The organism is Ruegeria sp. CDSA033, assembly GCF_059612305.1.
The window spans coordinates 114,586-171,555 of record NZ_JBXWQI010000004.1 but is presented as its reverse complement, the minus strand read 5'-3'; the positions used below and the strand labels follow the sequence as shown (position 1 = coordinate 171,555).

Genomic DNA, 56,970 nt, shown 5'->3' with positions numbered 1-56,970 from the left:
GATTTCCGGTCGAATTCCCGGTGATGTCACTGGGTGAAACCCAGATGAAGCCAACTGCCATGCTGTTCCGCAACCTGCTGGCGATGGATGTCGAGGAATCTATTCGCGCCTATGGCATCGACGGCGTAGTCCTTTTGGGTGGTTGCGATAAGACCACGCCGGGGCAGCTGATGGGGGCCGCTTCGGTAGATCTGCCCTCTATCGTGGTCAGCTCTGGCCCGATGTTGAACGGGAAGTACCAGGGAAAAGACATTGGTTCGGGCACGGATGTTTGGAAATTCTCAGAAGCTGTACGCGCTGGTGAGATGACACTGAAGGACTTCATGAACGCCGAATCCGGTATGTCACGCAGCGCCGGGGTCTGCATGACCATGGGCACCGCCTCGACCATGGCGTCGCTGGTCGAAGCGATGGGCATGTCCCTCCCGACCAACGCCGCCCTACCCGCAGTTGATGCCCGCCGGATGGCGCTGGCGCACCTGACCGGAAAACGGATTGTCGAGATGGTCGATGAAGACCTTAAACCTTCGGACATCCTGACCAAAGAGGCCTTTGAAAATGCCATTCTGGCCAACGCAGCCGTTGGCGGCTCGACCAATGCAGTGGTGCATTTACTCGCGCTGGCGGGCCGCGCGGGCGTAGACCTGACGCTGAAAGACTTTGAAATCGGGTCGGAAATCCCGCTGCTGGTGAACTGCATGCCCTCAGGGAAATACCTGATGGAGGATTTCTGCTACGCGGGCGGTGTGCCGGTGGTTCTGAACGAGTTGAAACCCTTCCTGCGCCCCGCAAAAACCGTTCTGAACAAAGATATCTCGGCGCATTTTGAAGGGGCAGAATGCTTTAACCCCGACGTCATCCGCCCCTTCGACGATCCGGTGAAACCCGCCGCTGGTCTGCGCGTGCTGCGCGGGAACCTCGCGCCCAACGGGGCCATTGTGAAACCCTCGGCCGCGACGGATGCGCTACTGGAAACAGAAGCCGAGGCCTACGTTTTTGAGAGCATCGAAGACTTGAAAGCAAATATTGACCGGGATGATCTGCCAGTAACGTCTGAAACCATTCTGGTCCTGAAGGGCTGCGGCCCAAAGGGCTATCCCGGCATGCCCGAGGTCGGCAACATGCCGATCCCGGCCAAACTGGTGAAGGAAGGCGTCCGCGACATGATCCGCATATCTGACGCCCGCATGTCCGGCACCGCCTATGGCACCGTCATCCTGCATGTCAGCCCCGAGGCACAGGCAGGCGGTACGCTGGCACTCGTCAACACCGGGGACCGTATCCGGGTTTCTGCCAGCAACGGGGAATTGGAGTTGCTTGTCGCCGCTGAGGAGCTGGAAACCCGCCGCGCCGCGTGGCAACCGGATGATCCGCACTACACGCGCGGTTATGCGAAACTCTATGTCGACCACGTGCTGCAAGCCGATCAGGGCGCGGACCTAGATTTCCTCGTCGGCAAAGACACCCGCCTTGTGACCAGAGAGAGCCACTGATGGACCATCCAGCCACTTTCCACGATCTAAACGGCGCCTCGGTCTATATTACCGGCGGCGGCTCTGGTGTAGGGGCCGCACTGACAGACGGTTTTTTGGCCCAGGGCGCAAACGTTGCCTTTATCGGCCGCTCGGACGCCAGCGCATTCGTTGAGGAAATGCGAGACAAACATGGTCGCGCGCCGCTGTTCATGCAGGGCGACATGACGGATACCGAATTGCTGCACGCCACTATGCAAAAGGCTGCCGAGGCACATGGACCTTTGGATGTGTTGGTCAACAACGCCGCTAACGACAAGCGTCACTCGCTTGAGGAAACCACCGCCGAGTTCTGGGACTGGATGATTGAGGTGAACCTCAAGGCCTACTACTTCGCCTGTCAGGAGGCTGCGCGCCAAATGACTGGCAAAGGGGGTTCAATCGTCAACTTCAGCTCGATCAGCTACATGATGGGGAATGCGGGGTACCCAATCTATACGACGTCGAATGCCGGGATTACCGGGATGACGCGATCTTTGGCACGCGAATTGGGGCCGCAAAAAATTCGTATCAACGCGCTGGCTCCCGGATGGGTTTTGACGCAAAAGCAACTTGATATGTGGGCGACGCCGGATGACCTGGCAGCGCATTTGGAGCGCCAGTGCCTGAAAGAACACCTGACGCCCGAAGACATGATCGCACCGACATTGTTCCTGGCCTCGGATGCCAGCCGCGCGATGACCGGACAGTGCATGGCCGTCGATGGCGGCGTTGTAGTAACGGGGTAAGGCCATGAATGCAGAGTGGATAGCCGTCGACTGGGGAACATCCCAACTGCGGGCCTGGGCCATGCAGGGCGGCACCGTACTGGCGCAATCCCAGTCTGATCGGGGAATGGCCCGGCTGAGCAGAGATGCGTTTCAATCTGCCTTGCTTGACCTGATCGCCGACTGGCTGGGTGCTGAACCTGTCGACGTTGTGGCTTGCGGTATGGTCGGTGCGCGGCAAGGTTGGATCGAAGCACCCTACTCGGCCGTCCCGTCAGCGCCGCTGCCGGATGCACCTATACGAGTACCGGGAACCGATGCGCGGATACGCGCATTTGTGGTGCCTGGTCTCAAACAGAACGCACCGCCAGACGTTATGCGTGGTGAGGAAACTCAAATATCTGGCTTTCTGGCAACCCGCCCGAACTGGGACGGGGTTATCTGTCTGCCCGGGACGCATTCAAAATGGGTTCAGATCAGCGCAGGAGAAGTCGTGAGCTTTCGAACGTTCATGACAGGTGAGATGTTTGAACTGCTCTCCGAGCAATCAGTGCTCAAGCATTCGGTCGGTGACGGCTGGGACGCCGACGCCTTCGCAGAAGCTACGGCAGACGCGTTGTCCAAACCCGAACAATTGGCTGCGCGCCTGTTCGGACTGCGAGCGGCGGATTTGTTGCACGATCAGGACAAGGAGACAGCCCGAGCCAAGTTATCCGGGCTTTTGATCGGGGCCGAGTTGGGCGCAACACGCCCCTACTGGTTGGGGCAGCAGCTGGCAATCATCGGCGCTGAGGGGATGTCCCAAATCTACGCACGTGCGCTGCAACTACAGGGCGCTTTCGTAGACACCGCTAACGCAACTCAATGCACATTGGCAGGTCTGGCGCAGGCCCGCAAACTTACGAGGCAAACCGCATGAGCCGCCCCATCATCGCCATTTTGCGTGGCTTGAAACCGTCAGTAGCCGTCGATGTAGGCCATGCTCTGATCGAATCTGGTATCGACAAGATCGAGGTGCCGTTGAATTCGCCTGACCCGCTGAACAGCATTGAATCGTTGGCCAGCTCATTCGGCGATCAAGCATTGATCGGCGCTGGTACGGTTCTGACCCCCGAGCAGGTAGAGGCCGTTTCGCAAGTTGGCGGAAAGCTGATCGTTTCCCCAAATTATGACGCCGAGGTCATTGTGCGTTCTGTCGCGCTTAACATGCAAAGCTGGCCGGGCGTCTATACCCCGACCGAGGCGTTTGCTGCGCTAAAAGCTGGTGCCACTGGCTTAAAACTGTTCCCTGGTGTCATTGCCGGGCCAGTTGGTCTGGCCGCACTGCGACCTGTATTGCCATCGGGTACTTTGGTCTATGCCGTTGGTGGCGCTGGACCTGAGAACTTCGCCGAATGGATCAAGGCTGGGGCAGACGGGTTTGGCATCGGATCGGCCCTGTTCAAACCGGGGATGTCCGTCGCGGAAATTGCTGGTCAGGCCAAGCGGATCGTCGCTGCCTATGACGAGGCTGCTGGATGAGCTTTGTTTTTGACGACCGTCCATGTGAGCTTGGCGAAGGGCCGCTGTGGCATCCTGAACGCAAGCAACTGTTCTGGTTCGACATCATCAACAAACGTCTGATGACGCAGACAGCGGGCGAGCAACACAGCTGGCAGTTTTCGGAACATGTCTCAGCGGCAGGTTGGGTGGACCGGGATACAATAGTGATGGCCTCGGAAACCGGTTTGTGGCGGTTTGGTTTGGACAGTGGTCAAAAAGATCTGATCGTCTCGCTTGAGGCGAACAACCCGGTCACCCGCTCCAATGACGGGCGCGCAGACCCGTGGGGCGGGTTCTGGATCGGGACGATGGGAATGAACGCTGAAAAGCAGGCTGGTGCGATCTATCGGTACTGGCAGGGTGAGCTGCGCCTGCTTGTGCCCGAGGTTACAATCTCGAACGCGATCTGTTTTGCCCCAGACAGGTCCTGTGTCTATTACACCGATACAGTCACACAACAGGTCAGGCGCTGCTCGCTGGAGCCTGACACGGGCTGGCCCGAAGGGAATAGCACGGTGTTTCTCGACCTGAGCGCTGATGGTCTTTACCCCGATGGCGCAGTGGTTGACGCAGAAGACAATATCTGGATCGCCCAATGGGGGGCAAACCGTGTCGCCTGCTATGATCCGAACGGGCGGTTTCGGCATGCCGTCTCGTTTCAGGCCGCACATACATCTTGTCCCGCTTTTGGCGGCGACGATCTGACAACACTGTTTTGCACCACTGCCCGTCAGGGGTTGGACGCAGACACTGTTGAAACACAACCAACCAATGGCATGACCTTTGGCGCATTGGACGCGGGCACAGGCCAGGCAGAACACAGAGTCCTTCTATGAAACCAGAACTTGGTGTTTGCTATTACCCGGAACATTGGCCCGAGGCCATGTGGGCCGAAGACGCAGCTCGGATGGTTGAAACTGGCATAAGCTGGGTCCGGATCGGTGAGTTTGCCTGGAGCCGAATGGAGCCGGCTCCAGGCGAACTGCAGTTGGGTTGGCTGGACCGTGCAATCGAAACGCTTGGGGCGGCTGGGCTCAAGGTTGTGCTGGGGACGCCCACTGCGACGCCTCCGCGGTGGATGCTTGAGAAACACCCAGACATGCTGGCAGTGGATGTTCTGGGGAATACACGAAAATTCGGCTCACGCAGGCATTATTGTTTTAGCCATTCGGGTTATGTCCAAGAATCCGTCCGCATTGCCCGGATCATGGGCGAGCGCTATGGACGAAACCCGCATATTGCGGCCTGGCAAATCGACAATGAATATGGCTGTCACGATACGACCGTCAGCTACGGCATCGTCGCTCTGCATGCCTTTCAGCTTTGGTTAAAGGATCAATACGGCAGCATTAACGCGCTAAACGAGGCATGGGGCAACATATTCTGGGCGATGGAGTATCGCGATTTCGATCAGATTGATTTGCCCAATCAGACAGTGACCGAACCCAACCCGGCGCATGTTCTGGCGTTCCGGCGTTTCAGTTCGGATCAGGTCGTTGCGTATAACAAAGCCCAGGCAGATGTACTGCGCGCTTTGACCGATGCGCCTTTGTTGCACAACTATATGGGCCGAGTGCTGGATTTCGACCATTTCAAGGTTGGCGAAGATCTGGATATCGCCACATGGGACAGCTATCCAATCGGCTTCCTCTCTGACCGGCTTGAAGCGGATGAAACGCACAAAACCGCCTTTCTTCAGCAGGGCGACCCGGACATGCAGGCTTTTCATCATGACCTGTATCGCGCGGTCGGGCGTGGGCGTTGGTGGGTGATGGAGCAGCAACCCGGCCCGGTGAATTGGGCACCATACAATCCGGCGCCACTACCCGGAATGGTTAAGCTTTGGTCACTTGAGGCAGTGGCGCACGGGGCAGAGGTCGTCAGCTATTTCCGCTGGCGGCAGGCCCCGTTTGCACAAGAACAAATGCATGCGGGGTTGCTGACACCCAACAACCGCCCTGCCCCGGCCCTGACCGAGGCAAAGCAGACTTCGGACGCGTTGTCAGAAATAGGCAACGTTGTGCAAACACGGGCCCAGGTGGCCATCCTGTTCGACTACGCCTCGGATTGGGCTTGGTCGACACAGCCTCAGGGCGCGGGATTTGACTATTTTCGTCTGGTTTTCTCGGCGTATCGCGCCTTGCGGCGGGCGGGCTTGTCTGTGGACTTCGTGTCCTCAACCAACATTCCGCGTGTTGGCTACAAGTTCATCCTTGCTCCGGGGATAGCCACCGTGAGCGACAATTTGGAGCGTCAATTGGTGGAGGCCAGTGATCTGCTCATCCTGGGTCCACGAAGCGGGGCGATCACACATGATTTCCAGATTCCTCGGGCACGACCCGGTCTGAACGGTCTGAAATGCGACGTCGATTTGGTCGAGACACTGCCGCCTAACATCCGCCGTGGCGTTGAAGGCGGCGGCACGGCGCAACATTGGATCGACAGGGTTTCAGGGGCTGCCTCCAATTTGCTGACATTTGCAGATGGCACCCCTGCGCTTTTGGGTGAAAACTGTCTTTGGTATCTGGCAGGTTTCCCGGATGACACATTGTGGGACCGGGTCGTTGAAATGGCCGCGCGCAAAACCGAGGTTACCCTATATCCGATGCCCAAAGGGTTTCGCCGTCGCGAGACGGCCACGCATGTTTTCCTAATAAACTACAATGCGCAACCGGTCGCATGGAACGGTGACGTCGTTGACGCATGTGACGTTGCTATCACGCAGAAAGATGCGCCCGAAGAGGAATAACCTCTCCGGGCGCTCGTTTTGGATTTAGCTTCAAAACCTACTGGTCAGTCTGCAGGCTGTTGGGGTCGAACACGCCCCCAAAGCCACCGTTGTTTGAAGGCGGAGTTTCAGTATCTGAACTCTCCTCCTCGGCGTCCCCACCAAGAGTATTCGGCGCGAAGACATTGCCAAAACCACTGTTGTTGGATGGTTTCGGTGTGGATTGCTGCGCACCACCTTGTTCGGCTTCTTCGGCCTCGCGCTTCTTACGCTGTTCTTCGCGCTGCTTGCGCAGCTCTTGAATGCGTTGTTCGGCTTCCAAGCGTTTCTGCTCTTTCACATTGGCGATGCATTGGCCGGGTTTGTAGGCCGTTGCGGTGCCAACGACAGTGATCGTCGCAACCGCAAACACAACCAGCAAGACAGCCGCCATGTTGCCAGCAAAGAAGCTGGGCAGCTTAATCTTGCCGGCCAGCTCCTCAACTGTGGCGCTCTTGCGGGCTGCGGCCACCAGTTCCTGACGCTTCAGCTTGGCTTCGTTCAACAAGGCAAAGAACACTGTCAACGCCACGATGATGAAGGCCAGAGCCGAAATGGCGGGTGTAATGCCGTAGCGCACCTTTTGGGCCAGTTCGATCGTAAGCGTCGGGTATTCACCAAAGGTGAAAGTGGTCGTGTTGTAGTTCTCGAACGAAGCGAGGAATGCCAGCACAGCAGCCGACGCGATCGCAGGACGCATGAAGGGCAACAGGATCTTGCGGAAAGCCTGAGCATGCGTTGCACCAAGGTCCAACGCCGCTTCGGTCAATGCCACATCGTAACGCTGCAGGCGCGCCACCAGAACCAGCATGCAATAGCTTGCGATAAAGGTGGATTGGCCGATTACCGTCAGGAAGATACCGTTAGACAGGAAGCTATCTGCACCCAGTCCCAGCATCCGATTTATCCGATCCCAGAACACCAAAGTCGAGATGCCAAGAACAACACCCGGGATCAGGATCGGAGCGATGATGATCGTATAGTAGGTCGCCCGTAACTTAGGCCAGATCTGGGTCAGCATCAGCGCACCGGCCAGACCCATCGCCACCGACAGAACAACCGTTCCGGCGCCAATGATCAGCGAGTTCTTTATGCCGTTCAGGATACGCTGATCCTGAAACAGCTCGCCGAACCACTGGAAGGTCAGACACTCCCACGGCGTCATGCGCGGGAAGGCCGAGGAATTGAAGGCTGTGACCGACATGATTACCAGCGGACCCAGCAGGTACAGGAAGAAGATGACCAGATAGACCCAGATGCTTACACGAAGGAAGGAATTGTTCATTTCCCGATATCCCCCATGTTCACCTTGAACAGGCGCATCATCGCCAGCACGAACAGGATACAGGTCACCAGAAGAACGATGGCGTAAGCAGCACCTTGCGGCCAGTCATTGTTGTCATTGAATTGCTGGTAAATCAGCTGCGTGAACCACAGACTGGACGGTCCGCCCAGGATTTGCGGCGCGGCCAGCGCACCAGCGCTTAGCATGAACACCATGGTACAGCCCGAGCTGATGCCCGGTTTGGCGTAAGGAATGACCACACGCCAGTGAATCCGCCACCATGGCGCACCAAGATCGCGCGCCGCCTCGATCTGGTTTTTATCCAGACTTTCGATCACGTTGTACATCGGGAAGATCATCAACAGGATGTATGCATAACCCAGACCGGCATAGAGCGCGATGTCATTGCGAATAAAGTCAAACGGTGTATCCCAGATGCCCAGCCCCACGAACAGGGTATTCAAAACACCGGTCTCACCAAAGATAATCCGCAGGGCAAATGCACGCAAAATCTCGTTGATCCAGTAAGGGATGATCAGCATGATCGCGAAGATGCGAATGTGGTTGCCCTTGGACTGGCCCAGATAATAGGCAATCGGATAGCAGAGGACCAGGTTGAAGATCGTCACGCAGACTGCGGCCAGCAGCGTGCGGAAAAAGACCCTCAGATCGACTGCATTATAGGACTGACTGCCGCCTTCAGGGCCATAGATCAGGTATTTATAGTTCTCCAGCGTATAGACGTCCTTGGGCCCGCCAATCTCGGGCGGTGGCAGGTTCGGACGGAAGGAGAAATCCAGCATCGACAGCTGGGGCAGAATGATCAGGCCAATGGTCCAGAATAGGACAAGACCCAATATTGCGGCGCCCATGCCGATGCCGTTTCGGTTAAAGAATTCTTTCAGGAAGCCTGGCATAGTCGGCCCCCTTATTCCGCGGCCAATTCACCCGCCGGAACCAGAACCGCATTGCGGGTCTCATATTCCAACGTGATGTTTTGGCCTGTGTGGTCATCGAAGGATTGGCCGAGATTTGGCAAGGACACCTTGATCTCTTTACCGCCGTCACCTTCGGTGAAGATGTTAAAGACGTTACCTTCGAATTCTTCGTGGTTCACCCGCGCGGTGACAAAGTGATCGCCTGTCGCACCATCGGCAGCGATCGCAAAAGCTTCGGGGCGAATAAACATCATGGCGTCATCCCCAACTTTCAGCTTTCCTTGGTTGGCGGACGAGATACGTGCAACCAATTCACCAGACCGGTTCGTTGAAATCAGCGCTTCGTTCCCCATCATCTGTTTAACTTTGCCGCGGAACACGTTGTTTTCACCTACGAAAGAGGCCGCGAAGGCAGTGTTGGGATCATTGTAGATGGTTTTACCATCAGCGATTTGATCAATCACACCAGCCCGCATGACCGCAATACTGTCTGACATGGTTAGGGCTTCGCCCTGATCGTGGGTGATATAGATGAAGGTGATGCCGACGCGCTTTTGAATCTCCCGCAGCTCGGTGCGCATATGCTGGCGCAGTTTGAGGTCCAGCGCGGACAACGGTTCATCCAGCAGCAGCACATCCGGTTCCGCACATAGCGCGCGGGCGATGGCAACCCGTTGGCGCTGACCGCCGGACAGCTCGCTTGGCAGTTTGTCACCCTGGTCGGGCAGCGCGATCATGTCCAGCAGCTCATCGGCACGTTTTCGGCGCTCTTTGGCGCTTGCGCCGCTGATCTCCAATGAGAAGGTGATATTTTCCCACACTTTCATCAGCGGGAACAACGCGAGGTTCTGAAAAATCAAGGCGGTCGGGCGTTTGTTCGGGCCGATGCCCCGCATATCCTTGCCACCGATCAGAACTTTGCCTTCGCTTGGTTCCAGAAAGCCCGAAACTGCCCGCAGGATCGTTGTTTTGCCACACCCCGAGGGACCGAGAAACGAAAAGAAATCGCCCCCGTGGATGTTCACGTTTGCATCCCTCACGGCAACAAAATCACCGAAACGGATCCACAGGTTCTCAAGATCTACACCGACCCCTGCACTCATTTTTGGTATCTCCGTCAGGTACGGTCCATGACCGCACCGAAATAGCGTCCGTCACGCCGTTGTGGCATGCGGGTTGATAGCCCTCCGCACAGTGGCGGAGGGCACCTTGTCAAAGCAATCAGGCGCTTTTGAACTTGTTGACGAACTCGGTCCGAGTTTCGGCATACCACGGAGCCTCAGCAGGCCATGGGTTCAGGTTTGCCAGCGAGTCGCCCGGATAGGCCTCGGCGAAGTTCTTCTTGTAGGTGTCGCCCGCATATTGGTCGGCACCCAGAACTGGCGAGTTGTAGCCGTGGCTGTCGATGGCAACACCTGCAGGCTTGGCCTGATAGGCGAAATCGATGAAGGCATAGACCTGATCGATGTTCTGCGCACCGGTCGGCATCGACATACCGTCGACCCATGCCATCGCACCTTCGACCGGAGCCTGATAGTGCACCGGCTCACCAGCCGATTTCAGCGCCAGCGGCGGACCATCCCAGGTCTGGCCAACAATAACGCCTTCGTTCAACAGGCCGTTTTTCTGGGTGTCGGCATCGTTCCAGATCAGCTTGATCCGGTTCTTCCGCTCGACGCACCAGTCGGTGATCTGACCCCAGACCTTGCGCATGGTGTCTTCGTCGCCGTACGCGGCCCACACAGAGCCAGGCTCCATCTCACCAGAGGCTTCCATATACAGACCCGCGCCCAGCATCATCGAGTGCGCGCGGCCCATGGTCTTGCCTGCGTTTGCTTCGGACCAGACGTCCCCATAGGACGGGGCGTCGCCTTCGGGCAGCCATAGGTCGGTGCGGTAGGCAATGCCCTCGGTACCCCAGATATGCGGCAGCCAGTGCACGCCGCTGTCAGCAAAGTTCCAGGCGTCGGTGCCGATCTGCGCCATCGCGGGGTTCACCAGATCAATCGGAACCTTGTTCATATCGAAGGGCTGCAACAGTTCCAGCGGCCCCCACTGCAGCGAGCGGTTGTTCGTCGGCGATACGATGTCAAAGCCTTGGCCCTTGGTGGCCTTCATCTTGTTGATGATTTCTTCGTTTGACCCGATGCCGGTGTAGTTCACCTTGATCCCGGTCAGAGTTTCAAACTCTTGCAGGAATGCGGGCGGCAGATAGTCCGACCACATCAGAATGTTGATTTCACCCGAAGATGCCAGCGCGCTTTTGCTGTAAAGCGGTGCTGCCAGTGCTGCTGCGCCCGCGCCTTTCAGGACCGAGCGTCTGGAAACGGTTTTCCGTTCAGCCATATTTTAGTTCTCCCGTTATTGGACTGTGTTGTTTTGTTATTATGGGTGCCACGCTAGAACTTTGCGGGGGCATTGTCAGGCCAAAAGTGACGGATTGGGAATTTCGTATGTCCAGATTGCGATTTAATCTAGCAAATATGGCTAGTTACCTCCTAGGACCGCAGTCACATATTGAGACCGAAGTAGCCTATTTCTGCAACGTTTCTTGAGAAATTAACACAGTTGCCCGTCCGGTCCGGGACCAGATTTTGGGCCGCAATCCAATTGGGGAAAAGCGGGTTCTGTTATGCCAGGCCGAAAGAAATCACGCCAAAAACAGTCGTAAACTGCATGCTTTTGGCAACGCACACAGATCCCGGAACTTGCTGCAGTGGAGCGCAGTCAACGGTCCAAGCAATATAAAAAGGGGCATTCGCGTACTGCATCGCACCCTTCGATCCATCAGGTATGGGTTACAGTTATTTTCTCATAGACAGGCCCTGGTGAAAAAGGTGAACCTTGCCCGGATCTGCTGAAACGGCAACGGTTTGGCCCCGCATGTTTTTTTGGACCCCCGGCAGTTTTGCGATTGTGGGGTCCTCCCCGTCTTTTGCCGCAAAATACAGCAGCGTGACTTCGCCAAGTGCTTCGGTAAAGTCCACAGTCCCTTCCATAATCGGATTGCGTTCAACGGGGTGAAAGTCTTCGGGACGCACGCCGATATTCACCTGTTTACCCTCGTCAGCCGCATTGGTCGGGATGTTGGTCACCGCGATCCCACCGCCATCCAGTTTTACGACGGTACTCTCACCAGTCTGCGTGATGACCCCCGGCAACAGGTTCATCGCAGGTGAGCCAATAAATTGCGCGACAAACTCATTGTCAGGCGTTTCATATAGTTCGAGAGGGGTGCCGACCTGCGCGATCCCCTTGTTGGCCAGGACAACAATCCGAGTGGCCAATGTCATCGCTTCGACCTGATCGTGGGTGACATAGACCATCGTGCTGTCGGGCATTGCCTCTTTCAGACGCGCGATTTCGATGCGGGTCGCGACGCGCAGCGCTGCGTCAAGATTGGAAAGCGGTTCATCGAACAGATAGACCTTTGGATCGCGCACGATCGCCCGACCGATTGCAACCCGTTGCCGCTGACCACCGGAAAGGGCCTTGGGAAGGCGGTCCAGAAACGGTTCCAGCTGTAGGATACGAGCGGCGCGGTCAACGGCTGCATCAACCTCGGTTGACGGCATCTTGGCAATCTTCAACGCAAAAGCCATATTTTCGCGCACCGTCATGTGCGGATACAGGGCATAGCTTTGGAAAACCATCGCAATGCCCCTTTGCGCGGGCGGCACGTCGTTCATCATTTGGCCTTCGATCTCAAGCGTTCCGCCAGTGATCTTTTCAAGCCCTGCAATCATGCGCAGCAACGTGGATTTACCGCAACCCGAAGGCCCGACAAATACAATTAATTCACCGCGTTCGATGTCGAGGTTAATGTTCTTTAGGACATCGACATTGCCATACGTTTTAGCGACATCCGTGAGATTGAGTTCAGACATGACTTACCCCTGTACCCGAGCCATCAAACAGAATTGGGCCGCACCGAGGGTTATTGTCCCCGCCCCTGCGACGCCGCCCAACTCCTCCCCGATCACCTGCCAGTTACCGTCGGGCAGTGTGACTTCCGCGCTGTCAGATCCCAGATTGAATACACAAAAGACCTGCTGGGCATCGTCCTCACGCAGGAAGGTCAGGATCGGGCCCGACTGGGTCATGTCGAGCTGCTGCCCTAACATCAGTGCAGAATACGCGTGGCGCAACGCAATCGCGCGGCGATAGTGATGCAGCATCGAGTTTGGTTGTTGCTCCAAACGGTCTACCGCTTGCTCGGCTTGCGTTTGGCTGACGGGCAACCAGGGGGCACCAGTACTGAACCCGGACTGTTCGTCCTGCGCAGCCCAAACCATCGGAGTGCGGCAGCCATCACGGCCCTTGAACTCCGGCCAGAATTCTATGCCGTAAGGGTCCTGCAGATGTTCAAATGGTACGTCCGCCTCGGGCAGACCAAGCTCTTCTCCTTGATACAAGCACGCTGACCCACGCAGGCACATCATCAAAACGGCGTGCTGACGGATGGCAGCGTCGTCTAGCGCCCACCGCGACGCGTGGCGCTGCACATCGTGGTTTGAGAACGCCCAGCAAGGCCATGCATCGCCAGCCTTTTCTTCCAACTGATCAAATACCTGCTTGGCGTATGCGGCGGTCAAAGCGCGTTTTTCGAGAAACTCAAAAGCATAACACATATGCATGCGTTTATCGCCGCTGGTGTACTCGCCCATGATCTCAAGACCGCGCTGCGCGTCGCCAACCTCGCCCAAACAAGCGCGGCCTTCGTATTCGTCCGTTAGTGCGCGCAACCGCTCGAGGAAGGCGATGTTTTCCGGCTGGCTTTTGGAATGAAGGTGATCCTGATGGTTATAGGGGTTCACCATGGGCGCGATAGAGGCATTGCGCTGATCCATCGGCAGGCCAGGGTTGTCGCGCAGTTGTTTGTCGTGGAAATAGAAGTTGATCGTGTCCAGACGGAAACCATCAACGCCCAAGTCCAGCCAGAACCGTGCAACATCCAGCAATGCATCCTGCACGTCTGGGCAATGGAAGTTCAGATCCGGCTGCGACGTCAGGAAGTTGTGCAGATAATATTGCAGGCGTCGGGAATCCCACTGCCATGCGGACCCACCAAAAATCGACAGCCAGTTGTTTGGTGGCGTGCCGTCGGGCTTGGGATCAGCCCAAACATACCAGTCGGACTTGGCATTTTCGCGATTGGATCGGCTCTCCTTGAACCATAGGTGCTGATCCGACGTGTGCGACAACACGAGGTCGATCATCACCTTCAGCCCAACTGAATGCGCCTGATCCAGGAGATAGTTAAAGTCCTCCATGCTGCCAAACATCGGATCAACATCACGATAGTCGCTGACATCGTATCCAAAGTCCTTCATCGGCGATTTGAAAAATGGCGAGATCCAGATCGCGTCGACACCAAGCGACGCGATGTAACCAAGCCTTTGGGTGATACCCCTGAGGTCTCCGATACCATCGCCGTTGCTGTCTTGAAAGCTGCGCGGATAGATCTGGTATATCACTCCGCCCCGCCACCAATCGGCGGACGCTTTGGTTGCTTTATGTAGTTCTACGGTGTTCTGCACGTTCATCAGACGCCTCTACTTAACGGACCCGGCCAACAGACCGCGGACCAGATATTTTTGCATTGCGAAGAAAACAATCAGCGGGACGATGATCGAAACAAAGGCCGCTGTGGCAAGGATTTCCCAATTCCCGCCGCGCGTGCCTAAAAGCTCGACGATGCGGTTGGTCATGACGGTGGTCTGTCCGGATGCGTCGATCAGGAACACCTTGGCGACCAGCAAGTCATTCCACGTCCAGAGAAACTGGAAGATCGCAAAAGACGCCAGCGCTGGAAAGCTGAGTGGCAGGATCAATTTGGTAAAAATCTGAAACTCGGTCGCGCCATCGACCCGCGCGTTTTCGATCAGGTCGCGGGGCAGACCAGCCATGTAGTTGCGCAGAAGATAGATCGCCAGCGGCAACCCGAACCCGGTATGCGCCATCCAAACCCCCAGATATCCTTTGCCAATCCCAATATTCAGATGGAATTTCAGCAACGGGATCAGGGCCAGTTGCAGCGGGACAACCAACAGACCAACGACAGCCGCAATAATCAAAGCGCGCCCGGGGAAATCCATCCAAGCCAAGGCATAGGCCGCAAAAGCCGCAACGAGGATTGGAATGATCGTCGCCGGGATTGTTACAGTCAGCGTGTTAAAAAACGCCCGCCCCATGCTGTCGGTACTGTCTTCTGCCAGAAGAACCTTGTGATAGTTGTCTAAGGTAAACTCAGGCGGCAATTCCGCAGTTGCGAAAACCCGCGATCCACGACTGCCGGTGAACTCTTCCGGGTTCTCCATCCGGTAATTACCCTTGGCGTCTACCGTGATTGTGCCGCCCTTGCGCAACTCTGCTGTTTCGCCAGGGGAAAAGGCATCAACTGCACGAGAACTGACGCCCCATTTTGAGATTGTCGCTTTCGTCCCATCGTCAAACAGATTGCCTTCGATCACATACATCCCGTTTTCCAGAACCTGGGTTTCTGGGGCCGCGCTGCGCAGGGTCAGATTTTGTTCGGACGGGAACAGCGACCGCCACCAACCACTGGTTGCGATCTGATCCGCCGTGCGAAAAGACGAGATCAAAAGGCCCAGAGTTGGCACGACCCACAGCACCACCAGAAAGAGGACCGAGGCATGGACGACCCAGCGAAGGGCGGGTTTGGTTCCTGCAATATCGCTCATGACCCTACTCCATCTCTTTCCGCGCGTTGCGCACATTCCAGACAAGGATTGGAGCCACTAAGAGCATGATCACCATGGCCGAAGCCGACCCGACGCCCCAGTCGTTGGCGCGGAACAGCTTGTCATACATGTAGTTGGCCAAGACCTGCGTTTCCCACTGGCCATTGGTCATTGCAAAAACGATGTCAAAGACCTTGAGGACGGTGATCGTAATCGTGGTCCAGACGACAAGAATAGTGGTTTTGATCTGCGGCACTTTGATCCGGAAAAATATCTGAAACGGATTAGCCCCATCCAGAATTGCGGCCTCAATCGTTTCCTCGGGGATTCCGCGCAGGGCGGCCGATAGGATAACCATGGCAAAACCGGTTTGGATCCAGATGAGGACAACCATCAGCAAAAAGCTGTTCCAGAACGGTATTGTCAGCCACGTCTGCGGCTCGGTTCCGCCAAAGAAAATATAGAGCGCATTGAGCATGCCAATCTGATCTTGTTCAGCCGGACGAGTGTCATAGACCAGCTTCCAGATAACCGATGCCCCCACGAACGAGATCGCCATTGGCATAAAGATCAGCGACTTGGCGAGATTGCCCCAACGAATGCGGTCAGTCAGCTGTGCCACCAACAGGCCAAAGGCCGTCGACATTGCAGGCACAATGATCAGCCAGAACATGTTGTTGCGCATCGCTTCCCAAAACTTGGGCTCCTTGGCCATCTGGATATAGTTGTCCAGCCCGACCCATTTGTAGCCGCCGCCCGGGACACGATCAGTCAGGGACAGGCGTAGGGTTTCGACGACCGGATAGGCCAGATACAGACCAAGCGCAGCCAGTGCCGGAAACAGGAACAACCAAGGCCGGATCATGTTCGCGCGGTTGATGTTTCGGCCAGCATTTGGCCCCCGAGGCGGGAACAGAACTCTGTCCAGAAACTGGTTGGATAGATAGAAATAGCCCACGCAACCTGACACGCCGATGGCGATGGTCAGCAGGCCTTGAAATGCCGGGTGCATGCCGCTCTCCCTTGCGACGATAGGTTCGGGCAACCCGGCTGTGCGGGTTGCCCAATCTCAGACGCTTTAGTCCAGCGCGTCCCAGGAGGACTGGATTTCGTCGGCGACGTGCTGAGCAGGTGTTCCGCCCGTATAGTCGACCATTCCAGTCCAGAAGGTGCCTGCACCCACGCCGCCCGGCATCAGGTCGGAACCGTCAAACCGGAAGGTGGTGGCCCCCAGAAGAATGTCGTTCATCTTCTTCAGCGTTGGGTCTGAGAAGACCGAGGTATCGACGCCTTTGTGTGGCGTCAGGAACCCGGTCAGAGCCATCCAGGCTTCGTGCGCCTCGGGTGTCTCCAGGTATTTCATCAGCGCATGCGCGCCCGGGCTGTCATTGGTAATGGCCCAAACTGTGCCGGCCCCAAGGACCGGGCTGCCGAGGTCTTTGCCTTCATAGGCCGGGAAGTAGAAGAAGTCAGCATCCTCGCCCACAACCGTACCTTCGGGGAAGAAGGCGGGAATGAACGAGGCCTGACGGTGCATGTAACACTGCGGAGGCGAGCTGAACATACCCTTCGGGCTGTCGCGGAAGTCAGTTGTTGCAACCGCACCGGCTCCGCCGGCCACGTAATCATCGTTGCGCGCAAACGCTCCGAATTCTTCAATCGCGGCGACAACCTTAGGATCGTTAAATTTCAATTCGTTGGCGACCCAGGCGTCATAATCTTCGGGCGGCAACGTGCGCAGCATCATGTCTTCAACCCAGTCAGTCGCTGGCCAACCAGTCGCTCCGCCGGACCCCAGCCCGATGCACCATGGCGTTTCGCCATCCGCAACGATCTGATCGGACAGCGCCTTCAGCTCCTCCATCGTGGTCGGGATTTCATAGCCGGCGTCTTCGAAGTTCTCCGGCACAAACCAAACCAGCGATTTCACGTCGACCTTGTAGAAAAATCCATACAGATGGTCCTGCCCGTCCGGGCCCTGATAGGTTCCCAGATCCACCCAGGACTGACCGGCCGCATAGTTGTCGCGAATCCAATCCGCGGTTCCTTCACTCAGGGGCGTCAGGAAACCCGCCTTGGCCATATCTGACGCCAGACCGGGCTGGGGAAACACCGCTACGTTGGGCGCCGATCCGGCTTCGGCATCAATTCTGATTTGCTGCTCAAAGCTGTCCGAGCCGACATAGCTGTACTCATGCCCGGTCGCTGCGGCAAAGCCGTCCAAAACCTTTTCGACATTTTCCTGATCAGGCCCCAACCAGGGGCCGAACACGGTGACCTTGTCGGCATGCGCCGCGCCCGCCATCAGTGCGAACGTGGCCGCGCCTGCATAAAGCGAGTGTTTCATGAAGTTTCCTCCCAACTTTGCTCGCGCCTCTGAGACTCTTTTTCAAAGCGCTTTGGATGACGCACTTTATCCGCTAACATTCAATTTTTGTCAATAATCTGTTTACTGATGTCTATAATATTAATATTCAGGGCAGTGCCAGCAAGATGTGGCAGTCGGGCGGGAAGCGCTCGCAAATCTGAAAATGATCAAATTTGAAGGCGCTTTGAGGCGACGATGAATCTAAAGCAGCTCTCAGAAATCCTTGGTTTATCTCAAACCACTGTCAGCCGCGCGCTGAATGGTTACCCCGAGGTGAACGAGGATACGCGCCTGCGCGTCCAAGCCGCCGCTGCCAAGCATGGCTATCGGCCTAACAGCCGGGCCAAGGGATTGGCAACAGGGCGCTCGATGGTGATTGGACACGTGATTCCCTCATCATCCCAGCATGAAATGGTAAACCCGATTTTTGGTGATTTTGTCGCCGGTGCTGCACGCAAGTATTCGGATCATGGATATGACATGATGTTCACCAATGCAGATGACACCTCGATCGAGGAAGCCTATCGCAGTCTTTTCCAGCGTGGCGCGGTCGATGGTATTGTTTTGCAAGGCCCCAAAGTCAACGAACACCGGATCGAGGTCCTGACCAGAATGGGCGTGCCCTTTATCGTTCATGGCAGATCGACCGGGGTGGAAGTGCCCTATGACTGGATCGACGTGAACAACAAAAGTTCGTTCCTGCGCGCCACCCGGTTTCTGATCGACCTTGGGCATCGTCGCATTGCCCTGATCAACGGGCTTGAGGATATGGATTTCGCTCAACGTCGCCGCGACGGATATCTTGAAGCCCTGCAAGAGGCAGGTCTGTCCCCCGACCCGGAATTGATGCGCAGCGCCGAGATGACCGAGGTTTATGGCCACCATGAAACCCGCGATATGCTTCGCCTGGATGACCCCCCTACGGCCATCCTGACAGCCTCTATGATTTCCGCTATCGGAGTGCGTCGCGCGCTTAACGAAGCGGGGTTGAAGATGGGCAAAGATGTCTCGGTCATCGCCCATGACGACGACTTATCTTACCTCAAGAACGGTCAGGACGTACCGATTTTCACCGCTACAAGATCGTCTGTACGTAGGGCCGGAGAAATGGCGGCTGAAATGCTGGTCGAACGCATAAAATCTCCGGAAGACCCGGTGAAAACTAGATTGCTGGAGGCCGAACTGGTAGTTGGCGGCTCAACCGGCCCCGCCCCAAACAGGTTCTGAAAAATGAAATATACACGCTCGGACTTCCCCAAAGATTTTCTCTTTGGTGTCGCAACCTCGGCTTATCAAATAGAAGGCCACGCACAGGGTGGCGCGGGGAAAACCCATTGGGATAGCTTTGCCGCTTCACCCGGAAACGTGGTGCGAAACGAGAATGGAGATCTGGCCTGTGACCACCTGAACCGTTTTCCACAGGATTTCGATCTGGTGCGGGACGCGGGTTTTGATTGCTACCGGTTCTCGACAAGCTGGGCGCGCGTTTTGCCTGAAGGGCGTGGCCCGGTAAATCAGGCAGGTCTGGATTATTACGACCGACTTGCCGACGCCTTGTTGGAACGCGGCATTCGGCCCTGTGCGACCCTTTATCATTGGGAATTGCCTTCTCCGCTTGCTGATCTGGGCGGCTGGCGCAACCGGGATATCGCAAGCTGGTTTGCCGATTTCACCGAGGTCATCATGGGCCGCATCGGCGACCGTATGTACAGCGTCGCACCAATCAATGAGCCATGGTGTGTCAGTTGGCTGAGCCATTTTGAAGGACATCACGCGCCTGGAACGCGCGACATCCGCGCCACGGCTCGCGCGATGCACCATGTTCTGCTGGCTCATGGCCGCGCCATTGAGGCGATGCGTGGCCTCGGCATGTCCAACCTTGGCGCTGTGTTCAATCTGGAATGGGCCGAGCCCGCTGATGACAGCCCTGATGCGGGCAAGGCTGCGGACCTTTATGACGGGATATACAACCGTTTTTTCCTAGGTGGTGTGTTCAAAAAAGCCTATCCGCAAAACGTTCTAGACGGGTTGGAACCTCATCTTCCATCCGGTTGGCAAGACGACTTTGACACCATTGGTGCACCCGTCGATTGGTGCGGTCTGAACTACTATACCCGCAAACTGATCGCGCCTGCCGATACCGCATGGCCAAGCCTGGAAGAAGTACCCGGCCCGCTTCCCAAAACACAGATGGGGTGGGAGATTGAACCCGATGCCCTGACGCGCTTTCTGACCCGTACGGTGCGCGATTATACCGGCGACTTGCCGATTTATGTCACCGAAAACGGCATGGCGAGCCCGGAACGCAAGCAAGATGACGACCGCATTGATTACCTCAACAAACACCTTGGTGCCGTTCAAAACGCGCTGGACGACGGCGTTCCAGTCAGGGGCTATTTCATCTGGTCCCTGTTGGATAACTACGAGTGGTCCTTTGGCTATGAAAAGCGGTTCGGGTTGGTTGATGTAGATTTCGATACGCTCGAACGGACGCCAAAAGCCTCGTACAACGCGCTGAAATCGGCGTTGTCCGGTGGGTCTGTTTCTCTGCCGATTTCTCAGCCTGCCGGAACCATGCACGAGCATTGGAACCTTGTCGCGGACATCGGTGGCACAAACACACGACTGGGTGTCATCTCGAACGGACAACTGACGGACCTTCGCAAATACCCAACCGGGTCGTTGCAAGAGCTTCTGGATGCGTTTCACAGCCTGCGCGACGAGATTGGCACCGATCCACGCGCCGTCGTTGCGGCCGGAGCTGGACCCGTCAGGGACGGGTCAATCCGGTTGACGAATGCGCATCTTGACCTGTCTGAACGCGATATCGGCAAAGCTACTGGCGCCAAGCATACGTTTGTTATCAATGACTTCACCGCCGCCGCCTGGTCGGTCGCCGAAATCACCGGTGATCATGTCGAGGTGCTGCAAGGGGCTGAGACACCGCCGGTCGGAACCCGGCTGGTTGTGGGCCCCGGCACAGGCCTTGGCGTCGGCGCATTGCTGTATTCCCAAGGGCGGTATCATACCGCGTCGGGCGAAGGGGGCCATGTCGGACTGTCCCCACGCCACGAGGATGAGGTCGAAGTCTTCAAAGCAGCGCGCCATATCGCGCCCGAGTGCTTCTTTGATGACAGCCTAGTGCTCGAAGCGGAAATGTTCCTCAGCGGAACCGGCCTTCCCATTCTGTACCAAGCCGCCAGCATAGCCGCAGGACAGTCCGATGCTCCAAGGCGCAGCGCCAAGGATATACTGCAGGACGCGCTGGCGGAATCCGACCCGAGTGCGGTCAAAACTGCGCATATGTTCAAAACCCATCTCGGGGCTATCATGGGTGACCTCGCCGTAGCTTACATGCCGACAGGTGGTGTTTTCCTTGTGGGTGGCGTCGCCGAGAAAAACCGGTGGCTGTTCAAGGATGCGTTCCGGGATGCCTTTAACGCCGGTGGGCGGTTCAGTGACTTGCGGCGTTCAATGAACTTGTATGTGTCCGAGCAGGATGAATTTGGCATTGTTGGCGCTAACAATTTCTGTAAAAGTGAGCTCGCGCGGTAAACTGGCCGCCTGACCCTGTTACAGAAAGGACCACGGCATGATTTTGTGCTGCGGTGAAGCCCTGATCGACATGATCGCCGAGCCGACCGTCTCGGGTTCGCGCGGTTTCGTACCCCATTCCGGTGGTGCCGTCTTCAACACAGCCATTGCTTTGGGTCGGCTGGGCGCGCCGGCGGGTCTGTTGACCGGACTATCTTCGGATATGTTCGGACAGCAATTGGCAGACGCGCTGCTGGCCAGCCATGTGGAAGCAAGCCATGTGATCCAATCGGATCGCCCCACGACACTGGCCTTTGTACAGCTTGTGGACGGCCACGCCACCTACAGCTTTGTCGACGAAAACTCGGCTGGGCGGATGTTGACGCCAGAAGACATGCCAAAGCAGCTGCCTGCTGTATCCGCCTTGTATTTTGGTGGGATCAGTCTTGCATGTGAACCCTGCGCGGACGCCTACGCGGCCCTTCTGGAACGTCACGGATCAGATCGGGCGGTCATGCTGGACCCAAACATCCGACCCGGGTTTATTAAGGATCAAACACGGTATCGTACGCGATTGAACCGTATGATCGCTCAATCTGACATCGTGAAAGTCTCGGATGAAGATCTGGACTGGATCGTTCCAGGGCCTGAAACACTTGCCGAGAAAGTCCCACTACTCCTGCAAGCAGGACCTTCCGTGGTTATCGTAACGCGCGGCAGTGATGGAGCGTCAGGATACCTGGCAGACGGGTCTGAAACTTCGGTGCCTGTCAAAGCGGTCGAGGTGGTCGATACAGTGGGTGCCGGTGACACGTTCAACGCCGGCGTTCTGGCTGAGTTGGACCGTGCAGGTCGATTATCCAAGGCTGATCTGCGGACGTTAGGCCCGGACAACTTGCGCGCGGCGTTGGCCAAAGGTGCCGACGTTGCCGCCATCACTGTTTCCCGCGCTGGCGCAAACCCGCCCTGGGCGCATGAACTTTGACCCCCTGAGGGACCGAGATGAAAAGATCAGATATCAACGACATCAAAACCGAAGCCGAAGCCTTCATACGCTCGTTCGGGGCCGTCCTGCCCCCCTTTGCCAACTGGTCGCCGGAACAAATGCGCAGCGCACAGGCACAAGGCATCCGTGACCGCGGCCTCGGATGGGACATTACCGACTATGGTCAAGGCCGGTTTGATGAGCTCGGCCTGTTCCTTTTTACCCTGCGCAATGGCGATGTGCAGGATCTGAACAAAGGTCGCGGGATGCTTTACGCAGAAAAGCTTTTGGTTTCTCGGGACAAACAACTCTCCCCGATGCATCGCCACATCATCAAGGCCGAAGACATCATCAACCGGGGCGGCGGCGATCTGGTCATGGAGATTTATGCCTCGGACCCTGAAGGCGGTATCGACCGAGATAACCCGGCGGTTGTTCCCAGTGACAACTGCCCTGTCACCATCCAACCTGGTGAGTTGCTGCGGCTGAAATCCGGTCAGAGTGTAACCCTGATGCCGGGTATCTGGCACGCATTCTGGGCGGAACAGGGCGACTGCCTGATTGGCGAAGTGTCAACTGTCAACGATGACCGGACCGATAATGTGTTCGAGGATCCCATTCCGCGCTTTGCAACGATTGAAGAAAACACAAAGCCCGATTTCTTGCTGGTATCGGACTATTGATAAACGGATAGCGCGTGCGCAGGCTTGATCACATCCGGGCCGGGTGCTGATCGCTGCATCGGGATAACACCCTTTCCCGAATTCAAAAAATCGAATTAACATGGCCCTCGACAAAGGAAAAAGTCGCGAGCCTGATTTTTGCGCGACCATCGAAGGACCCAAGTGATGGTAACCAAAGCACAGCTAGAAGCCGAAGTCGCAGAGTTGCGGCGTCAATTGGCCGAACAATCCAGCGCACGAGAAGGCACCTCAGATTCGAACAGCGGCAAACAAGCTGATCCGCACAAATCGATGACGGACGGAATTGTCGAAAGCTTGGATGAGTGGTCAACGCAACTAGAAGAAGTCATGACAGAGCTTGAGGAGTTTCCACATAAAAGGCCGATCCTATTCGCCCTTGGGATTTTCACACTTGGCTATCTTCTAGGCCGTTCCCGGTAGGAGCCCGAACATGAACCGCATTTCACGCAACATTTCGATCATCCTGCGAGCCGAGCGTCTTATTGCTCAAAGGCAACTGTCCATCGCGGCGAAACGCACAGGCTTTTACGCTGCTGCCGGGTTAGCCGTTGGGCTTGCAGTAATCATGCTGAACGTCGCCGGGTTCTTTTGGCTGTCCGAGACCATGTCAAAGTCTCTGGCCGCGATCATAGTGGCCGGGGTGAACCTTGTTCTGGCCGTGATCCTCGCACTGGTCGCAAATTCCATGACCTCCGAAAGTGACACTTCGGCTGCCGTCGAATTGCGGGATATGGCGCTGCACGACATCGAGGACGAAGTCCGGGACAACTTCGCCGAGGCGCGCAACACAATCGTCGGCCTAAAGCGCGATCCGATCGGGATGCTGTCACCCGATATTATCAGCACGGTTCTAGGCGTTCTGCTCAGATACGCGCGGCGTGGAAAAAACAAACCGGATTAGGAGTTATTCTGCCATTCTGGCCGCTGCACGCGCGATCACCATCTCTTCGTTCGTGGGAATAGCCAGAATACGTACCCGGCTGAAATCAGTGGACAGAACCGTAGCGTTGTCTGCATTTCGGTTCGGGTCCATATCAATCCCGATCCAGCGCATGCCTTCGCAAACCATCTGACGGATACGGGCGGCATTTTCACCGATGCCTCCGGTAAAGACCAAAGCGTCAATGCCTTCCAGCGCGGCAGACAAGGCGCCCAGTTCACGGCGGATGCGGAAGACATAGTACTCAATCGCCTTGCGCGCGTCCGGAGTGTCAGCAGCCAACAGGGTGCGCATGTCCGAGGACATGCCGGACAGGCCAAGCAAGCCGGACTTTCGATAGAGAAGCTCAGCGATTTCGTCTGCCTCCATCCCTTCTTGCTGCATCATGTAAAGCACGACCCCCGGGTCCAATTGCCCGCTGCGGGTGCCCATGGGCAGACCGTCGAGCGCCGAAAATCCCATGGTCGAGGCCACGGCCCGGCCACCCGACACCGCACACATCGACGCGCCATTTCCCAAATGCGCAATGACGACGCGACCGTCGTACAAACCCGGCGCAATGTCTTTCAGCTTTTGCGAGACGTAGTCATAGCTCAGCCCGTGAAACCCGTATCTGCGAACGCCCTTTTCGTAGAATCTTTGAGGCAATGCGAAGGTATCATTCACCCAAGGGTGTGTCCTGTGAAACGCGGTATCGAAGCACGCAATCTGGGTGGTACCCGGAAAGGCTGCCGCGGCCGCCTTGATACCCGCAAGGCTGTAGGGTTGGTGCAAAGGCGCGAAGGGAATGAAACCGCTTAGCGTATCAAAGACGTGCTCGTCCACCACGACAGGTTCCGAATAGACTGGCCCGCCGTGAACGACGCGGTGGCCCACGGCCCGGACGTGAATGTCCGGCAGGTATTCGCGGGTAAGTTCAAGAAACGCGCTGATGGCCTCGTCATGTGTTTTGGCTCCAGACAACTGACGGTCGACAGACCGCCCCCCTGCTGATTGGGCCAACAAGCGCGGTGCATCCCCCAACCGCTCGATCTGACCGCGCCAGCGCATACTGGGACGTCGGTCCTCGACCAGTTCGTAAAGCGCGAATTTCAACGAGGACGACCCGGCATTCAGCGCCAAAACATGTTCAGCCATGGATTTTGCTTTCATTAGCAATTGCATGCAGCGCCGCGACAGCACAAGACGCCAGCCGCGAAGCATCATCATCTGCCCGAGATGTCAGGATAATCGGTGCCGCAGCACCTATCACAACGCCGGCAGCCTCGGCATGAGAGATATATGTCAGCTGTTTGGCTACCATGTTGCCGGCTTCGATATTCGGAACAACCAGAATGTCTGCGACCCCCGCGACTGGTGAGGTGATGCCTTTTGTCCGCGCCGCGTTCAGATCAACCGCGTTGTCCATGGCCAAAGGACCATCGACCAGCCCGCCGGTGATCTGCCCACGCTCGGCCATTTTCGACAACAGCGCGGCATCGACAGACGACGGTAAATGCGGGTTGATGGTCTCAACCGCCGACAAGACGCCAACCTTGGGCATCTCGATGCCAATAGAATGCGCAAGATGGATGGCGTTCTGAACAATATCGGCCTTGGTTTCGAGATCCGGTGCGATATTCACCGCCGCATCTGTAACCATGATGGGCCGAGACATGCCTGGCACGTCCATCACGAACACATGCGACAGCCGCCGCCCGGTTCTCAGACCTTTTTCCCTGCGCAGAACGGCGCGTAACAAGACATCCGTGTGCAAATGACCCTTCATCAGCATCCGGGCCTTACCTTCAACGACCAGCCCGACCGAGCGTTGGGCGGCCACTTCGTGGCCTCGCGCTTCAATGATTTCAACTCCGGACAAATCGGCCCCAAGATGGGCGGCAGCGGCGGTGATTTTGTCCGGGTCGCCCACCAAAATCGGAGTAATGATGCCGTTTTCCAAGGCGAGCAATGCGCCGCCTAGCGAATTCGGTTCTTCCGGGGCGACGATCGCTGTGGGCATCGGGTCCAGAGGACGTGCCTTTTCCAACAAAGCGTCGAAATGCCGGTGACGCTGAACGATCAGTCCCGGCACCTCGACCGAGTCGAAGGTCAAATGCCGCGACGGTGGCGTGACCTGTACGGTGCCGCTTAGGATCAATGCGTTATCCCCGACCCGGCGCACTTCGGCGGAACAGGTCAGGTCGCCGTCTTCACGCTTTTCGGTCACAGCCACAAAAGCGGTCAGTTCTTCGCCCGCCATAACCGGAGCATGAAAACTCAGGTCCGCCCGACGTGTTTGCGTACCGGCCCCCGGTAAGATGTTTCCAATTACTGCAGCCACCAGGCCCGCGGGCCACAAAGCGGGCGCGACAGCCTCGGGGTGCCCATCTCCATCTCCGTCATAGGCCGCCAGGTTCAGCGGGTTGTGGTCACCCGAAGCCGAGGCAAACGCGTACAAGTCGTCCACGGTGCACAATCGGGTGACCTGCGCCTTGTCGCCTACCTTCAGTTGAGAATAGGTTCTGTTTTCTTGAATTTTCATCTCGTCCGGCTTTGTTTTTGAATGCGTGTTCGTCGTTTCAAACATTGGATGTTCCGCCCCGCGGAACCAGAACATATCCACCTTTGCCCAAACATTTCTGCGACGCAGCGTAGTCAGATCATTAGCAAATGACAAATGACCTCTGCTCGTGGGGCGGCGCGGATTATCGCTTGACCCAAATTCGGAACTCGGGCAAGCATCACCGCGATGGTTCCCTATGGTTCGCCAAGGGATGAAAAGGGAATACGGTGAGGTTGCCAACAAGCGCCAAGTCCGTGACTGCCCCCGCAACTGTAAGCGGTGAGCGACGCCAAATACCCACTGGCCCAAAATGGGTCGGGAAGGATGGCCAAGCCACGACCCGCAAGTCAGGAGACCTACCATCCGATGTTCAACCAACCCGGGGCGGGGCGTCCTGGAAGGAGGCTTTATGACACGTCTAAGACGTGATGACATGATTGGCACCTTCTGTCCGCGCTTGGCAACAGGCGGAGTGGGCCATGTCGATCAGTCCTGATCATTTCCTTCTGATTTGCGAGACCTGCAAGGGCTCTGACCGGGCGGATTCATTGCGCGCTGCGCTTGCAAGCAAGCTTCCATCCAGTTTTGACATCCGCAGCATTTCCTGCATGGCCGGTTGCGGTCGGCCCACAACCGTCGGGTTTCAGGCACTAGACAAAGCGCAGTACCTTTTCGGTGACATCCAATCGGCTGAGGACGTGGATGCTTTGGCCGAATTTGCACATCAATACCACCGGAGCACGGATGGTTGGACCAACGCATCGCAGCGCCCGCCTGCCCTTCTTGAAAAGACCCTGGCGCGCCTACCACGGCTAAAGCTGGAGACAAGCGTATGACTTGCGGAGCTTTCCTTGAGGCGCGCGGGCTGGAGTATTACGCCCTGAACGGCGACGTACTGCTGCAAAACGTCAATTTCGAACTGAATGAAGGGGCAACCCTGGCAATTGCCGGCCCAAACGGTGCGGGCAAGACAACGTTGCTGAATCTTTTGTGCGGCGGTGAAGAGATTGTGCTGGGGGACGTTTTGGTAAAGGGGCGCAGCCTTCGGCAGCTTTCAGCGATGGACCGCGCCCGAATGATCGCCGTAGTCAGTCAGCAGGAATCGCCGGACGGGCGTTTGTTCCTGCGCGATTATGTGGCCCTTGGGCAAATCCCGATCCGTGCCGATCAATCTGCCGCTGAACACGCCTTGGAATTGGACCGCATCCTGAAACTGACCGGACTCGTCGCCCTCGCCGACAAGCGGATGGCCGTGTTATCCGGCGGGGAACGCCAGCGCGCTCATATCGCAAGGGCGCTGGCGCAGAACCCCTCGCTGCTGTTTTTGGATGAGCCGACGAACCATCTGGATCCGGACGCCAAGGGACGCATGCTGTCGCTGGTGGCCGAGTTGGGCATTACGGTCGTCATGATCGTCCATGATCTGGTCATGATCCCGGAATTCGCGACCCATGTCGCGTTGATGAAATCCACGCGCCTGACCGGTTTCGGCCCAGTGCATGAAGTGCTGACACCCGAAAGGGTCCGTGAAACGTTTGGTGTCGATTTTCTTAGCTTTCAGCACGAAGGCCGCATGATTCCGGCACTGGACATCCGAAGAACCACTACCTCAAACTAGGAAAAACAACATGAACAAAACTCTCTGGTGCGCAGCACTGATCAGCGGCCTTGCAAGTGCCGCAACAGCGCACGAGATCACCGTCGACAATTGCGGCGAGCCGATGGTGTTTGAAACTCAGCCCGAGCGGCTGGTCGTGCACGACATGAACATGACCGACATGGCCTTTGCGCTGGGTTTGCAGGACAAGATCGTTGGCCTGACGGGCATCACTGGCTGGTACAAAACCAGCCCCGAGTTTGACACCCTGCGCGGCGACATCCCGGAACTTGCGCCCAAGTACCCGACGGTTGAAAATCTGGTCGCTGTCGAACCCGACCTTTTCTTTGCAGGCTGGTACTATGGCATGAAGCCGGGCGGTGACGTGACCCCGGACACGCTTGCGCCTTTCGGCATCAAAACGATGATCCTGACCGAAAGCTGCGTACATCTGGATAAGGATCGCCCCGAAGCCAGTATGGACCTACTGTTCACTGACGTCCTTCGCTTGGGCAAAGTCATGCACGTTGAAGACAAGGCAGAAGAGCTGGTATCTGGCTGGAAAGAGGAACTGTCCGCGATTGAGACACAGACAGACGACCTGCCGAAACCTCGCGTTTTCCTGCTGGACGGCCCCGCCGATGCCCCGTTTACGGCTGGTAAGTTTGCCATTCCTGACGCGATGATTGCTGCCGCTGGCGGCGAAAATGTCACCCATGACATGGACACCAGCTGGGGTCGTTCTTCGTGGGAGGCTGTCGCCGCTTCGAACCCGGAATTCTTGGTTTTACTTGATTATCAGACCGGAAATGGCGCCGCGGATACGTTCAAGTTCCTGCAGGACCATCCCGTGATGTCACAGACGGACGCGGTCAAGAACGAACGCTGGATTGGTCTGCGCTATGAGGAACTGACACCCGGACCGGCAAATATCGAAGCAATTTCGAAAATGGCCAAAGCCATGCACCCGGGCCTGAACTGATATGGGCCGACTTGGCCTTACACTCTTGCTGGGGGCGGCTGTATTGGCCGCCCTTTTGCTGACCTCGACTGTCTACGGAACCACATCCATTCCGGCCTCTGACGCGCTAGCCGGTGTCTTGTTGGGCACGGGATTGGTGGACGGAGAGATGTCTCCGCTCCACCGCATCGTGTTTGACTTGCGCTTACCACGCGCACTGTTTGCCGCCGTGATCGGTGCCGGGTTGGGCATCGTCGGCGTTGTCCTGCAAACCACCACACGCAACGATCTGGCGGACCCGTTTCTGTTCGGCCTGTCCTCAGGAGCTGCGGCGGGGGCTGTCTTTGTCATAACAGTAACCGGAGATGTGTTGGGCTTTTGGACCCTGCCACTGGCCGCGTTTTTCGGAGGACTTGTCGCGTCAGGCATTGTGCTGGCTTTGGTTCATGGGCTGCGCACAAGCGCGCCCGAAAAACTGATCCTCGCGGGGCTTGCGGTTTCGTTTTTGTTTTCAGCCATTACCAATTATCTGATTTTCGCGGGCGACAGTCGTGCGGCCCATTCGGTTATCTTCTGGATGCTTGGGGGTTTGGGGCTTGCCCGGTGGGAGACATTCCCGCTAGTCTGCGCCGGTTTAGCATTGATCCTCGCCTACGCAATGTACCGTAGCCGCTGGCTTGATGCGCTGCTGACTGGTGATTTGACCGCGGCCACCCTGGGTGTGCCCGTTCAGGGCTTGCGGTTCCGGATGTTCTTCGTGGCCGCTCTTGCTACCGCTGTGTTTGTGTCCGTTGCGGGCGTAATTGGGTTTGTCGGCTTGATGGTTCCCCACATCGCGCGCGGTATCGCGGGGCCTTTGCACAGCCAGCTTGTGCCTACCGCCGCCATTGTCGGAGCAGCTTTGCTGACAGGCTCGGATATCCTGAGCCGTCTGTTGCTTGCCCCGCAAGAGCTGCCTGTTGGTATTGTCACGACGTCGCTGGGATCGGTTTTTGTTTTTCTTCTACTGATCCGGACCGCGCGCCCTCGCCGATGATCTCAAAGGGTCGCTTCGGCAAATAAATTAAAGTTTCCTAAATGACTAATATTTAACAGGTCAAAATGACCTAAATCAAAAAAGCCCCCTGCGGATCGCGGTATGCGATACACTCGATCATAGGAATCGAGTGTAGCCAGGTCGCATGCAATGCAACAAATGACCAGCCGACGCGCGTTTCTCAGCGCCAGGATTAGACCAGAGGACGGTAATATCGCCAGACCTCCGGGCTCGGTTGAGCTGTGCTTTGCTGATTTATGCAGCAAATGTGGTGATTGCGCAGATGCTTGCCCCGAAGATGCGATCGTCATCGGGACAGATGGATATCCCCGGTTCCAGCCCACTGACACTCCCTGCACCTTCTGCGGCGACTGCGCCCGGATTTGCCCAACCGAAGCGTTAATGATTGACCGTTTGCCAGATTGGCTATGGCGCGCCGCGCTTACAGCGGACACCTGCCTATCTATGAACGGCATCAGTTGCCGCATCTGTCAGGACAATTGCGAACAAAGCGCGATCCGTTTCAAACTGATGACCGGCGGCCGCGCAGAGCCGGTGCTTGACCTTGATACATGCAACGGCTGCGGGATTTGCCCAAGTTTATGTCCCGCCGATGCCATTGCGCTGGAACGCCAACCTCAACCACAAATGGAAGCTACTCAATGAACATCTGCGGTTGTCTCGCCCATGTCGCACCTGATCACACGAGCGCAGCAGCGCGCGTGATGAAGGGCACGCCGGGTGTCGAAATTCACGCTGAAACGGAAGATGGCCGATTTGTTGTCGTCGTCGAAGACACTCCAACCCGTCTTGCATCCGAAACCATCATGGATCTGCACCAGATCCCAGGCGTCATCTCTTTGACCCTGACTTATCACCATTTCGAGGATCTCGCGGACGCCCATCCGCAGCCCGATGCCCCAAGCCCAACCACCAGCCGGAGGCCCACGCAATGACACATTCTGAATCCCGTCGGACTTTTCTCAAGGCCTCTGCGGCCGCAGCAACGGCGTCAGCCGCTGGTATTCCGCTGGCGGCCGGTCAAGCCAATGCCCAGGCCGGAGCGCCAGACATCCGGTGGGACAAGGCGGCTTGCCGGTTCTGTGGTACAGGCTGCTCTGTTCTGGTTGGCACCAAAGAAGGTCGTGTCGTTGCGACGCAAGGCGACCCCGACGCGCCGGTGAACCGGGGGCTGAACTGTATCAAGGGTTATTTCCTGTCCAAGATTATGTACGGCAAGGATCGACTGACTACACCTTTGCTACGCAAGACCAATGGCGAATACGACAAAAACGGTGAATTCGAGCCGGTAAGCTGGGACGAAGCGTTCGATGTCATGGCCGCAAAATGGAAAGAGGCGCTGGCCAAGAAAGGCCCGACCAGTGTCGGTATGTTTGGTTCCGGGCAATGGACGGTTTGGGAAGGCTATGCGGCCTCCAAACTGATGAAAGCCGGGTTCCGGTCCAACAATATTGACCCCAACGCACGGCACTGTATGGCATCAGCCGTTGTGGGCTTTATGCGCTCCTTCGGCATTGATGAGCCAATGGGATGCTATGACGATTTCGAGCACGCGGACACGTTCGTTCTGTGGGGTTCGAACATGGCCGAGATGCACCCGATCCTGTGGTCGCGCCTCACCGATACACGTCTGACCAAACCGGGTTGCGAAGTGCATGTACTGTCGACGTTTGAGCATCGCTCGTTTGAACTGGCGGACAACGGCATCGTTTTTGAACCGCAGACCGATCTGGCGATCCTGAACTACATCGCCAACTACATCATTCAAAATGGCGCGGTAAACGAAGACTTCGTCAAGAATCACGTCAACATCACCAAAACCGCCACCGATATCGGCTATGGTCTGCGCGACACCAACGCGCTGCAGCAAGAAGCTGAAAATCCGAACTCGGGCAAGATGGATCCGATCAGCTTTGAAGAATACGCCGAAGCCGTCGCGCCCTACACGCTGGAATATACCTCTGAACTGTCTGGTGTCCCTGCAGACAAGCTGGAGAAACTGGCCCAGCAATATGCGGACCCGAACCGTAAAGTGATGAGCTTGTGGACCATGGGTTTCAACCAGCACACCCGTGGGTCCTGGGTGAATTCGCTGATGTATAACGTGCACTTGCTGGTGGGAAAGATTTCCGAACCCGGAAACTCACCGTTCTCGCTGACGGGTCAACCGTCGGCCTGTGGTACGGCGCGTGAGGTGGGGACCTTTGCCCACCGTCTGCCGGCGGACATGGTTGTTACGAGTGATAAGCACCGCGAAATCTGCGAAACCGCATGGAACATCCCCGAGGGCACTATCCCGCCCAAGCCCGGCTTCCACGCCGTGTTGCAGCACCGCAAACTGAAGGACGGCGAACTGAACGCCTATTGGGTGCAGTGCAACAACAACATGCAAGCCGCGCCCAACATAAACGAAGAAGGTTATCCCGGTTACCGTAACCCGGAAAACTTCATCACAGTCTCGGATCCTTACCCAACTGTCACCGCAGTTTCGGCCGACTTGATCCTTCCCACGGCCATGTGGGTTGAGAAAGAAGGCGCCTATGGCAACGCCGAACGCCGTACGCAATTCTGGCGTCAACAGGTGCAGGCACCGGGTGAGGCCAAGTCGGACCTGTGGCAGCTGATGGAATTCGCGAAACGTTTTACCATCGAAGAGGTCTGGGGCGAAGAGCTGCTGGCCAAGATGCCCGAGCATCGCGGCAAGACCATGTATGACGTGCTTTATGCCAACGGTAAGGTCGACCAGTTCCCGCTGTCGGAAACGGCGGAAGGGTTCCACAACGACGACGCGGAGCATTTCGGCTTCTACGTTCAGAAAGGTCTGTTTGAAGAATATGCCGATTTCGGACGCGGCCACGCGCACGACCTTGCTCCGTTCGAGATGTATCACGAGGCCCGTGGCATGCGCTGGCCTGTCGTCGACGGCAAGGAAACACTCTATCGCTTCCGCGAAGGGTATGATCCGTATGTGCCGGAAGGCGCAGACGTTAAGTTCTACGGCTACGAGGACGGCAAGGCCAAGATCATCTTTGCCCCCTATGAGCCCGCCGCCGAGGAACCGGATGAGGAATTCGATCTGTGGCTATCCACCGGTCGTGTGCTGGAACACTGGCATTCGGGTTCGATGACCCGCCGCGTGCCCGAACTGCATCGCGCGTTTCCGTCAGCCGTTGTCTACATGCACCCGGAGGACGCCAAGGATCGCGGTCTGCGCCGTGGGCAAGAGATCGTACTCTCCACCCGCAGGGGCGAGGTGACCAGCCGGGTTGAAACGCGCGGCCGCAACAAGGTGCCACGCGGATTGGTCTTTATGCCATGGTTCGACGAGCATCAGCTGACCAACAAGCTGACGCTGGACGCAACTTGCCCGCTGTCGAAAGAGACCGACTACAAGAAATGCGCCTGTAAGGTCGAGCGCGCGTAACGGACAAGCGAGGCAAAGGCCGTCCCCATGCCCTTTGAAGGTAAACCTCTTTCGCCGCAACGGCGTCGCTTCCTGCAGGATGCGGCGCGTGCGTCGGGCGGCTGTGTGGTCGCCGGGTCATTGTTGGCATGGCTTGCCCGCGATGCCCGCGCGTTGCCGGCCGAAGCGTTGCGCCCCCCCGGCGCGCTACCGGAAGAGGCGTTTCTGTCCGCTTGCATTCGCTGCGGGCTTTGCGTGCGGGATTGCCCTTACGACACATTGAAACTGGCAGAATTGGGCGTGGATGCGGTTGCTACTGGGACGCCCTATTTCACAGCGCGGGATGTGCCTTGTGAAATGTGTGACGACATCCCTTGCGTGGCCGCCTGCCCCACCGGTGCATTGGATCCAGCCCTCGACAATATTGATGATGCCAAGATGGGCGTTGCCGTCCTTGTCGATCAGGAGAACTGCCTGAACTTCCTCGGCCTGCGCTGCGATGTCTGCTATCGCGTCTGCCCCGTGATTGATGAGGCAATCACGCTGGAAACGGCCCATAACGAACGTTCAGGCCACCACGCAATGTTCATCCCAACCGTTCATGCGGACCACTGCACAGGCTGCGGCATGTGCGAGAAAAGCTGTGTTCTGCCCGAGGCTGCGATCAAGGTCCTGCCTGCGCGCTTGGCCCGCGGCAGCAGTGCCGATCACTACCGCAAAGGCTGGGAAGAGAAAGAGGCCAAAGGCGGCCCCCTTGTTGAAGGCCTCATCGATCTGCCGGACCGACTGCCCGGACCGGGCACCGACAACCTTGCCGCACCGGGCGGGTTCGCACCAGCATACGATTTGCCGGGGGTCGGACAATGAGTGCACGCACACATATGCCGGCCGGAATGGAGGCCATCGAAGAAAAAGGTTGGGTGCGCGCCCACAAATACCTGCTGCTGCGCCGCGCAAGCCAGTTGCTCTTTCTGGCTGTGTTTCTTCTGGGACCGTGGTTCGGCATCTGGATCGTTCAAGGCACGCTTGCGGGTTCTTTGACGCTGGGCGTGCTGCCGCTGACCGACCCGCTGATCCTGATGCAAAGCGCGGTGGCCGGACACTGGCCGGAATGGACTGCCTTGATCGGTGGCGTGATCGTTCTGGTCGTCTACGCTCTGATTGGTGGGCGCGTCTATTGTTCATGGGTTTGTCCGATCAACCCAGTCACCGACGCGGCCAACTGGTTGCACAGACGGTTGGACCTGCCGAAAGGATGGCAGCCCAAACGCAGCACCCGCCTTTGGATACTGGCCACCGTCCTGATCGTCTCGGGCATGACAGGCGTGGTCGCATGGGAGCTGGTCAACCCGATCACCATGCTGCATCGCGGGCTGATTTTCGGCGCCGGGTTCGTATGGGCCATGATCATTGCCATCTTCGTGTTCGACCTGTTCGTTTCGCGGCACGGCTGGTGCGGTCACATCTGTCCGGTTGGCGCATTTTATGGCCTGATTGGTGCCAAGGGTTTGCTGCGGGTCAGCGCCTTGAACCGGGCAGCTTGCAATGATTGCATGGATTGCTATGCCGTTTGCCCAGAAAATCAGGTCATTTCTCCTGCGCTGAAGGGTAAGTCGGGTTCCACACCACTGATCCTTTCCCCTGACTGCACCACCTGCGGTCGTTGCATCGACGTGTGCGCCGTCGACGTTTTCAAATTTACTCACCGGTTCGACGACAAGGTCGCCGCACCTACCGATCCAGTTCCCGCGCCCGATCCGCGCGCAGCCAGACCTATCTGAGGGAGTGCCAAGATGAACAAGCCAACCCGAACAGGCCTTATAGCCCTTATCCCCGTTTTGCTCTTGGGCGGATTCGCCCTTGCGCAATCAGCTCAGGTAGAAACCCTGCGGGGTGCCGATGTGGATGAACTGATCCCTCTGGAACAGATCCACAAGAACGTCGAAGGGCGCATGCAGCGCAACTATCGCCAACAACCGCCGCTGATCCCGCACTCGGTCGAGCAATACCAGATCGACACGCGCACAAATCAGTGCTTGTCCTGCCACGACTGGACCAAAGCCGGCGAACGCAACGCCCCGACATTGTCGATGACACACTATCTGGATCGCGACGGCAACGAGTTGGATCACATCGCAGGCACACGTTATTTCTGCAACCAATGCCACGTGCCACAAGCAGACGCACCGCCATTGGTTGACAACGTCTTTCAACCGTCCTCGGGCAATTAATCCAACGCAAGAATGAAAGGAGCACCAACATGGCAGACTCTCCTGAAAAACGCGGGTGGATTGGCCGCATCTGGAACTGGATCTGGACCCCGGCGGTTGCCTTTAGCTCGGGCTTTCTGATCCTTGCGGGTTTTCTGGCTGGCATCCTGTTTTGGGGCGGATTCCACTGGACACTTGAGCTTACGAATACAGAGGAGTTCTGTACCTCGTGCCATACGATGGAGACCAATCTGGGCGAGTACCGTGAGACGATCCACTACAACAACCACTCCGGTGTGCGGGCTATCTGTTCCGATTGCCATGTGCCGCATGAATGGAACCACAAGATCAAAGCCAAGATCATGGCGGTCAAGGACGTCTATCACGAGCTGGCAGGCACGATCAGTACACCCGAGAAATACGAAGAGCATCGTCTGAGCATGGCGACCGCTGTCTGGAAGAAGATGAAGGCCTCCGACAGTCGCGAATGCCGGAATTGCCACAACTTCGACTATATGGATTTCACGTTGCAGGAAACGCGCGCTGCCTCTGAGCACCAACGCGCCATTGATGAAAACATGACCTGTATCGATTGCCACCAGGGCATCGCCCATAGCCTGCCACCCGGCTATCAGGAGCGGTATCAGGAAGTGACCGAAACCTTGGCCAGCAAAGCGCAGGGAACGTTGCAACAACAGGCCGCAGCTGACGGCGATGACATCAAGTCATTCCTGAGTACTCGGGCAGACTGAAAAGGGACACGAAATGCTGGAAATTCTGGGAACAATCGGGGCCAACGTCATCAGTCTGCCGGGTATCCTTGGGCTGGCCCTGGGAATGATGACACGCCGCGTTTGGCTGGGCGCAATGATGGGGGGCATTGTCGGGGTGTTGGCGACGTTCGTATTCGCCCATGGTTCATTCGCAGCGGTCGATACATTTGAGCTGTTGATCGCAATTGGCATTGGCCTTTGCGCTGGTAGCGTGGGATCGGCTATACGCATCAAGGGTACAACGGTCTAACACTATTGGCGAACTAAGCTCCAAATAGATCTACTTTGCCGCATGTGAAACTGCGGCAAACACGCCCGTCGGTGCCTCAACGTAAAAGTTCAGGAAACGCGACAAACGATATCAATTCAGTAATATACCCTGTTAAGGCCTTTGGGCCTGGCGTGATGGTCAATGAAAGCAAACCATTCAGACGGGGGCATCTATGCTGCGAACGTTACAAAACTGCCGTTTTTTGACCTGTGTTTTTGCGGCTTTTTTTGCATTTTTGTTTGCTGACCAAAGTTTGGCCCAGTCAGATGCAGCAGCGCCCGGCGCAACCATTGACGACAAGCTGGAAAATGCGGACTGGGCCAACGTGCAGGATATCCTGAACCACCGCTGCGTGGTCTGTCACAGTTGCTATGACGCGCCCTGCCAACTCAAGCTGACATCCCCTGCCGGCCTTTCGCGCGGCGCCAGTAAAGAGGCGGTTTACCACTCTGAACGACTAAAAGATGCGCAACCGACACGGCTTGGAATCGACGCGAACACAATTCCCGGGTGGCGGGATCTTGGGTTCTTTTCCGTTCTTCCGTCATCCGAGGTGACCGGCGCGGGCGGGTCGGTGTTACAGCGCTCCCTTAACCTCGGCAGGCAAGCCCGTTTGACGGCTAACGCACCTGTCCCAACCCAGCTTGGTTTGTCGATTGATCGCCCCTTGACCTGCCCTACAACGCAGGAATTCGACGCCTTCAGCACGGCAAACCCAAGGGCGGGAATGCCCTACGCCACAGCCCCACTGAGTGAGCAAGAATACCAAACCCTCATGTCATGGCTTAAAAATGGTGCGCCCTTGCCATCGGCCACACCACAAATCCCTCAGGACATTCAGGATCAGATCACAAATTGGGAGGCCTTTCTGAACACGCCCGACCTGCGCCATCAATTGATGAGCAGATATGTATACGAGCATCTGTTTCTGGCGCGCCTCCACTTTCCAACCGACAATCCAAGACAGTTTTATCAGCTGGTTCGGTCCGCCAGCCCACCGGGATCAAAGATCGAGATCATCGCGACACGCCGTCCCTTCGATAGTCCCGGCGCAAGGCCGTTTTATTATCGCTTGCAGGCATTCGACGAAACGATCGTGCACAAAGATCATCTGGTCTATAGCTTTGGGCCGGATCGTTTGGCGCGATACAAGCAGCTATTCCTTGATCCGGCTTGGTCCGTCACCGACTTGCCTGCGTACGGAGAAGACGAAGGCGGCAACCCCTTCAGCACCTTTGCCAACATACCGGCCCGCAGCCGTTATCAGTTTCTCTTGGACGACGCGTTGTTTTATGTGCGCAGCTTCATCCGCGGTCCGGTCTGCCATGGCGAAACCGCCGTTGACGTGATTGAAGATCGGTTCTGGGTCAGTTTCCTTGACCCAGATGCCGATCTGTCCGTCACAGACCCCAGTTTTTTGGCGGACGGGGCGGCCTTTCTGGAATTGCCGGTAAGTACTGCAGATATTGGGTTCTTGGGGGACCTTCAGGGAATGTCCCACGAAAACCAGATCAAGTACCTTGAGTTTCGGGATGCCCGATATCGCAACAGCCCGGCGCACAAAAACGGGTTTGGATATGACGCAATCTGGGATGGCGAGGGCACCAATCCCCAGGCGCTGATTACCGTGTTTCGGCATTTCGACAATGCCTCTGCCATGACCGGGTTCCACGGCGGTATCCCGGAAACCGCATGGGTTATCGATTATCCGGTGTTCGAACGTATCTATTACGACTTGGTCGCAGGTTTTGATGTATTCGGTCGCCTCGAACACCAGCTTTCAACCCGGTTATACATGGACGAGCTTCGGATGGAGAGTGAGGACACTTTCCTGAACTTCATGCCGCGCGGCGACAGGCAAAGGATGCACAAAACCTGGTATCAGGGGGCACTGGCCGAGCTGCACACCTATTGGCACCGGCGCCGTGTCGATGACAGTTTTCCGACTGGCATAGATTTTAAAACGGACACGCCTAAGCAAGAGTTCCTCCTGGAACTTCTAAATCGCGGCAACGGTCTTTGGGCTGTCGAGGACACGATCAACAGATGCAAAAGCGACGACTGTTCGAATGGGAGTTCAGAAGTTGTGGATAACTTGCGGGCACTCGCGGATCATACAGGCGATTGGGTCAGGTATCTGTCAGATGTTTCCCTGCTTTTGGTGGACAACGAAGATGGTTCCACGTCTCTCTATTCGCTGCTCCACGATAAGGCCCATTACAATGTGGCGTTCTTGTTTGAAGAAAAAGATCGCAGGAATCCGCGAGCCGACGTGCTGACCATTCTGCCGGGGGTGATCGGAAGCTATACGAATTTCTACTTTCGAATTCGGGAAGCCCAGCTGGCGTCTTTTGTAACCGACCTCAAATCAGTGCGGTCGCAGGCCGAATGGATCGATATCGTAGCCACCTATGGCCTGCGTAGGACAAGCCCGGGGTTTTGGGAAACCAGCGATCAGGTGATGACCATGTTTCTGGCAAGCGACCCCATTCAGGCAGGCGTGCTGGACCTGAACCGGTATAAGGACCCTCGATCCGACAGCGATCCTGAAAACAACTAAGCCAGCCCATTTAAACAGGGGCGCCTGATCATTCGCACTCTGTCAACTCGACGCAGAAAAAAGGCCTAATACCTGCGCCACATCATCGGCGCAAACTGAAGTAGCAGTAAGCACAGCAAACACGGTTGGTGCAGCATTTTTAAAGCCAATGCGGCCTCGTTTGTTTTATTTTCCGTCATGACAATGTACTGCATGCAAGAGCTCGGTCAGCCCCAGATAATCGGCGGGAAATCTTGTCTTCAACCCGAGCGGAAATAGAACGAAAATACGCCCCGGAAAGCAAATTGCGAGACGGCGGAGTATTGGTCCGTAGCTTACATTTCACCCGTCAGGTAACCGATAATGCGTTTTAGGTGCCGCGCGATGTCCTCGGCCGTGATTGGCATCCCAGCTATGCTTTGCTGGATGTAATACCGAAAGGCACCGTCCAGCATCACATAGATTTCCACACCACGCACATCATCGACAGCAAATTTTTTTCCGAGCTCGTCACAAATTGCGACAAACCGAGCCTCGACGTCAGCAACTCGCGGCCTGAGCTGGCTATCGAACATAGCCTGATTGCGGATGTCATACCAAAGCCTGTGCAGATGCGCATAGTTGAGGATCGAATGGGCAAACAGCTCGATATAGGCACCGCGTGCCTCGCGTGGGCTGAGTTCTGCATCTAGAATCTCGTTCAGCTGTGACGTGAAACGGTCGACTGACAGATCTACGCAATACAACAGCAATCCCTCTTTTTCGGGAAAATAATACTGTATTTTGCCCAGCGACACGCCGGTCGAGGCCGCGATATCCCGCAAGGTGGTGTTGGCGTATCCAGCCCGCGCAATTGTCGCAATCGCGTTCTCGGCAAGTTCGCGTCGCTTCTGTTCTCGGTTCTTGTCGCGCTGTTTGGCCCGATTCTCTGTCAAATTTTGCGTCATCGGCCTTTCCTAGCGTAAATCCCGCAAAAGTGTGAGCGGAACCTTGGTGTTTGTGAGAACTGGATCAAAGCCCTGAAAATACAACGTTTGCCACGAAAGAATATTCCAATTCAAACGTACAATACAAACGTATTGAAAAGATGTCAGCTATGTGCAACAAATAACTGTCATAACAGACAAACAAATTGCCAACAGGCAAGCAACAGGGGCAAATCCATGACCAATCCAGAATACATTCGGGTCGTTGGTAGGGTTCGCGCAGAACAGTTGTTCCGAAACGCGGCGCAGAGCCAGGAGGAGCGCGCCAATCAAAAATTCTAAGCAACGAGGAGGTGTCAGCCCGGGGCTACTCGCACCGCAATAGTCAGACCAAAAATCCGGCCTAAGACTGGGCTGCAAAAAACGACAGGGACTATGAAAAAACGCGCAATCGGCTTGTTCGCCGAACCAATTGGTATTGCCTGCTGCAAAGCGGCCCACATCAGGGGCGCGGCGTTGCATTCAAAAGGAAGACCACATTCCGCCATCGCATGTAATTGCGGCGGCCACACGCTGCGCGCCTCCCTTCTGCACCGCAAACAGTTCCACAGGCCGGAAACACAACCATTTGAAGACACGTCATTCGATGGTTGCACGACCATGCGCAAACCACGGCGCTTTCAACAGGCCAAAGCGCCCTTGCGCCACGGTCACATCAGATCCCCTCGGCACAATTAAAGACACAAAGCCGAGGAAAGGGAGGGAAGAATGAAGAAAATTGCAACATTGGCGTTGGGTGCGGGCTTGATTTCAAGCCCAGCATTTGCTGGCGGGATCGAGGGGTTTCCGTCGGTAAACCGGTTCCTTTTTGAGCAGGGCCGCTATGTCGAGATCACCGGAGGATGGGCCGACTCAAAAACCGAAGGCACTGAGTTCGGACAGCCAACAGGTAACGTCACACCCAGCATTAGCGGCCTGTCCCTGGCCTACAAACAGGACGTAGGCGACAAATGGGCAGTCGCAATCCACGGCTTCAACTCGGTCAACTATAAGCTACTGTACCCAACCGGTACGGGCGCTCCTTCTGCTGGCACCAACGTCAGGTATCGCGGCACCGAGGTCGCCTTGATGGCGCGGTACAAGTTCAATGAAAACTTCAGTGCCTTTGCCGGGGTTCGGTTCGAAAAGATTAACGATTTCAGCGGTGCGCTGATCAATCCCTCTCTCAGCTACTCGCTGGATTCCGAGGGTGACTTCAACCCCGGTTTCCTTGTGGGTGCCGCGTATGAGATCCCGGAGATCGCGTTTCGCGCCGACCTGACATACTACTCGGAAATCGATCACGATCTGGATGGTGTCGAACAGCTGCAACCCCTTTCGCCATCTGACGTGACGACGCAATTGAGCACCCCTCAGACGGTCGCACTGAACGTGCAAAGTGCGATCAGGGGCCCCTGGGGTGCCTTTGGATCGATCCGTTGGAGGAACTGGGATGATGTCGCCGTAGAGTCTCCGGTTCTTGGCGGTCCGCTTGCGGAATTTGCGGAAAATTCGGTCGACTACCAAATTGGCGTCGGCTACCTGCTGAACCCGAAATGGTACTTCTACGGCATTCTATCCCGCTCGGAACCTGAAGGCGGTTTTGTTGGCTTCGACTACGAAGGCGGCGGCAAAGGTATCACGCTGGGTGCCGTTCACTCGATTGGTCAGACCCGAATTCTGGTTGATGTCACATATGGTACGCTTGGCGATGTGAACGAACCTGACGCGGGCCTGCAGATCCGGGATGTTTCCGGCACCGCTGTACGTGTGAGCCTGTCGCATAACTTCTGATCAAGCACCCGACCGCGAACGCGGTCGGGATTGGCACTCCACTACGCGAATGGCCGCTGCTTTTTGCCTATTGCTTCGGCGGTCATTTGCTTCTCAAACGCGGTCGTTAGGTACCATTGTCTAACACCTTTGACAAAAAACGATCCTTATGATCTGCTTTGAGTGATCGATCACTCACCGCCTTGCTGCAAGAAGTTCCGGAGGAGAATATGAATACCAGTACTGAAAGCCCACCGGTCGGCATGCAGCTGTTTTACGGGGCAGGCGGCATTGCCAACGGCATCTTGTCGAACGGTCTTAGCTTCTTCCTGCTTATCTACTACAATCTGGTCATCGGCCTTCCAGCTGAGACGGTGGGGTTTGCCCTTTTCATTGCTCTAATGTTCGACGCTGTGTCCGATCCTGTTGTTGGTTACTTGTCGGATAACACGCGTTCTCGTGCTGGCAAGCGCCACCCGTTCATCTACGCGGCGATCATACCTGTCGCGCTCCTTTTCTGGTTAATTTGGAACCCACCTGCAGCACTGACCTCAGAGACCCAGCTATTCTGGTTCCTGCTGATCACAACGATCCTTCTGCGGACGGCGATGACGTTGTTTGATGTACCACACAACGCGATGGTGCCAGAGTTGACCAAGGACTATGGCGGACGAACCATGTTGTCTGGCCTCAAGGTCTCGGTCACTTGGATTGCCGGTCAGATCATGGTCATCGCGATGTATGTGATCTGGTTGGTTCCGACTGACACGATGCCTTACGGAATCCTCAACCAAGCCGGCTATCAGGAAGCAGGCCTTGTCGGCGCAATCCTCATAGCGCTGGCTATCACTGTCACCGCATTGGGCACGCGCAAATGGCAGAATAGAATGCTGGATATTTCGCATGTGGCGACTTACAGCATCTCAGGGTTCTTCAGACAGTTTTTCGCGGCGTTCAAGCTGCCCGCATTACTTGCCATATTTGTAAGCTCGGCCATTTTCGCTGTGGGCGCCGGGATCGGAGCAGCTTTGTGGACCTACCTGACCTCGTTCTTTTGGGAGCTGAATAATGACCAAATAGCTCTGATCCTGATGGCCAACCTGATCGGCGCTTTGATAGCGGGCGTAACCCTGAAACCCATCGCACGATCCGGCGACAAAAAGTCGAGCGCGATCTACCTGTCGATCCTCTCGGCAGTTGTGGGTGTTGCCCCTTACGTGCTGCGTGAAATCGGGTTCTTCCCTGCAAATGGCACCGAGCTTTTGATCTGGTTGCTGTTTGTTCACGGCATTCTGCAAATCATCCTGATTGTCTGGACCACGTCTTTGCTGACGTCGATGACGGCCGACGTCGTCGAATTGGGTATCAGCCAGAACGGTTTCCAGAACGAAGGGATCATCACGTCGGTCATCACATTCGTGCTTAAGGCAGGGACGGCTGGCGGGTTAGCGATCTCTGGAATGTTTCTGGCATATGTTGGCTTTCCGGAAGCGCCAGATCAATCGAACCTGACCCCAGAGGTCACCCGTGCACTAGGATGGAACTATGCCTGCCTTAGCCTCTTCATATACATGGCCTCGATTGTTGCCCTGATGTTCTACCGGTTGGACAAGGCGCAATTCGACCAGCTTCAGGCAATCCATGACTAAACAGCTGGCGCGTCGCCCGCGTGGACGGAACTTCAACTGATCTGCAATGGCGGCAAGCCAGAATATTACACAGCCTCTTTAAAGCCACGCAGTTTTTTGAGGCATAGGTAACCCATCGTCGTGCCCACTTTGATGCGGGCACAAACCCCGAAAATAGATAGAGAAGTTCAATGCAATACCTCAAATCCCACCCCCTTTCTTGGATCATCTTCTTATGTTTGCTGTTGGCCACATGGTTTCAGGTCTACGCGATCTGGGGGTTGCTGTTCATGTGGTGGGCCGCCTCATCCTTCATGACCGGCCAGGCCTTTTTGATTGAAACAATCGACAGCCGAGAAAACCCGCCGCTTTTCTACGCCATCACGATCATGTGGTTCGCCTTCGGGCTGCTTTACGTCGTGCAGGATCTCGCATGGCGTCTGTTCGGAATTTACATTGGTTAACTGTTCAGGAGAAACTCAATGACCAAGACTGCTTTCTTCGCTGGCCTTATGGCTCTGGCGGCCTCCCAGGCTACGGCTGGGGACATACAGATCGATATCACTGGTGTTGACGCCGGACGCGGGGGCGTCATCCACGTCCTGGCATTTGACGATAAGGCCGCATTTGACCAAAGCCAAATGGCGAAAATCGTGGGCTACGCAAAGATCCCGGCATCAGGTAGCTCGGTTTCCGGAACTCTCAAAAACCAGAATCCCGGACAGCTTGCGATCATGATCCACCATGACCAGAACGATAACGGCCAGTTCGAGATGAAAGGGCCGATCCCGCAAGAAGGTTGGGCATATTCCAAGGGCGCAGGCGTCAGATCGTTGCCGGCCTTCGAAGACGCGGCGATCGAATACGATGGCAATACCTCATCGCTTGGTTTGAAAATGAATTACGCAAACTAAAGCTACCTTTCAAATTTGACCCCAACTGCCCCGGAAACGGGGCATTTTTTTGCGGATATCGAATTCTTCGGGTTGAAACGGCGGGGCTAAGTTTTATTTTGTCTCACATGACAATTTATGCCAATCCCAGTTACTGTCGTCAGATCTAAAGGACCGCCATCCACCATGAAGTCATCCTTGGAAGACACCAGTCGATTCTTGATGCAGGCCACGCTTGGGGCCGATCAGAGATTACTGCATCAGGTCAGCAAGACCGGCCCGGAACGCTGGTTGGATGATCAGCTGAACGCCTCGGTCGGAAACAATGGGCCGTTCGAAAAGTCCACTCGCAAGATTTGGAAAAGCTTCCGAAAGCGCCTAAAACGCGCGCATGGCGAATGGGCGATCAACGGCGACGGCAACAACCCCGCCCTGCCCTATAAATGGTATTTCCACATGGCCTGGTGGAACCACACCCTGACGCAACGCGACGACTTGCTGCGCTAGCGTGTTGCGCAGGCACTGTCCGAGATCCTGGTCATCTCGGACGCGTCATCGCTGGAGCTGGATGCCATCGGGATGGCGAATTACTATGACCTGCTCTATAAGCACGCGTTCGGCAGTTATTCAGAACTTCTGTACGATGTGTCGATGCACCCGATGATGGGTATCTACCTGTCGCATATGACCAATCAAAAGGCGAACGAGGCAAAGAACATCCATCCGGATGAAAACTATGCGCGTGAGATCATGCAGCTGTTTTCGATTGGCTTGTTCGAGCTGAACCCCGATGGCACCGAGAAACTGGATGCCAGTGGGGATCCGATCCCGACCTATGACAATCGCGACATCAAGGAGCTTGCTCGCGTCTTCACCGGCTTGTTGCCCGCGGCCTATAAGTACGAGTGGAACACATCGTTCTGGGAAAACAGCTATAACGGCTATCCCGTTCAGTTTGATGACGGGGTCGAAAACGCCTATAAGACAGTGCCTTTCATCGACGCCACAAAACCGATGATCGTGGAAGAGGCCTATCACGACCGCGGCGCAAAGTCCCTGCTGAACGGTCGTCTGACCCTGCCCGGCGATCAGTCCGGACCAAAAGAAATTCGTTCGATCATCGACCAACTGGTTGCCCACCCTACGACCGCGCCGTTCATCGCAACCCATCTGATCAACCGGCTGGTCACCTCCAATCCCTCGCCCGCCTATGTCGAAGCGGTGTCGCAGGCGTTTGGTCCAAACGGAGATTTGAAAAGCGCAGTTCGCACAATCCTGACCTACCCATTGACCAATGAGGTTGCCGCCAAACGTCTGCCTTCGGCATACAAATCCCCGACAAAAGTAGTACAGTCCCAAAAGCTGAAATCGCCCCTGCATCGCGTCACGCAGGTTCTGCTTGCGTTTGGAGCACATAACCAAACCGGCAAGCTGTGGCTGCTGGGTGATGACATTCAAGAGGCGCTGCAGATGCATCCGCTGTCCGCGCCCACGGTGTTCAATTTCTACAAACCCGATTTCACCCCGCACGGCGCATTGCAGAAAATGGGCCTTCGCGCGCCCGAGTTCGAGCTGCACACAGCCGCGACCTCAGTCGCTTATGTCAACAACATCTACTACTGGTTCTTTGGCGGCTACTTGCCGCTGGTCTCGACTCAGATCGGCACGGGCCCTGAACAGATGATGGTGATGGAATTTGACCCCGATACGCTATGGGCCAATTCCAAGAACGCGCTGCGCTTCGACCTGAGCGAAGAGATAAAAATCGCACAGAACCGTGGCCGTCATGATGAGCTGATAGATCGGATTTCCGTACTGTTGACCGGTCGGACTGATGCCGAAGTGCGCAAACGGATCAAGCAGGCCTATGTTCAGTATGCGGACAATCCCGAATGGGTGGTGCAGACCATCGCCTTCATGATTGCCGTTTCCCCAGAATTCACCGTGCAGGAGGCCTGAGCCCATGCTGACCAAATCCTTTACGCGCCGGCAGTTTTTGTCCTCGACCGGTGTTGCCGCGACTGGCGCGATGATGGGTGCCGCACTGCCCGGTTTGGTGCAAGCAGGGACGGGAATGATCAAACCGGCCCGCAGGGCGCTTGTTTTTGTTATGTTGGATGGCGGCAATGACAGCTTCAACATGCTGGTGCCAAAGGACAAAATCGCGCACGGCCAATACTCGGAAACGCGGGCCAATCTTGCCCTTTCGCGAGGTGAGCTGCTGGACTTGGATACGCCCAAAGATCGGCTGGGCCGCAGCTTTGGCCTGCACCCTTCGATGCCCGAAATGGCCGAGCTGTTCGATCAAAGGCGCCTCTCTTTTGTCGCCAATGTTGGGCCCTTGATCGAACGAGTCCGGAAAGAGCAGTTCTACGACGGCTCGGCCGCACTCCCCCTGGGACTGCTGAGCCACGCGGACCAGTTCAAACACTGGCAAACCTCGCGTCCGGATCTGCGTGTGAACGACGGATGGTTCGGGTTCTTTGCCGATGACCTACAGCCCTCAAAATCGGCGCACGAGATCGGCATGAACATCTCATTGGCCGGAAACAACATTGCGCAGAACGGCAAGATCGACTTGCCATATGCAATCACAGACAAGGGCAGCGTCGGTCTGTACGTGAAAGAAGAGAAAAGTCCGCTCAACAACCTGCTTTTGGACAGTTTCAACCGAATGATGAATGCCGATCAAAACGGCGACCCCTTTCGCGAGACATATCTGAACCTGACCCGCGACGCGCAGTCCAAACACGAGACGTTTAAATCCGCGACCCGTGGGATCAAGATACCCCGGTCCTTCCCCTCCTCGGACCTTGCACAGCAATTGCGTATGGTTGCCAAGACGATTGCCGCCTCGGACCGGCTGGGTCACGAGCAGCAAACGTTTTTCGTGCGCTATATTGGCTGGGACCATCATGATGAACTGTTGGCGAACCATGCCCGTATGCTGCGCGTATTGTCCGAAGCGCTCGGCACCTTTCAGGCAACGCTTGACGACATGGGGTTGGCCGATCGTGTCGTGACATTCACCGGATCAGATTTCGGCCGGACGCTGACGTCGAATGGCAACGGTACGGATCATGGTTGGGGCGGCAATACCCTGGTTATGGGCAATGCTGTCAAAGGCGGGCTGATTCTGGGGGACTACCCCGAACTCGGCCTGGCCAGCGACAACAAACTTGATGTGGGTGACGGTGTTTTGATTCCAACGACCTCGACCGATCAACTTTATGCTGACCTATCTATTTGGTTTGGTGTGCAACCTTCGGCACTGAACACTCTGTTCCCAAATCTCAACAGATTTGCGGATGTGGCGGGAGGAGAAAGGCTTGGGCTTTTCACCTAGACCCACCGCCCTCAAACAGTTCGCCCCACCGGGACGCTTGAACACTGCTTGCGTTAGATTATCGTCTGGAACGATGGGCACTAATGCAGAAAGCGCTGAAGAGCGGTAGACACTCTAAACTTAAATTGACTGTCAGTATTGACAGTCAATTTCAACTAAGATATCTCTAAAATTCCGTTTCTGTGTAAGGGTAATCGCATGGGTCGACCCTCGGTACAAGATCAACGTAAAAAAGAAGTCCTCGATGCCTTTATGTCGTGCGTCGTACTGTATGGTGTCGAAGGTGCCACGCTTGAACATATCGCGGCGCAGGCCGGGTTGAAGCGTCCGCTGATCCGTCATCACCTTGGCAACCGCAAAGCCATGGTTCTGGCGCTAGGTGAGCATGTCGTCGAAACATTCAACAGACAGAGTGAGACATTGCGCGCCGCACTGGCCGGTCACCCCGGTGTCCGTAATCTGATCGAAGCCTTGTTTAACTCAGACGGCGAGATGGATCCGCGGACTAACATTTGTTACCAGGCCCTCGTCAACTCGATTGAGATCTACCCAGAACTTCGCAAACCGCTGCTGGAATCGATGGAGGCCTTTTATAAGGTCGCGATAGATATCGTTCTTGCGTCGCACCCGAAAGCCGACAAACAAGCCTGTGAGATCGTCGCCCACGGAATCGTAAACCTGTTTATCACTACGGATGCTTTCATTCCGCTCAAACCTCCAAAAACATGGGGTTATTCGTCCTATTTCGCTGCGCTGAAATTGGCTGAAACACTGGAAGACAAAACCTGACGGCGACGGCCCGGCCAATGGCCGGGTTAATCGTAACTGACCGCAAGCTTGTCCGTCGTGGCAACCGCCTGACAGGACAGGACGGCACCTTTCGCGATCTCATTATCATCCAAAGCGGTTCGCGCCCGCATATGAACCGCGCCTTTTTTCACCTGACACCGGCACGCCCCACAGACCCCAGACTGGCAGGAATATGGCGGCTCCAACCCCGCGTGTTGAGCAGCCTGCAAGATCGTCTGACCAGATGTCATCTGAACCGATTGTCGCTGTCCGTTCAGCGTTATGTCCACAACGGCATCAACGCCCTTGACACTGTCATCGGTTTCTTGCGCGCCGCCGTAGCTTTCCATGTGTATCCGACCGGCAGGCACGTCCAGAGACATAAGCGCGTCTTTGACCGCTTTGTTCATCCCGCCGGGACCACAGATGTAGTACTGGGCATTCTGGGCATAAGGCGGATTTTCCGTGATCAGTGCCTCGATCGCATCCTTGTCGATGACACCCCTACGCCAATAGGCGAAACTGGACCACATTGAAGGCTTGGACAGAAGGTGATGCACCGTCAGGCGTTCCGGAAACGTCTGTTGGTATTCGGCAAACTCATCTTTGAACAGGATACTGTCTGCGTTTGCATTGCCATAGGCCAGATGCGCAACCGACCACGGCTCGGCCAAAAGCACGGACTGAAGCATGGAATGCAACGGGGTGATACCACTGCCCGCCCCAAAGAAATAGTGTGTGCGCCGTTCCTCCGTGTCTGTATCCAGACAAAAACTGCCGAATGGCGGCATGACGTCGATCACATCACCCTTTTGAACTGTATCGTTAATATGGTTGCTGACGAGCCCCTTTTTCACCCGTTTGACGGTGATACGCAGCGGATCCCCTGAAACGGGCGAAGACGAGATCGAATAGCTTCTGCGCACCTCTTCACCTTTGATCCAAAAGCGAAGGGTCAGGTGCTGACCGGCACGCCAGGCAAAGTCTTGGGCCAGATGTGGCGGCACGTCGAACATGACGGATTTGGCCTGCCCGCCGATCTCATTACGCGTTTCAAGCACCTCAAGCGGGTGAAAATCTCTGGTCATTTGAGCCTCCGAAATTCGTGCCGTGCGAATGGGCAGGATGTGTGATGATACCCGAAATGGGCCGGGTGTTTGAATTGAACGGTTTAGGCATTGGCACCCTGTTTTGATGCTGGCGCGTTGATCCGCTCGGTAATCTCGGACAAGCGCGCAAGGCTTTGCAAGACCATCGGTAAAACCACAACCGATTGCACAAACTCGAACGAATAGGTGACAACCGAGAAGATCTGCCCTGCCGTCGCCCCGCTTTGCGTCGCTGCAAACCACAGATTGAAGCCCAGCATGCTGAGCAAGACGGCAAAAATCGCAGCGTAGACAATAGCCTCGGAATCCGACAACCGAACCTCATGCGTGCGCAATCGAAACAAGTGTTGGCCGATCTTTTTCAGATCCATGCTTTGCAACGCAGTAACCTGTCTTTCTGACTGGTGGTTCAACAGCCCATTCAGGCGGAAAAAGCGACGCGAAAACAAGGTAAAGATGATCATGATAATCACCGCAGCGGCCCCTGCCGCGGTGGCAAGTGCCCCGTGAAAGGACATCAGAATACCGACCGAGACCAGAACCTGCACGACTGCACCCATCGATTCAGGGGCCTCATTTTCCAGAAAATCAACCAGCTCGCGCGCCATCAGAACACGCGCATTCAGCACCGAGACCTCGCGCCCCGCATCCCGCTTGGCCTGCGCCTTGCCCAATTCGACGCGGATCGTGCCATAGGCCCGCGTGTCATAAATACGCCGCAACGTCGACACAACCAACAGCGCCGCCATCGCAACACCGAAATGGATGAACGACGTGCAGTCCCCATTCGACAGACCGTCGATCGAATAGCCGATCAACAGGGGAAGAAGGGTAAACAACGCCGTTTCAACCAGGGTCAGACCCCAGGTCGTTACGATCTTTGTGCGAAAGACCCGCAGCAAAGTCGCAATCGACAACCGGCCGTCGGGGTTGATCATTCTTCTTGCAACCAATCGCGAACGACCCTTTGGTGCTGAACCACCGGGCTTTCCCCAACTGCGGCTGGACCAACCTCGAAATAGGGCGACGTCAGGGATTTCTGTTGCTGTTCACAGGCATAGATGTCCTCTTGCGTGAAATCGCCCGAGGCCATCGGATCGTTTTTATCATACGCATCATCACCGTCATATTTGCCTTTGATGCCAAAATTGTTCCAGAAAGACGCCGACCGGGTGGCCTGTTTCGAAAACTCCCAGCCCGAGGCATTGGCAACACGCGTCCGGTTCAGAATCCGCGTCCTGTCCGGAGCAAGCGGGGTAATGATAAAGACGTTCCACACGTCCTCTGACGCACCAATTCCGACCCCTGGAAACAGCATCGGCACCCATGCACCATTCTGATCTTCGGGAACGACCCGCGGCATCTGAAGCTTTTTGTTCTGATCTTTGGCGAACTCTTCGACCGGCGGTTCCCAAAAGATGTAGTGCGGCCCGTACCAACCATATTGCGCATTGGCGTGGTCATACATCTGCAACGTGTTCGAATGCAGGTGGCTCAGATGGTAGACGTCGATGTAATTCTCGACGACGATTTTCCAATTGGCCTTGATTTCATAGATGTTCGAGGTGTCCTCGTGTTCCACCAGTTCTTCTGGCACGTGTGGTCCGACCTTATCGTCCACGTCGCCAAACCATTTCATGATCGACCCTGCATTCGGGTCAGGATGCACAAACAACATACCCTTCCAGATATCGACCGAAGCAGGTTTCAGGCCAAGGCAGGATTTGTCGACGGACTTATATTCGCGATGCTCATCCGGGACCGAGATCAGGTTGCCCTCAAGATCATAGGTCCAGTCGTGATAGGGGCAAGTCAGCGCTTTTTGGGTCTTTCCCACGGCGCGGATCAATTGGGTGCCCCGATGTCTGCAGATGTTGTGGAAGGCCCGCAGCCTGCGATCCCTTCCCATGACGATAAACAAGTTGTTCAATCCCGCCTGAACCGAAAGATAATGGCCTGGCTCGGGCAAATCTTCCATAAAGCCGGCAAACCGCCATGTTTTTGAGAATATCTCTCGCTGTTCACGGTCGAACCACTCCTGCGATGTATACGCTTCTGCAGGTAACTCATGGTACATTTGCGGCATGCTGTCCCCTCCTCGGACCGTCGTCTTCACGGTTGGCAAGCTAAGCGTTTTGACCTCAGCAACAGTGATTAACACATGCCCGATCTTACGGTGCTTTGAAACGAGATAGGCAAACAGCAATCAACTGTCAATGGTGACAATTTAAAGATTACAATCAAACGAAGCAAGTAAGCGCACTCTTGCAATGCCCGCCGTTTCGATCGGTGTCATCTCGCACATTACCTAACGATACAATCAGATTAAGGCGCCTGCAGAGATTTGGCACTCAACAAAATATGCTTGGCACTATACAGAGCGGCACCACTTTCAAGACGGACAATTCATCTATGCCCTCATTCAAGATTTGCGTCAATTTCGCCCTCGTGCTGATGCTAACCGCCTGTGCCGGCAGCTATGATCGGACAGCACTTACGCCGACGCCCGAAAATTACGAAACCTTTCTGCCGGTTGGCGTAACCCCGGACAGCCGGTATTTCGAGGATGATAGCCGCGACCGTCTGGCAACCCTCAATGCGGATATGCGCAAGACGCTGGCACAGGTTCCAAGGGGACAAGGCCTGAACATTCTAGCGTTGTCAGGCGGCGGCCAGCACGGAGCTTTTGGGGCCGGCGTTCTAAATGGCTGGACCGCCAAGGGCACACGCCCGTCCTTTGATGTGGTCACCGGAATCTCCACCGGCGCGCTGATTGCGCCCTTTGCTTTCCTCGGTCCGGAATATGACAGCCGTCTGAAGCGGTTCTACACTGAAACCGCGACCCGGGATGTCGTGCGATTAGACGTTTCGGGTGCCGTCTTTGGGCGCGGATTCCTGACCAAAGCAACGCCACTGAAAGCGGCGATCAAGCAAGAACTTACCGACGATCTGATCCGCGAGATCGCGGAGCAGCACAGATTGGGCCGCCAGCTTTTGATCGGCACCACCAACATCGACGCGGAACGTCCGGTGCTGTGGAACATCGGAGCTATCGCCCAAACCGACACACCGGGCGCACGGGAGCTGATCCGGGATGTAATTTTGGCCTCGGTCTCGATACCTGTCGTATTCCAACCAGTTACAATCAAAGTGATCAATGGCGAAGTTCAACGCGAAGAACTGCATGTGGATGGCGGTCTGACCCGCGAGATTTTTGCCTACCCATACGACTTGCAGATGCGTCAGCTATTGCGGGACGCTGGGCTGAGCAACCAAAAAAACCGCATTTGGTTAATCCACAACAAAACGCTGGAACCGAGTTTCGATCCCTTGCCCGGAAATGCAACCGCAGTGGCTAACCGCGCGTTCGAGATGCTGATCCGTTCGCAAAGCCTTGGCAATATCGAAAGCATCCTGACCCTCGCTAACCGGGACGGGTTTCAAGCCAACATCACCTATATCCCCAAGGAATTTCAAAGAAAGCCGCAGGAACCCTTCGACCCCGAATACATGACCGAACTGTTTGCGATCGGTTATTGGGCCGGACAGCATAAGGAAGGGTGGATCTATGATGCGCAGCAGTGGCAGTGACGAGGACTTAAGGCCCAGCCAATTACTGAAGCAGACAATCAACAAGATGTTTGAACAAAGCGCAAATAACTGCAAGATAACGGGGCAATTCATGAGCAGACCGCATAGATGGTAACGCCTCGCCGCCTTTTCCCCTCAATCTCATCACTCCGCGCCCTTGAAGCGCTGGATCGCTTAGGCTCGGCTTCTGCGGTCGCGGATGAGCTTGCCCTGACTCAAAGTGCCGTCAGCCGGCAATTACAAACACTGGAAGCCCAATTGGGTGTCGATCTGATCCGCCGGGATCGCAAACGCCTGCTGCTGACCCCGGTTGCGCAGGAATATGTAGCCGAGGTCCGGCAAGGTCTGAACCAGATCGCTCAGGCCTCGTTAAAGCTGCACGTGGCTCCTATAGGCGGCACCCTGAACCTCGCCATCTTGCCGACGTTCGGAATGCGTTGGCTGGTGCCCAGATTGCCCGAGTTTGCCCGCATGCACCCGGAAATAACCATCAACATGTCGACCCGCCTGCGTCCGTTCAGTTTCACCTCTGAACCCTTCGACGCGGCGCTGCATTTTGGTGAACCCGATTGGCCCGGCACGGATCGGCTGTTGCTGCGTGTGGAAAGTGTATTGCCGGTTTGCGCGCCATCCCTGCTGCCCAAAGGTGCGCCGTCATCACCGCGAGATCTGCTGAAACTACCATTGCTGCACATCCAGACCCGGCCCCACGCCTGGCAAGAATGGTTCAGTCATATGGGGACTAGCCATCCCGACGCATTGCCCGGAACGATTTACGATCAATACACAACGATCAATCAAGCGGCGGTTCACGGTCTTGGCGTTGCGTTGTTGCCCAATTATTTGATCGAACAGGACCTCGCGACAGGCAAACTGATCGCAGCCTTCCCGGACGCGGTTGAGATGATGGGCGCCTACTATCTTGTTTGGCCTAATACCAAGTCGGACGACCCGTCGCTGCGCAGCTTTCGTCACTGGCTATCTACGCAGGCACAAACCGAAGAGGGTCTGCCCCGCTGACGGTGTCGAATGCGATCCGACCTAGCAATCACAATGTTTTCGTCAGCAATGAAGCCGCCCGTTTCAATTCCATGCGCCAATTGGTCGGCGCATCAAGTGCGGCCAGTGAATCAAGGGACAGGAAGATCGTTGAAATGCCATGCGCCGCGGCCCTCACCCGTTCTGGCGTGGCGTCGGGCGACACGCGAGCAAGGAATTTCTCAAGAACCGCCACAAAACGTGCCAGAACTTCCAGCAACGGCTCCGCAAGCTCGGGATGGTCCCCGACTGATGCGGACAACCCCTGCCACGCAGCAGCAAGCCGTGGGTCGATCTCTTCATCTTCGGCAAATAGGATTTCCAAGAGCTGATCGCCTGTTTCGATCTGCGTAAGATGACAGTCCAACTCCAATGTCAGCGCGTTGAACGCGTCTGCGACATGCTGATTTAGCGCTTCAATCATCTGGTCACGATTGCCAAGGTAGTGCCGTAACAATGGTCGCTTCACACCAGCCTCGGCCGCGACACGCTGTTGGGTGGCGCCATCAAGCCCGTACCGGGCCACGCAGGTCATATAGGCATCAAGGATTTCTTCTGACCGTTGCGGTTTTAAACTCGGGCGCGGCATAGCGTTTCCAGTCTCTCCATCAGGCTCAGGACAAGAGCCCTTGAAATCTTGATTAACCGCAGTTCTTGCGGCCAATTTCTTCCAAATCGTCAAAATTAGTGAACGATCACTTTGCATTGACATATGCCGCGTTCAAGGTTACCTGTCAACAATGACAATAATGAAAACTTAGCAGCCATTTGTGAGATCATTCATGCAACAGCCAAACCAAATGCCAGAGGTCGCTACCCAGGAATTGCCACCCGAAGCCTACACATCAGATGAATGGCTGGCGCAGGAAAACAAGAAGCTGTTTTCGCGCAGCTGGGTGTTTGCTGGCGTCGAGTCAAAGGTTGCCAATGCGGGCGATTACATGACGGCCAAGGCAGGGCACTTTACCCTGGTCGTAATCCGCGGAAACGACGGCGAACTGCGTGCGTTCCACAACATTTGCCGACATCGCGGAACCGAACTGTTGGACCACGGCTGCGGAAATGCGGGCAAGACGATCGTGTGCCCCTATCACTCGTGGACTTTTGGCCTGGATGGCGCGCTGCGTGGTATCCCTGACCAGCAAGCCTGTTTCCCGGACATCAACAAAAAAGAAAACGGCCTGCACAGGGCTTCGGTCGCGGTGTTCAAGGGCATTGTTTTTGTCAATCCCGAACCCGATCAGGACTTGTCAGAATGGCTCAGCGGATTGGAAGATGTTGTCTGGCCGCACGACATCACCAGCCCTGAACTGATATCTTACGGTGAACCTGTAACCTATGAAATGCAGTGCAACTGGAAAGTGTTCTTCGAGAACGCGATCGACGGATACCATCTGGCCTATCTGCACAAGAACACTCTTGGCGGCCCAACTCAGGACAAGAACATCTGGGACCCTTATGGCGACAATCAGGTTTGGTACTCGACCGAGAATGAAACCGTGCGTTCGCGTGTTCCGAATTTCGTGTCAACGCGCATGGACAAATGGAATGCGAAGAAAATCCCGCATGCTGAGAAAGAAGGCTATGGTGGCGTCTACATGTTGTTCCCGACAACCCTGATCGTGGCAAGCCCGTGGTCCTTCTCGATATCAGTGATGGAGCCTGTAAGCGCAGGTGTGACACGGTTGCATGCTTATGTCTGGGCCGCAAAATCATGGATGTCGAGCCGCGGTTCCGTCAAGGATATCCCCGGCTATGACAAAGTATCCGGCATGATCAAAAGTTCGCACTGGAAGGTGCATCCGCTGGAAACGCAGGACTTCCAGACTGAAGATGTGTATGTCGTCGAGAAAATGCAGCGTGCGATGATGTCGCCCAAATACGTGGTTGGCAAAATGGCCGCTGGTCCGGGGGCTGAATCTCCGCTGACCTACTTTCAGAGATCGGTTCTGCGCCACATGGAGGCGTAGATACACAAGGCAAGCGACGGAGATTTTTCTAAGTCGCTTGCCCAACCAGATGGCCTGCTTCATTTGAGGTGGGCCATTGAAACGACGAGGCTTGACCGCATTTCAACGATCAAGCCTCACACTGTTTTTCGACCTTTCATTTCCTGACCAAGAGCATTCGGTCAGGAAGGGCGCTCAGGCCGCGCCGCTTTGATCGTCGCGACTGCAAATCTCGATGATTTCGCGTTTTTGAATTTTACCTGTCGGGCCTTTGGGCAATGCATCCCAAATCTCGATATCTTTCGGGATCTTGAAGTTGGCAATCTTACCCCGGCAGTACTCACGCAGTTCCGCGCCGCTGACAGCGGTGTCAGAGTTCAGAGTGACAACGGCATGAATCCGATCCCCCCATTTCGGATCGGGCAGACCAAACACACTGACTTCGTCGATTGCATCATGCTCAGCCAGACAGTTTTCGACCTCAACCGGGAACACGTTATATCCGCCGGACTTGATGCGGAACTTTG

52 protein-coding genes, 2 pseudogenes and 1 riboswitch (2 of these 55 cut by a window edge) are annotated in these 56,970 nt (G+C 56.0%); of the genes and pseudogenes, 37 read left to right on the top strand and 17 right to left on the bottom strand.

Features of this window, described 5'->3' with window-relative positions; translation table 11 throughout:
* The 6 genes in view from AC2FLA_RS07705 to AC2FLA_RS07680 are tightly spaced (at most 4 nt apart) and all read left to right on the top strand, a layout consistent with a single transcriptional unit that may run on beyond the window.
* Window positions 1–1,493, top strand: partial view of an IlvD/Edd family dehydratase gene (locus tag AC2FLA_RS07705; protein ID WP_496721515.1) — the 3' portion only. 217 nt of this gene lie to the left of the window's left edge; only the last 1,493 of its 1,710 coding nucleotides appear in the window; its start codon lies beyond the left edge, outside the window; the stop codon is at window positions 1,491–1,493.
* Window positions 1,493–2,260 (top strand): SDR family NAD(P)-dependent oxidoreductase, encoded by a 768-nt coding sequence (locus AC2FLA_RS07700; RefSeq protein WP_282119358.1) that lies wholly within the window; start codon window positions 1,493–1,495, stop codon window positions 2,258–2,260. The genes AC2FLA_RS07705 and AC2FLA_RS07700 overlap by 1 nt, the downstream gene beginning before the upstream one ends.
* 4 nt (window positions 2,261–2,264) lie before the next feature.
* Window positions 2,265–3,158: a 2-dehydro-3-deoxygalactonokinase gene (locus AC2FLA_RS07695; protein ID WP_496721514.1), complete on the top strand. Its 894-nt coding sequence runs from the start codon at window positions 2,265–2,267 to the stop codon at window positions 3,156–3,158.
* Entirely contained in the window at window positions 3,155–3,760 is a 606-nt protein-coding gene (locus AC2FLA_RS07690; protein ID WP_496721513.1) for a 2-dehydro-3-deoxy-6-phosphogalactonate aldolase, read from the top strand. The genes AC2FLA_RS07695 and AC2FLA_RS07690 overlap by 4 nt, the downstream gene beginning before the upstream one ends.
* Window positions 3,757–4,617 (top strand): SMP-30/gluconolactonase/LRE family protein, encoded by an 861-nt coding sequence (locus AC2FLA_RS07685; protein ID WP_496721512.1) that lies wholly within the window; start codon window positions 3,757–3,759, stop codon window positions 4,615–4,617. The genes AC2FLA_RS07690 and AC2FLA_RS07685 overlap by 4 nt, the downstream gene beginning before the upstream one ends.
* Window positions 4,614–6,530, top strand: a complete 1,917-nt coding sequence (locus AC2FLA_RS07680; RefSeq protein ID WP_496721511.1) for a beta-galactosidase — start codon at window positions 4,614–4,616, stop codon at window positions 6,528–6,530. Before AC2FLA_RS07685 ends, AC2FLA_RS07680 begins: the two co-directional genes overlap by 4 nt.
* A gap of 37 nt (window positions 6,531–6,567) precedes the next feature.
* Here AC2FLA_RS07680 and AC2FLA_RS07675 read toward each other — a convergent pair whose 3' ends face one another.
* The 9 genes from AC2FLA_RS07675 to AC2FLA_RS07635 form a co-directional block, all read right to left on the bottom strand.
* Window positions 6,568–7,833: an ABC transporter permease gene (locus tag AC2FLA_RS07675; RefSeq protein WP_496721510.1), complete on the bottom strand. Its 1,266-nt coding sequence runs from the start codon at window positions 7,831–7,833 to the stop codon at window positions 6,568–6,570.
* Entirely contained in the window at window positions 7,830–8,750 is a 921-nt protein-coding gene (locus AC2FLA_RS07670) for an ABC transporter permease (RefSeq protein WP_496721509.1), read from the bottom strand. Before AC2FLA_RS07670 ends, AC2FLA_RS07675 begins: the two co-directional genes overlap by 4 nt.
* Window positions 8,751–8,761: 11 nt before the next feature.
* Window positions 8,762–9,874 carry an ABC transporter ATP-binding protein gene (locus AC2FLA_RS07665; RefSeq protein WP_496721508.1) on the bottom strand — a complete coding sequence of 371 codons (1,113 nt, stop codon included), beginning with the start codon at window positions 9,872–9,874 and terminating at the stop codon, window positions 8,762–8,764.
* A gap of 118 nt (window positions 9,875–9,992) precedes the next feature.
* The gene (locus tag AC2FLA_RS07660) at window positions 9,993–11,117 is read right to left on the bottom strand and encodes an extracellular solute-binding protein (RefSeq protein ID WP_108859641.1); all 1,125 of its coding nucleotides are present in this window, start codon (window positions 11,115–11,117) and stop codon (window positions 9,993–9,995) included.
* A 458-nt stretch (window positions 11,118–11,575) separates the two neighbouring features.
* Window positions 11,576–12,658, bottom strand: coding sequence for an ABC transporter ATP-binding protein (locus tag AC2FLA_RS07655; protein ID WP_496721507.1), 1,083 nt, complete (start codon window positions 12,656–12,658; stop codon window positions 11,576–11,578).
* Window positions 12,659–12,661: 3 nt separating this feature from the next.
* Window positions 12,662–14,317 carry an alpha-glucosidase gene (locus tag AC2FLA_RS07650; protein WP_496721506.1) on the bottom strand — a complete coding sequence of 552 codons (1,656 nt, stop codon included), beginning with the start codon at window positions 14,315–14,317 and terminating at the stop codon, window positions 12,662–12,664.
* Window positions 14,318–14,326: 9 nt separating this feature from the next.
* On the bottom strand, window positions 14,327–15,475 hold the full coding sequence (locus tag AC2FLA_RS07645) for a carbohydrate ABC transporter permease (RefSeq protein WP_282151985.1): 1,149 nt from the start codon (window positions 15,473–15,475) through the stop codon (window positions 14,327–14,329).
* Between the two features lie 4 nt (window positions 15,476–15,479).
* Window positions 15,480–16,487 (bottom strand): carbohydrate ABC transporter permease, encoded by a 1,008-nt coding sequence (locus AC2FLA_RS07640; RefSeq protein ID WP_170418733.1) that lies wholly within the window; start codon window positions 16,485–16,487, stop codon window positions 15,480–15,482.
* A gap of 66 nt (window positions 16,488–16,553) precedes the next feature.
* On the bottom strand, window positions 16,554–17,822 hold the full coding sequence (locus tag AC2FLA_RS07635) for an ABC transporter substrate-binding protein (protein ID WP_496721505.1): 1,269 nt from the start codon (window positions 17,820–17,822) through the stop codon (window positions 16,554–16,556).
* 216 nt (window positions 17,823–18,038) lie between these two features.
* Here AC2FLA_RS07635 and AC2FLA_RS07630 point away from each other — a divergent pair, with 216 nt between their 5' ends.
* The 7 genes and pseudogenes from AC2FLA_RS07630 to AC2FLA_RS07600 all read left to right on the top strand — a co-directional run bounded on the left by AC2FLA_RS07630 (window position 18,039) and on the right by AC2FLA_RS07600 (window position 23,967).
* On the top strand, window positions 18,039–19,070 hold the full coding sequence (locus AC2FLA_RS07630; RefSeq protein ID WP_496721504.1) for a LacI family DNA-binding transcriptional regulator: 1,032 nt from the start codon (window positions 18,039–18,041) through the stop codon (window positions 19,068–19,070).
* A gap of 3 nt (window positions 19,071–19,073) precedes the next feature.
* Window positions 19,074–20,375 (top strand): annotated as a pseudogene (locus AC2FLA_RS07625) (GH1 family beta-glucosidase); the annotation flags it as partial.
* A 42-nt stretch (window positions 20,376–20,417) separates the two neighbouring features.
* The gene (locus AC2FLA_RS07620; protein ID WP_496721623.1) at window positions 20,418–21,398 is read left to right on the top strand and encodes a glucokinase; all 981 of its coding nucleotides are present in this window, start codon (window positions 20,418–20,420) and stop codon (window positions 21,396–21,398) included.
* A gap of 37 nt (window positions 21,399–21,435) precedes the next feature.
* Complete coding sequence (locus AC2FLA_RS07615) at window positions 21,436–22,362, top strand: carbohydrate kinase family protein (protein WP_496721503.1); 927 nt, start codon at window positions 21,436–21,438, stop codon at window positions 22,360–22,362.
* Window positions 22,363–22,379: 17 nt separating this feature from the next.
* A complete protein-coding gene (locus AC2FLA_RS07610; protein ID WP_496721502.1) occupies window positions 22,380–23,045 on the top strand; it encodes a D-lyxose/D-mannose family sugar isomerase in 666 nt (221 codons plus the stop codon).
* Window positions 23,046–23,210: 165 nt separating this feature from the next.
* Window positions 23,211–23,486: a hypothetical protein gene (locus tag AC2FLA_RS07605; protein WP_496721501.1), complete on the top strand. Its 276-nt coding sequence runs from the start codon at window positions 23,211–23,213 to the stop codon at window positions 23,484–23,486.
* A gap of 10 nt (window positions 23,487–23,496) precedes the next feature.
* Complete coding sequence (locus tag AC2FLA_RS07600) at window positions 23,497–23,967, top strand: phage holin family protein (protein WP_496721500.1); 471 nt, start codon at window positions 23,497–23,499, stop codon at window positions 23,965–23,967.
* 3 nt (window positions 23,968–23,970) lie between these two features.
* Here the strand turns inward: AC2FLA_RS07600 and AC2FLA_RS07595 are convergent, their stop codons facing one another.
* Together AC2FLA_RS07595 and AC2FLA_RS07590 are read right to left on the bottom strand one after the other, a co-directional pair.
* A complete protein-coding gene (locus AC2FLA_RS07595; protein ID WP_496721499.1) occupies window positions 23,971–25,143 on the bottom strand; it encodes an acetate/propionate family kinase in 1,173 nt (390 codons plus the stop codon).
* Entirely contained in the window at window positions 25,136–26,575 is a 1,440-nt protein-coding gene (locus AC2FLA_RS07590; RefSeq protein WP_496721498.1) for a bifunctional enoyl-CoA hydratase/phosphate acetyltransferase, read from the bottom strand. Before AC2FLA_RS07590 ends, AC2FLA_RS07595 begins: the two co-directional genes overlap by 8 nt.
* A gap of 148 nt (window positions 26,576–26,723) precedes the next feature.
* Window positions 26,724–26,929, top strand: a riboswitch (cobalamin riboswitch).
* A gap of 101 nt (window positions 26,930–27,030) precedes the next feature.
* Here AC2FLA_RS07590 and AC2FLA_RS07585 point away from each other — a divergent pair.
* The 13 genes from AC2FLA_RS07585 (at window position 27,031) to AC2FLA_RS07525 (ending at window position 39,383) form a co-directional block, all read left to right on the top strand.
* A complete protein-coding gene (locus AC2FLA_RS07585; protein ID WP_496721497.1) occupies window positions 27,031–27,387 on the top strand; it encodes a DUF1636 family protein in 357 nt (118 codons plus the stop codon).
* Window positions 27,384–28,169, top strand: a complete 786-nt coding sequence (locus tag AC2FLA_RS07580) for an ABC transporter ATP-binding protein (RefSeq protein ID WP_496721496.1) — start codon at window positions 27,384–27,386, stop codon at window positions 28,167–28,169. The genes AC2FLA_RS07585 and AC2FLA_RS07580 overlap by 4 nt, the downstream gene beginning before the upstream one ends.
* A gap of 10 nt (window positions 28,170–28,179) precedes the next feature.
* Complete coding sequence (locus AC2FLA_RS07575; protein ID WP_496721495.1) at window positions 28,180–29,130, top strand: ABC transporter substrate-binding protein; 951 nt, start codon at window positions 28,180–28,182, stop codon at window positions 29,128–29,130.
* 1 nt (window position 29,131) lies between these two features.
* Window positions 29,132–30,145 carry a FecCD family ABC transporter permease gene (locus AC2FLA_RS07570; protein ID WP_496721494.1) on the top strand — a complete coding sequence of 338 codons (1,014 nt, stop codon included), beginning with the start codon at window positions 29,132–29,134 and terminating at the stop codon, window positions 30,143–30,145.
* A gap of 150 nt (window positions 30,146–30,295) precedes the next feature.
* Window positions 30,296–30,811: a ferredoxin-type protein NapF gene (locus AC2FLA_RS07565; RefSeq protein ID WP_496721493.1), complete on the top strand. Its 516-nt coding sequence runs from the start codon at window positions 30,296–30,298 to the stop codon at window positions 30,809–30,811.
* Window positions 30,808–31,101, top strand: a complete 294-nt coding sequence (locus AC2FLA_RS07560) for a chaperone NapD (protein ID WP_058276663.1) — start codon at window positions 30,808–30,810, stop codon at window positions 31,099–31,101. Before AC2FLA_RS07565 ends, AC2FLA_RS07560 begins: the two co-directional genes overlap by 4 nt.
* Window positions 31,098–33,590: a nitrate reductase catalytic subunit NapA gene (gene napA, locus AC2FLA_RS07555; RefSeq protein WP_282119342.1), complete on the top strand. Its 2,493-nt coding sequence runs from the start codon at window positions 31,098–31,100 to the stop codon at window positions 33,588–33,590. Before AC2FLA_RS07560 ends, napA begins: the two co-directional genes overlap by 4 nt.
* A 27-nt stretch (window positions 33,591–33,617) precedes the next feature.
* Window positions 33,618–34,436, top strand: a complete 819-nt coding sequence (gene napG, locus AC2FLA_RS07550; protein ID WP_496721492.1) for a ferredoxin-type protein NapG — start codon at window positions 33,618–33,620, stop codon at window positions 34,434–34,436.
* Window positions 34,433–35,350 carry a quinol dehydrogenase ferredoxin subunit NapH gene (gene napH, locus AC2FLA_RS07545; protein WP_496721491.1) on the top strand — a complete coding sequence of 306 codons (918 nt, stop codon included), beginning with the start codon at window positions 34,433–34,435 and terminating at the stop codon, window positions 35,348–35,350. The genes napG and napH overlap by 4 nt, the downstream gene beginning before the upstream one ends.
* 12 nt (window positions 35,351–35,362) lie before the next feature.
* Window positions 35,363–35,800, top strand: a complete 438-nt coding sequence (locus AC2FLA_RS07540; protein WP_496721490.1) for a nitrate reductase cytochrome c-type subunit — start codon at window positions 35,363–35,365, stop codon at window positions 35,798–35,800.
* A gap of 29 nt (window positions 35,801–35,829) precedes the next feature.
* Entirely contained in the window at window positions 35,830–36,531 is a 702-nt protein-coding gene (locus AC2FLA_RS07535; RefSeq protein WP_496721489.1) for a NapC/NirT family cytochrome c, read from the top strand.
* A gap of 13 nt (window positions 36,532–36,544) precedes the next feature.
* A complete protein-coding gene (locus tag AC2FLA_RS07530) occupies window positions 36,545–36,802 on the top strand; it encodes a hypothetical protein (protein ID WP_496721488.1) in 258 nt (85 codons plus the stop codon).
* Between the two features lie 274 nt (window positions 36,803–37,076).
* Window positions 37,077–39,383, top strand: a complete 2,307-nt coding sequence (locus tag AC2FLA_RS07525; protein ID WP_496721487.1) for a fatty acid cis/trans isomerase — start codon at window positions 37,077–37,079, stop codon at window positions 39,381–39,383.
* 314 nt (window positions 39,384–39,697) lie between these two features.
* Here the strand turns inward: AC2FLA_RS07525 and AC2FLA_RS07520 are convergent, their stop codons facing one another.
* Window positions 39,698–40,309, bottom strand: coding sequence for a TetR/AcrR family transcriptional regulator (locus tag AC2FLA_RS07520; RefSeq protein WP_496721486.1), 612 nt, complete (start codon window positions 40,307–40,309; stop codon window positions 39,698–39,700).
* 747 nt (window positions 40,310–41,056) lie between these two features.
* Between AC2FLA_RS07520 and AC2FLA_RS07515 the strand changes: the two genes are divergently transcribed.
* The 8 genes and pseudogenes from AC2FLA_RS07515 (at window position 41,057) to AC2FLA_RS07480 (ending at window position 48,756) form a co-directional block, all read left to right on the top strand.
* The gene (locus AC2FLA_RS07515; RefSeq protein ID WP_496721485.1) at window positions 41,057–42,121 is read left to right on the top strand and encodes a hypothetical protein; all 1,065 of its coding nucleotides are present in this window, start codon (window positions 41,057–41,059) and stop codon (window positions 42,119–42,121) included.
* Window positions 42,122–42,330: 209 nt separating this feature from the next.
* The gene (locus AC2FLA_RS07510) at window positions 42,331–43,749 is read left to right on the top strand and encodes an MFS transporter (protein ID WP_496721484.1); all 1,419 of its coding nucleotides are present in this window, start codon (window positions 42,331–42,333) and stop codon (window positions 43,747–43,749) included.
* Window positions 43,750–43,919: 170 nt separating this feature from the next.
* Window positions 43,920–44,192, top strand: a complete 273-nt coding sequence (locus tag AC2FLA_RS07505) for a hypothetical protein (protein ID WP_108859614.1) — start codon at window positions 43,920–43,922, stop codon at window positions 44,190–44,192.
* Between the two features lie 18 nt (window positions 44,193–44,210).
* Window positions 44,211–44,642: a DUF2141 domain-containing protein gene (locus tag AC2FLA_RS07500; protein ID WP_282169590.1), complete on the top strand. Its 432-nt coding sequence runs from the start codon at window positions 44,211–44,213 to the stop codon at window positions 44,640–44,642.
* A 165-nt stretch (window positions 44,643–44,807) separates the two neighbouring features.
* Window positions 44,808–45,128, top strand: a complete 321-nt coding sequence (locus tag AC2FLA_RS07495; protein WP_496721483.1) for a hypothetical protein — start codon at window positions 44,808–44,810, stop codon at window positions 45,126–45,128.
* A gap of 12 nt (window positions 45,129–45,140) precedes the next feature.
* A pseudogene (locus tag AC2FLA_RS07490) lies at window positions 45,141–46,580 on the top strand (DUF1800 family protein); the annotation flags it as partial.
* Between the two features lie 4 nt (window positions 46,581–46,584).
* Window positions 46,585–47,967 carry a DUF1501 domain-containing protein gene (locus AC2FLA_RS07485; RefSeq protein ID WP_496721482.1) on the top strand — a complete coding sequence of 461 codons (1,383 nt, stop codon included), beginning with the start codon at window positions 46,585–46,587 and terminating at the stop codon, window positions 47,965–47,967.
* Between the two features lie 198 nt (window positions 47,968–48,165).
* On the top strand, window positions 48,166–48,756 hold the full coding sequence (locus AC2FLA_RS07480; protein ID WP_496721481.1) for a TetR/AcrR family transcriptional regulator: 591 nt from the start codon (window positions 48,166–48,168) through the stop codon (window positions 48,754–48,756).
* 26 nt (window positions 48,757–48,782) lie between these two features.
* Here the strand turns inward: AC2FLA_RS07480 and AC2FLA_RS07475 are convergent, their stop codons facing one another.
* The 3 genes from AC2FLA_RS07475 to AC2FLA_RS07465 all read right to left on the bottom strand — a co-directional run bounded on the left by AC2FLA_RS07475 (window position 48,783) and on the right by AC2FLA_RS07465 (window position 51,951).
* Complete coding sequence (locus AC2FLA_RS07475; RefSeq protein ID WP_496721480.1) at window positions 48,783–49,844, bottom strand: 2Fe-2S iron-sulfur cluster-binding protein; 1,062 nt, start codon at window positions 49,842–49,844, stop codon at window positions 48,783–48,785.
* Between the two features lie 83 nt (window positions 49,845–49,927).
* Window positions 49,928–50,803 (bottom strand): ABC transporter six-transmembrane domain-containing protein, encoded by an 876-nt coding sequence (locus tag AC2FLA_RS07470; protein WP_496721479.1) that lies wholly within the window; start codon window positions 50,801–50,803, stop codon window positions 49,928–49,930.
* Complete coding sequence (locus AC2FLA_RS07465) at window positions 50,800–51,951, bottom strand: aromatic ring-hydroxylating oxygenase subunit alpha (protein WP_496721478.1); 1,152 nt, start codon at window positions 51,949–51,951, stop codon at window positions 50,800–50,802. The genes AC2FLA_RS07470 and AC2FLA_RS07465 overlap by 4 nt, the downstream gene beginning before the upstream one ends.
* Window positions 51,952–52,277: 326 nt before the next feature.
* On the opposite strand from AC2FLA_RS07465, the gene AC2FLA_RS07460 reads away from it, so the two are divergent.
* Window positions 52,278–53,456 (top strand): patatin-like phospholipase family protein, encoded by a 1,179-nt coding sequence (locus AC2FLA_RS07460; protein ID WP_496721477.1) that lies wholly within the window; start codon window positions 52,278–52,280, stop codon window positions 53,454–53,456.
* Window positions 53,457–53,564: 108 nt separating this feature from the next.
* Window positions 53,565–54,476: a LysR family transcriptional regulator gene (locus AC2FLA_RS07455; protein ID WP_496721476.1), complete on the top strand. Its 912-nt coding sequence runs from the start codon at window positions 53,565–53,567 to the stop codon at window positions 54,474–54,476.
* Between the two features lie 28 nt (window positions 54,477–54,504).
* Here the strand turns inward: AC2FLA_RS07455 and AC2FLA_RS07450 are convergent, their stop codons facing one another.
* On the bottom strand, window positions 54,505–55,083 hold the full coding sequence (locus tag AC2FLA_RS07450; RefSeq protein WP_496721475.1) for a TetR/AcrR family transcriptional regulator: 579 nt from the start codon (window positions 55,081–55,083) through the stop codon (window positions 54,505–54,507).
* A gap of 193 nt (window positions 55,084–55,276) precedes the next feature.
* Here AC2FLA_RS07450 and AC2FLA_RS07445 point away from each other — a divergent pair, with 193 nt between their 5' ends.
* Entirely contained in the window at window positions 55,277–56,464 is a 1,188-nt protein-coding gene (locus AC2FLA_RS07445) for an aromatic ring-hydroxylating oxygenase subunit alpha (protein ID WP_496721474.1), read from the top strand.
* A gap of 174 nt (window positions 56,465–56,638) precedes the next feature.
* Here the strand turns inward: AC2FLA_RS07445 and AC2FLA_RS07440 are convergent, their stop codons facing one another.
* On the bottom strand, window positions 56,639–56,970 hold the 3' portion of the coding sequence (locus AC2FLA_RS07440) for a class I adenylate-forming enzyme family protein (protein ID WP_496721473.1). It continues 1,219 nt past the right edge of the window; the window shows 332 of its 1,551 coding nt (coding positions 1,220–1,551); its start codon lies beyond the right edge, outside the window; it ends in the stop codon at window positions 56,639–56,641.

Bases quoted from the DNA above. Each gene is read 5' to 3' on its own strand.
- AC2FLA_RS07475 (WP_496721480.1), bottom strand. From the start codon at position 49,844: ATGACCAGAGATTTTCACCCGCTTGAGGTGCTTGAAACGCGTAATGAG.
- AC2FLA_RS07650 (WP_496721506.1), bottom strand. From the start codon at position 14,317: ATGAACGTGCAGAACACCGTAGAACTACATAAAGCAACCAAAGCGTCC.
- AC2FLA_RS07600 (WP_496721500.1), top strand. From the start codon at position 23,497: ATGAACCGCATTTCACGCAACATTTCGATCATCCTGCGAGCCGAGCGT.
- AC2FLA_RS07615 (WP_496721503.1), top strand. From the start codon at position 21,436: ATGATTTTGTGCTGCGGTGAAGCCCTGATCGACATGATCGCCGAGCCG.
- AC2FLA_RS07590 (WP_496721498.1), bottom strand. From the start codon at position 26,575: ATGTTTGAAACGACGAACACGCATTCAAAAACAAAGCCGGACGAGATG.
- napG (WP_496721492.1), top strand. From the start codon at position 33,618: ATGCCCTTTGAAGGTAAACCTCTTTCGCCGCAACGGCGTCGCTTCCTG.
- AC2FLA_RS07560 (WP_058276663.1), top strand. From the start codon at position 30,808: ATGAACATCTGCGGTTGTCTCGCCCATGTCGCACCTGATCACACGAGC.
- AC2FLA_RS07655 (WP_496721507.1), bottom strand. From the start codon at position 12,658: ATGTCTGAACTCAATCTCACGGATGTCGCTAAAACGTATGGCAATGTC.
- AC2FLA_RS07505 (WP_108859614.1), top strand. From the start codon at position 43,920: ATGCAATACCTCAAATCCCACCCCCTTTCTTGGATCATCTTCTTATGT.
- AC2FLA_RS07670 (WP_496721509.1), bottom strand. From the start codon at position 8,750: ATGCCAGGCTTCCTGAAAGAATTCTTTAACCGAAACGGCATCGGCATG.
- AC2FLA_RS07645 (WP_282151985.1), bottom strand. From the start codon at position 15,475: ATGAGCGATATTGCAGGAACCAAACCCGCCCTTCGCTGGGTCGTCCAT.
- AC2FLA_RS07580 (WP_496721496.1), top strand. From the start codon at position 27,384: ATGACTTGCGGAGCTTTCCTTGAGGCGCGCGGGCTGGAGTATTACGCC.
- AC2FLA_RS07695 (WP_496721514.1), top strand. From the start codon at position 2,265: ATGAATGCAGAGTGGATAGCCGTCGACTGGGGAACATCCCAACTGCGG.
- AC2FLA_RS07465 (WP_496721478.1), bottom strand. From the start codon at position 51,951: ATGCCGCAAATGTACCATGAGTTACCTGCAGAAGCGTATACATCGCAG.
- AC2FLA_RS07510 (WP_496721484.1), top strand. From the start codon at position 42,331: ATGAATACCAGTACTGAAAGCCCACCGGTCGGCATGCAGCTGTTTTAC.
- napA (WP_282119342.1), top strand. From the start codon at position 31,098: ATGACACATTCTGAATCCCGTCGGACTTTTCTCAAGGCCTCTGCGGCC.
- AC2FLA_RS07530 (WP_496721488.1), top strand. From the start codon at position 36,545: ATGCTGGAAATTCTGGGAACAATCGGGGCCAACGTCATCAGTCTGCCG.
- AC2FLA_RS07460 (WP_496721477.1), top strand. From the start codon at position 52,278: ATGCCCTCATTCAAGATTTGCGTCAATTTCGCCCTCGTGCTGATGCTA.
- AC2FLA_RS07680 (WP_496721511.1), top strand. From the start codon at position 4,614: ATGAAACCAGAACTTGGTGTTTGCTATTACCCGGAACATTGGCCCGAG.
- AC2FLA_RS07495 (WP_496721483.1), top strand. From the start codon at position 44,808: ATGAAGTCATCCTTGGAAGACACCAGTCGATTCTTGATGCAGGCCACG.
- AC2FLA_RS07535 (WP_496721489.1), top strand. From the start codon at position 35,830: ATGGCAGACTCTCCTGAAAAACGCGGGTGGATTGGCCGCATCTGGAAC.
- AC2FLA_RS07640 (WP_170418733.1), bottom strand. From the start codon at position 16,487: ATGCACCCGGCATTTCAAGGCCTGCTGACCATCGCCATCGGCGTGTCA.
- AC2FLA_RS07595 (WP_496721499.1), bottom strand. From the start codon at position 25,143: ATGGCTGAACATGTTTTGGCGCTGAATGCCGGGTCGTCCTCGTTGAAA.
- AC2FLA_RS07700 (WP_282119358.1), top strand. From the start codon at position 1,493: ATGGACCATCCAGCCACTTTCCACGATCTAAACGGCGCCTCGGTCTAT.
- AC2FLA_RS07585 (WP_496721497.1), top strand. From the start codon at position 27,031: ATGTCGATCAGTCCTGATCATTTCCTTCTGATTTGCGAGACCTGCAAG.
- AC2FLA_RS07620 (WP_496721623.1), top strand. From the start codon at position 20,418: ATGCACGAGCATTGGAACCTTGTCGCGGACATCGGTGGCACAAACACA.
- AC2FLA_RS07455 (WP_496721476.1), top strand. From the start codon at position 53,565: ATGGTAACGCCTCGCCGCCTTTTCCCCTCAATCTCATCACTCCGCGCC.
- AC2FLA_RS07470 (WP_496721479.1), bottom strand. From the start codon at position 50,803: ATGATCAACCCCGACGGCCGGTTGTCGATTGCGACTTTGCTGCGGGTC.
- AC2FLA_RS07570 (WP_496721494.1), top strand. From the start codon at position 29,132: ATGGGCCGACTTGGCCTTACACTCTTGCTGGGGGCGGCTGTATTGGCC.
- AC2FLA_RS07665 (WP_496721508.1), bottom strand. From the start codon at position 9,874: ATGAGTGCAGGGGTCGGTGTAGATCTTGAGAACCTGTGGATCCGTTTC.
- AC2FLA_RS07540 (WP_496721490.1), top strand. From the start codon at position 35,363: ATGAACAAGCCAACCCGAACAGGCCTTATAGCCCTTATCCCCGTTTTG.
- AC2FLA_RS07480 (WP_496721481.1), top strand. From the start codon at position 48,166: ATGGGTCGACCCTCGGTACAAGATCAACGTAAAAAAGAAGTCCTCGAT.
- AC2FLA_RS07450 (WP_496721475.1), bottom strand. From the start codon at position 55,083: ATGCCGCGCCCGAGTTTAAAACCGCAACGGTCAGAAGAAATCCTTGAT.
- AC2FLA_RS07675 (WP_496721510.1), bottom strand. From the start codon at position 7,833: ATGAACAATTCCTTCCTTCGTGTAAGCATCTGGGTCTATCTGGTCATC.
- AC2FLA_RS07500 (WP_282169590.1), top strand. From the start codon at position 44,211: ATGACCAAGACTGCTTTCTTCGCTGGCCTTATGGCTCTGGCGGCCTCC.
- AC2FLA_RS07630 (WP_496721504.1), top strand. From the start codon at position 18,039: ATGAATCTAAAGCAGCTCTCAGAAATCCTTGGTTTATCTCAAACCACT.
- AC2FLA_RS07565 (WP_496721493.1), top strand. From the start codon at position 30,296: ATGCAACAAATGACCAGCCGACGCGCGTTTCTCAGCGCCAGGATTAGA.
- AC2FLA_RS07485 (WP_496721482.1), top strand. From the start codon at position 46,585: ATGCTGACCAAATCCTTTACGCGCCGGCAGTTTTTGTCCTCGACCGGT.
- AC2FLA_RS07445 (WP_496721474.1), top strand. From the start codon at position 55,277: ATGCAACAGCCAAACCAAATGCCAGAGGTCGCTACCCAGGAATTGCCA.
- AC2FLA_RS07690 (WP_496721513.1), top strand. From the start codon at position 3,155: ATGAGCCGCCCCATCATCGCCATTTTGCGTGGCTTGAAACCGTCAGTA.
- AC2FLA_RS07605 (WP_496721501.1), top strand. From the start codon at position 23,211: ATGGTAACCAAAGCACAGCTAGAAGCCGAAGTCGCAGAGTTGCGGCGT.
- AC2FLA_RS07515 (WP_496721485.1), top strand. From the start codon at position 41,057: ATGAAGAAAATTGCAACATTGGCGTTGGGTGCGGGCTTGATTTCAAGC.
- napH (WP_496721491.1), top strand. From the start codon at position 34,433: ATGAGTGCACGCACACATATGCCGGCCGGAATGGAGGCCATCGAAGAA.
- AC2FLA_RS07635 (WP_496721505.1), bottom strand. From the start codon at position 17,822: ATGAAACACTCGCTTTATGCAGGCGCGGCCACGTTCGCACTGATGGCG.
- AC2FLA_RS07575 (WP_496721495.1), top strand. From the start codon at position 28,180: ATGAACAAAACTCTCTGGTGCGCAGCACTGATCAGCGGCCTTGCAAGT.
- AC2FLA_RS07610 (WP_496721502.1), top strand. From the start codon at position 22,380: ATGAAAAGATCAGATATCAACGACATCAAAACCGAAGCCGAAGCCTTC.
- AC2FLA_RS07520 (WP_496721486.1), bottom strand. From the start codon at position 40,309: ATGACGCAAAATTTGACAGAGAATCGGGCCAAACAGCGCGACAAGAAC.
- AC2FLA_RS07660 (WP_108859641.1), bottom strand. From the start codon at position 11,117: ATGGCTGAACGGAAAACCGTTTCCAGACGCTCGGTCCTGAAAGGCGCG.
- AC2FLA_RS07685 (WP_496721512.1), top strand. From the start codon at position 3,757: ATGAGCTTTGTTTTTGACGACCGTCCATGTGAGCTTGGCGAAGGGCCG.